This window comes from Chryseobacterium lathyri (assembly GCF_030812195.1).
In the GTDB taxonomy this organism is placed as follows: Bacteria; Bacteroidota; Bacteroidia; order Flavobacteriales; family Weeksellaceae; genus Chryseobacterium; species Chryseobacterium lathyri_A.
The window spans coordinates 576,717-634,387 of record NZ_JAUSSF010000001.1 but is presented as its reverse complement, the minus strand read 5'-3'; the positions used below and the strand labels follow the sequence as shown (position 1 = coordinate 634,387).

At 37.4% G+C, this 57,671-nt stretch carries 58 protein-coding genes (1 of these 58 only partly in view); 39 read left to right on the top strand and 19 right to left on the bottom strand.

Features of this window, described 5'->3' with window-relative positions:
* The 9 genes in view from J2T03_RS02980 to J2T03_RS02940 are tightly spaced (at most 7 nt apart) and all read left to right on the top strand, a layout consistent with a single transcriptional unit that may run on beyond the window.
* Nucleotides 1-820, top strand: partial view of a pyridoxal phosphate-dependent decarboxylase family protein gene (locus tag J2T03_RS02980; protein WP_307209330.1) — the 3' portion only. 707 nt of this gene lie to the left of the window's left edge; only the last 820 of its 1,527 coding nucleotides appear in the window; its start codon lies beyond the left edge, outside the window; it ends in the stop codon at nt 818-820.
* Nucleotides 792-3,218 carry a GNAT family N-acetyltransferase gene (locus tag J2T03_RS02975; RefSeq protein ID WP_307209329.1) on the top strand — a complete coding sequence of 809 codons (2,427 nt, stop codon included), beginning with the start codon at nt 792-794 and terminating at the stop codon, nt 3,216-3,218. The genes J2T03_RS02980 and J2T03_RS02975 overlap by 29 nt, the downstream gene beginning before the upstream one ends.
* Complete coding sequence (locus J2T03_RS02970) at nt 3,211-4,527, top strand: lysine N(6)-hydroxylase/L-ornithine N(5)-oxygenase family protein (protein ID WP_307209327.1); 1,317 nt, start codon at nt 3,211-3,213, stop codon at nt 4,525-4,527. The genes J2T03_RS02975 and J2T03_RS02970 overlap by 8 nt, the downstream gene beginning before the upstream one ends.
* 7 nt (nt 4,528-4,534) lie before the next feature.
* Nucleotides 4,535-6,349, top strand: a complete 1,815-nt coding sequence (locus J2T03_RS02965; RefSeq protein WP_307209325.1) for an IucA/IucC family protein — start codon at nt 4,535-4,537, stop codon at nt 6,347-6,349.
* A complete protein-coding gene (locus tag J2T03_RS02960) occupies nt 6,346-7,749 on the top strand; it encodes an MATE family efflux transporter (protein WP_307209323.1) in 1,404 nt (467 codons plus the stop codon). Before J2T03_RS02965 ends, J2T03_RS02960 begins: the two co-directional genes overlap by 4 nt.
* 1 nt (nt 7,750) lies before the next feature.
* Nucleotides 7,751-7,996, top strand: a complete 246-nt coding sequence (locus J2T03_RS02955; RefSeq protein ID WP_306842621.1) for an acyl carrier protein — start codon at nt 7,751-7,753, stop codon at nt 7,994-7,996.
* 4 nt (nt 7,997-8,000) lie between these two features.
* The gene (locus J2T03_RS02950) at nt 8,001-9,389 is read left to right on the top strand and encodes an AMP-binding protein (RefSeq protein ID WP_306842622.1); all 1,389 of its coding nucleotides are present in this window, start codon (nt 8,001-8,003) and stop codon (nt 9,387-9,389) included.
* Nucleotides 9,376-11,838, top strand: coding sequence for a TonB-dependent receptor (locus J2T03_RS02945; protein WP_307209321.1), 2,463 nt, complete (start codon nt 9,376-9,378; stop codon nt 11,836-11,838). Before J2T03_RS02950 ends, J2T03_RS02945 begins: the two co-directional genes overlap by 14 nt.
* 1 nt (nt 11,839) lies before the next feature.
* A complete protein-coding gene (locus J2T03_RS02940; RefSeq protein ID WP_307209320.1) occupies nt 11,840-13,009 on the top strand; it encodes a PepSY-associated TM helix domain-containing protein in 1,170 nt (389 codons plus the stop codon).
* A 110-nt stretch (nt 13,010-13,119) separates the two neighbouring features.
* Here J2T03_RS02940 and J2T03_RS02935 read toward each other — a convergent pair whose 3' ends face one another.
* Nucleotides 13,120-14,607 (bottom strand): aminotransferase-like domain-containing protein, encoded by a 1,488-nt coding sequence (locus tag J2T03_RS02935; protein ID WP_307209318.1) that lies wholly within the window; start codon nt 14,605-14,607, stop codon nt 13,120-13,122.
* 65 nt (nt 14,608-14,672) lie between these two features.
* Between J2T03_RS02935 and J2T03_RS02930 the strand changes: the two genes are divergently transcribed.
* From J2T03_RS02930 to bioA, 5 genes are all read left to right on the top strand, one after another.
* A complete protein-coding gene (locus tag J2T03_RS02930) occupies nt 14,673-15,296 on the top strand; it encodes a hypothetical protein (protein ID WP_307209316.1) in 624 nt (207 codons plus the stop codon).
* Nucleotides 15,289-16,389, top strand: a complete 1,101-nt coding sequence (locus J2T03_RS02925) for an aminotransferase class I/II-fold pyridoxal phosphate-dependent enzyme (RefSeq protein ID WP_306842630.1) — start codon at nt 15,289-15,291, stop codon at nt 16,387-16,389. Before J2T03_RS02930 ends, J2T03_RS02925 begins: the two co-directional genes overlap by 8 nt.
* A gap of 2 nt (nt 16,390-16,391) precedes the next feature.
* Nucleotides 16,392-17,006 carry a dethiobiotin synthase gene (gene bioD, locus J2T03_RS02920; RefSeq protein WP_307209314.1) on the top strand — a complete coding sequence of 205 codons (615 nt, stop codon included), beginning with the start codon at nt 16,392-16,394 and terminating at the stop codon, nt 17,004-17,006.
* A gap of 2 nt (nt 17,007-17,008) precedes the next feature.
* A complete protein-coding gene (gene bioB / locus J2T03_RS02915; RefSeq protein WP_306842635.1) occupies nt 17,009-17,995 on the top strand; it encodes a biotin synthase BioB in 987 nt (328 codons plus the stop codon).
* 79 nt (nt 17,996-18,074) lie between these two features.
* Nucleotides 18,075-19,394, top strand: coding sequence for an adenosylmethionine--8-amino-7-oxononanoate transaminase (bioA, locus tag J2T03_RS02910; protein ID WP_307209312.1), 1,320 nt, complete (start codon nt 18,075-18,077; stop codon nt 19,392-19,394).
* Here the strand turns inward: bioA and J2T03_RS02905 are convergent.
* On the bottom strand, nt 19,354-19,671 hold the full coding sequence (locus tag J2T03_RS02905) for a winged helix-turn-helix transcriptional regulator (RefSeq protein ID WP_306842638.1): 318 nt from the start codon (nt 19,669-19,671) through the stop codon (nt 19,354-19,356). The genes bioA and J2T03_RS02905 overlap by 41 nt on opposite strands.
* Before the next feature lie 93 nt (nt 19,672-19,764).
* Here J2T03_RS02905 and J2T03_RS02900 point away from each other — a divergent pair, with 93 nt between their 5' ends.
* Nucleotides 19,765-20,529 (top strand): MBL fold metallo-hydrolase, encoded by a 765-nt coding sequence (locus J2T03_RS02900; RefSeq protein ID WP_306842641.1) that lies wholly within the window; start codon nt 19,765-19,767, stop codon nt 20,527-20,529.
* Between the two features lie 96 nt (nt 20,530-20,625).
* Entirely contained in the window at nt 20,626-21,333 is a 708-nt protein-coding gene (locus J2T03_RS02895) for a DUF421 domain-containing protein (protein ID WP_307209310.1), read from the top strand.
* A 58-nt stretch (nt 21,334-21,391) separates the two neighbouring features.
* On the opposite strand, the gene J2T03_RS02890 is transcribed toward J2T03_RS02895, so the two are convergent.
* Entirely contained in the window at nt 21,392-22,597 is a 1,206-nt protein-coding gene (locus tag J2T03_RS02890; RefSeq protein WP_307209309.1) for a CynX/NimT family MFS transporter, read from the bottom strand.
* A 72-nt stretch (nt 22,598-22,669) separates the two neighbouring features.
* Here J2T03_RS02890 and J2T03_RS02885 point away from each other — a divergent pair, with 72 nt between their 5' ends.
* Nucleotides 22,670-23,452, top strand: coding sequence for a helix-turn-helix domain-containing protein (locus J2T03_RS02885; protein ID WP_307209308.1), 783 nt, complete (start codon nt 22,670-22,672; stop codon nt 23,450-23,452).
* A gap of 58 nt (nt 23,453-23,510) precedes the next feature.
* Here the strand turns inward: J2T03_RS02885 and J2T03_RS02880 are convergent, their stop codons facing one another.
* The gene (locus tag J2T03_RS02880) at nt 23,511-23,855 is read right to left on the bottom strand and encodes a mannan-binding lectin (RefSeq protein ID WP_306842645.1); all 345 of its coding nucleotides are present in this window, start codon (nt 23,853-23,855) and stop codon (nt 23,511-23,513) included.
* 579 nt (nt 23,856-24,434) lie between these two features.
* Between J2T03_RS02880 and J2T03_RS02875 the strand changes: the two genes are divergently transcribed.
* From J2T03_RS02875 to J2T03_RS02865, 3 genes are all read left to right on the top strand, one after another.
* A complete protein-coding gene (locus tag J2T03_RS02875) occupies nt 24,435-25,043 on the top strand; it encodes a hypothetical protein (RefSeq protein ID WP_307209306.1) in 609 nt (202 codons plus the stop codon).
* A gap of 331 nt (nt 25,044-25,374) precedes the next feature.
* Nucleotides 25,375-27,180, top strand: coding sequence for a hypothetical protein (locus J2T03_RS02870; RefSeq protein ID WP_307209304.1), 1,806 nt, complete (start codon nt 25,375-25,377; stop codon nt 27,178-27,180).
* A gap of 210 nt (nt 27,181-27,390) precedes the next feature.
* Nucleotides 27,391-28,335 carry an aldo/keto reductase gene (locus J2T03_RS02865; protein ID WP_306842649.1) on the top strand — a complete coding sequence of 315 codons (945 nt, stop codon included), beginning with the start codon at nt 27,391-27,393 and terminating at the stop codon, nt 28,333-28,335.
* A gap of 97 nt (nt 28,336-28,432) precedes the next feature.
* Here J2T03_RS02865 and J2T03_RS02860 read toward each other — a convergent pair whose 3' ends face one another.
* Together J2T03_RS02860 and J2T03_RS02855 are read right to left on the bottom strand one after the other, a co-directional pair.
* Nucleotides 28,433-30,280 (bottom strand): chloride channel protein, encoded by a 1,848-nt coding sequence (locus J2T03_RS02860; RefSeq protein ID WP_307209302.1) that lies wholly within the window; start codon nt 30,278-30,280, stop codon nt 28,433-28,435.
* Between the two features lie 222 nt (nt 30,281-30,502).
* Entirely contained in the window at nt 30,503-32,104 is a 1,602-nt protein-coding gene (locus tag J2T03_RS02855) for a tetratricopeptide repeat protein (protein WP_306842653.1), read from the bottom strand.
* Nucleotides 32,105-32,734: 630 nt separating this feature from the next.
* Between J2T03_RS02855 and J2T03_RS02850 the strand changes: the two genes are divergently transcribed.
* From J2T03_RS02850 to J2T03_RS02825, 6 genes are all read left to right on the top strand, one after another.
* Nucleotides 32,735-33,163: a transposase gene (locus tag J2T03_RS02850; protein ID WP_306842655.1), complete on the top strand. Its 429-nt coding sequence runs from the start codon at nt 32,735-32,737 to the stop codon at nt 33,161-33,163.
* Between the two features lie 18 nt (nt 33,164-33,181).
* Nucleotides 33,182-33,502: a helix-turn-helix domain-containing protein gene (locus J2T03_RS02845; protein ID WP_306842656.1), complete on the top strand. Its 321-nt coding sequence runs from the start codon at nt 33,182-33,184 to the stop codon at nt 33,500-33,502.
* 259 nt (nt 33,503-33,761) lie between these two features.
* The gene (locus J2T03_RS02840; protein WP_306842657.1) at nt 33,762-34,589 is read left to right on the top strand and encodes a hypothetical protein; all 828 of its coding nucleotides are present in this window, start codon (nt 33,762-33,764) and stop codon (nt 34,587-34,589) included.
* Between the two features lie 12 nt (nt 34,590-34,601).
* Nucleotides 34,602-35,426, top strand: a complete 825-nt coding sequence (locus tag J2T03_RS02835) for a hypothetical protein (protein WP_306842658.1) — start codon at nt 34,602-34,604, stop codon at nt 35,424-35,426.
* A 10-nt stretch (nt 35,427-35,436) separates the two neighbouring features.
* Complete coding sequence (locus J2T03_RS02830) at nt 35,437-36,333, top strand: hypothetical protein (protein ID WP_306842660.1); 897 nt, start codon at nt 35,437-35,439, stop codon at nt 36,331-36,333.
* A 142-nt stretch (nt 36,334-36,475) separates the two neighbouring features.
* Nucleotides 36,476-37,468: an aldo/keto reductase gene (locus J2T03_RS02825; RefSeq protein WP_307209301.1), complete on the top strand. Its 993-nt coding sequence runs from the start codon at nt 36,476-36,478 to the stop codon at nt 37,466-37,468.
* Nucleotides 37,469-37,547: 79 nt separating this feature from the next.
* Here J2T03_RS02825 and J2T03_RS02820 read toward each other — a convergent pair whose 3' ends face one another.
* From J2T03_RS02820 to J2T03_RS02810, 3 genes are all read right to left on the bottom strand, one after another.
* Nucleotides 37,548-38,351, bottom strand: a complete 804-nt coding sequence (locus tag J2T03_RS02820; protein ID WP_307209300.1) for an SDR family oxidoreductase — start codon at nt 38,349-38,351, stop codon at nt 37,548-37,550.
* 67 nt (nt 38,352-38,418) lie between these two features.
* Nucleotides 38,419-40,077 (bottom strand): FAD-binding dehydrogenase, encoded by a 1,659-nt coding sequence (locus J2T03_RS02815; protein WP_307209299.1) that lies wholly within the window; start codon nt 40,075-40,077, stop codon nt 38,419-38,421.
* Between the two features lie 168 nt (nt 40,078-40,245).
* Nucleotides 40,246-40,413, bottom strand: coding sequence for a lmo0937 family membrane protein (locus tag J2T03_RS02810; protein ID WP_306842665.1), 168 nt, complete (start codon nt 40,411-40,413; stop codon nt 40,246-40,248).
* A gap of 212 nt (nt 40,414-40,625) precedes the next feature.
* Between J2T03_RS02810 and J2T03_RS02805 the strand changes: the two genes are divergently transcribed.
* The gene (locus J2T03_RS02805) at nt 40,626-41,090 is read left to right on the top strand and encodes an NUDIX hydrolase (protein ID WP_307209297.1); all 465 of its coding nucleotides are present in this window, start codon (nt 40,626-40,628) and stop codon (nt 41,088-41,090) included.
* A gap of 2 nt (nt 41,091-41,092) precedes the next feature.
* Here the strand turns inward: J2T03_RS02805 and J2T03_RS02800 are convergent, their stop codons facing one another.
* Nucleotides 41,093-41,581: a hypothetical protein gene (locus J2T03_RS02800; RefSeq protein ID WP_306842669.1), complete on the bottom strand. Its 489-nt coding sequence runs from the start codon at nt 41,579-41,581 to the stop codon at nt 41,093-41,095.
* A 148-nt stretch (nt 41,582-41,729) separates the two neighbouring features.
* Entirely contained in the window at nt 41,730-42,119 is a 390-nt protein-coding gene (locus J2T03_RS02795) for a Fur family transcriptional regulator (protein WP_306842670.1), read from the bottom strand.
* Between the two features lie 86 nt (nt 42,120-42,205).
* Here J2T03_RS02795 and J2T03_RS02790 point away from each other — a divergent pair, with 86 nt between their 5' ends.
* Nucleotides 42,206-42,544, top strand: coding sequence for a MerC domain-containing protein (locus J2T03_RS02790; protein ID WP_306842672.1), 339 nt, complete (start codon nt 42,206-42,208; stop codon nt 42,542-42,544).
* Nucleotides 42,545-42,669: 125 nt separating this feature from the next.
* Nucleotides 42,670-44,067 (top strand): alkaline phosphatase, encoded by a 1,398-nt coding sequence (locus tag J2T03_RS02785; RefSeq protein WP_307209295.1) that lies wholly within the window; start codon nt 42,670-42,672, stop codon nt 44,065-44,067.
* A 68-nt stretch (nt 44,068-44,135) separates the two neighbouring features.
* Here J2T03_RS02785 and J2T03_RS02780 read toward each other — a convergent pair whose 3' ends face one another.
* A complete protein-coding gene (locus tag J2T03_RS02780; RefSeq protein WP_306842675.1) occupies nt 44,136-44,738 on the bottom strand; it encodes a DNA-3-methyladenine glycosylase in 603 nt (200 codons plus the stop codon).
* A gap of 154 nt (nt 44,739-44,892) precedes the next feature.
* On the opposite strand from J2T03_RS02780, the gene J2T03_RS02775 reads away from it, so the two are divergent.
* Nucleotides 44,893-45,237: a hypothetical protein gene (locus J2T03_RS02775; RefSeq protein WP_306842677.1), complete on the top strand. Its 345-nt coding sequence runs from the start codon at nt 44,893-44,895 to the stop codon at nt 45,235-45,237.
* 101 nt (nt 45,238-45,338) lie between these two features.
* Here J2T03_RS02775 and J2T03_RS02770 read toward each other — a convergent pair whose 3' ends face one another.
* The 3 genes from J2T03_RS02770 to J2T03_RS02760 form a co-directional block, all read right to left on the bottom strand.
* A complete protein-coding gene (locus J2T03_RS02770) occupies nt 45,339-45,905 on the bottom strand; it encodes a YciE/YciF ferroxidase family protein (RefSeq protein ID WP_307209294.1) in 567 nt (188 codons plus the stop codon).
* Between the two features lie 144 nt (nt 45,906-46,049).
* A complete protein-coding gene (locus J2T03_RS02765; protein ID WP_307209292.1) occupies nt 46,050-46,280 on the bottom strand; it encodes a hypothetical protein in 231 nt (76 codons plus the stop codon).
* Between the two features lie 10 nt (nt 46,281-46,290).
* Complete coding sequence (locus tag J2T03_RS02760; RefSeq protein ID WP_307209291.1) at nt 46,291-46,518, bottom strand: glutathione synthase; 228 nt, start codon at nt 46,516-46,518, stop codon at nt 46,291-46,293.
* Nucleotides 46,519-46,673: 155 nt separating this feature from the next.
* Between J2T03_RS02760 and xth the strand changes: the two genes are divergently transcribed.
* A complete protein-coding gene (gene xth, locus J2T03_RS02755; RefSeq protein WP_307209290.1) occupies nt 46,674-47,447 on the top strand; it encodes an exodeoxyribonuclease III in 774 nt (257 codons plus the stop codon).
* Between the two features lie 11 nt (nt 47,448-47,458).
* Here xth and J2T03_RS02750 read toward each other — a convergent pair whose 3' ends face one another.
* The 3 genes from J2T03_RS02750 to J2T03_RS02740 form a co-directional block, all read right to left on the bottom strand.
* On the bottom strand, nt 47,459-48,070 hold the full coding sequence (locus J2T03_RS02750; protein ID WP_307209289.1) for an alpha-ketoglutarate-dependent dioxygenase AlkB family protein: 612 nt from the start codon (nt 48,068-48,070) through the stop codon (nt 47,459-47,461).
* A gap of 18 nt (nt 48,071-48,088) precedes the next feature.
* Entirely contained in the window at nt 48,089-48,874 is a 786-nt protein-coding gene (locus J2T03_RS02745) for an XRE family transcriptional regulator (RefSeq protein WP_307209288.1), read from the bottom strand.
* A 301-nt stretch (nt 48,875-49,175) separates the two neighbouring features.
* Nucleotides 49,176-50,138 carry a beta-1,6-N-acetylglucosaminyltransferase gene (locus J2T03_RS02740; protein ID WP_307209287.1) on the bottom strand — a complete coding sequence of 321 codons (963 nt, stop codon included), beginning with the start codon at nt 50,136-50,138 and terminating at the stop codon, nt 49,176-49,178.
* 748 nt (nt 50,139-50,886) lie between these two features.
* Between J2T03_RS02740 and J2T03_RS02735 the strand changes: the two genes are divergently transcribed.
* The 6 genes from J2T03_RS02735 to J2T03_RS02710 all read left to right on the top strand — a co-directional run bounded on the left by J2T03_RS02735 (nt 50,887) and on the right by J2T03_RS02710 (nt 55,319).
* Entirely contained in the window at nt 50,887-51,087 is a 201-nt protein-coding gene (locus J2T03_RS02735; RefSeq protein WP_307209286.1) for a hypothetical protein, read from the top strand.
* A gap of 67 nt (nt 51,088-51,154) precedes the next feature.
* The gene (locus J2T03_RS02730; protein ID WP_307209285.1) at nt 51,155-51,604 is read left to right on the top strand and encodes a hypothetical protein; all 450 of its coding nucleotides are present in this window, start codon (nt 51,155-51,157) and stop codon (nt 51,602-51,604) included.
* 7 nt (nt 51,605-51,611) lie between these two features.
* Nucleotides 51,612-52,583 (top strand): hypothetical protein, encoded by a 972-nt coding sequence (locus J2T03_RS02725; protein ID WP_307209283.1) that lies wholly within the window; start codon nt 51,612-51,614, stop codon nt 52,581-52,583.
* A 169-nt stretch (nt 52,584-52,752) separates the two neighbouring features.
* The gene (gene gwsS, locus J2T03_RS02720; protein ID WP_307209281.1) at nt 52,753-53,787 is read left to right on the top strand and encodes a grasp-with-spasm system SPASM domain peptide maturase; all 1,035 of its coding nucleotides are present in this window, start codon (nt 52,753-52,755) and stop codon (nt 53,785-53,787) included.
* Entirely contained in the window at nt 53,765-54,586 is an 822-nt protein-coding gene (locus J2T03_RS02715) for a GLPGLI family protein (protein ID WP_307209280.1), read from the top strand. Before gwsS ends, J2T03_RS02715 begins: the two co-directional genes overlap by 23 nt.
* A gap of 337 nt (nt 54,587-54,923) precedes the next feature.
* The gene (locus J2T03_RS02710) at nt 54,924-55,319 is read left to right on the top strand and encodes a VOC family protein (RefSeq protein WP_307209278.1); all 396 of its coding nucleotides are present in this window, start codon (nt 54,924-54,926) and stop codon (nt 55,317-55,319) included.
* Nucleotides 55,320-55,413: 94 nt separating this feature from the next.
* Here the strand turns inward: J2T03_RS02710 and J2T03_RS02705 are convergent, their stop codons facing one another.
* Nucleotides 55,414-56,541, bottom strand: coding sequence for a terpene synthase family protein (locus J2T03_RS02705; protein ID WP_307209276.1), 1,128 nt, complete (start codon nt 56,539-56,541; stop codon nt 55,414-55,416).
* Nucleotides 56,542-56,824: 283 nt separating this feature from the next.
* Between J2T03_RS02705 and J2T03_RS02700 the strand changes: the two genes are divergently transcribed.
* A complete protein-coding gene (locus J2T03_RS02700; RefSeq protein WP_306842718.1) occupies nt 56,825-57,145 on the top strand; it encodes an ArsR/SmtB family transcription factor in 321 nt (106 codons plus the stop codon).
* 43 nt (nt 57,146-57,188) lie between these two features.
* Entirely contained in the window at nt 57,189-57,650 is a 462-nt protein-coding gene (locus J2T03_RS02695) for an SRPBCC family protein (protein WP_306842720.1), read from the top strand.
* Nucleotides 57,651-57,671: the final 21 nt, after the last annotated feature.

Below are 57,671 nucleotides of genomic sequence, written 5' to 3'. Positions count from 1 at the left end.
AGATGAAAGATTCTGCATGGACATTGCCTTGCTTAAAAAATACATCAAGAGAGAAGAACAGATGGGAAATATTCCTATCGGGATTGTAGCTACGGCCGGAACTACAGACTTCGGAAACGTAGATCCTCTGGAAGATATTGCGAATGTTGCAGAACAATACAATATCTGGATGCACGTAGATGCCGCTTACGGTTGTGCTCTATTATTAAGCGAAAAATACCGTCACCTTCTGAACGGTATCGAAAGAGCGGATTCGGTGACGATCGATTATCATAAATCTTTCTTCCAGCCGATCAGCAGCAGTGCTTTCATCGTTAAAAACAAAAGGGAATTAAGAATCCTGAAGCACCATGCAGATTATCTGAATCCTGCGGAGATGGATGAAGAGGAAATTCCTGCCCAGATCAATAAATCCATTATCCAGAGTACCCGTAGATTCGATGCTCTGAAGCTGTGGTTTACTTTAAGAATGATGGGTAAAGAACAACTCGCAGAATATACAGACACGGTGATAGACCTTACCAAAGATGTAGCGTCTATGATCACTGAAAATCCTCACTTCGAACTGCTTTCCGATACAGATCTCAGCGTCCTGGTTTTTCGTTATATCAGACCGGATGTTGAAGACCTGAATGCTTTGAACCAGCATATCAAAATGAAGCTTTTTTACAGCGGGGAAATTCTGGTGGCAAGTACCAAAGTAGATGGAAATTTCTACCTGAAGTTTACTTTCCTGAACCCGATCACGACTACAGAAGATGTTCACCAAATTTTAAATACAATCAAATCGCATGGAGAAAACTTTAGTTCAGCAAACTAAGCTTACGGAAAAAGCACAGGAAATCACCGTCAGAATCCTGCTCAACGGAATGCTTCGTGAGCTTGGAAACGGAAAATTCTATCAGGGAGTGCCGAAATATGACACGCTTACGGCTCTGGCTCTGGAAAACAGCACGTATCCACTGCATATCAGATTTGAACTGAAGAAAAGCGGAATCTTTTTATTCGCTCCGGTTTCTTATCGTTCCGAAAGTGCTTTTCATGATTATGGAATGCCTTTATGGATTGTTGACCATCAAAATCAGAAGGTTTCTGAACCGGATGTTGATCAGCTTACCGAATTGGTGTACCGTGAGCTCACTGAGCAGTTCAGTGAAAAAGGCCTTGAATTGTTTACAAAAAGAATTCACAGCAGCTTAAGAAACCTGGAAATGATCATGGAAAACGGTTTAAAGGATAAAGACGCTTTAACCTATTCTTTCCTGGAGTCTGAACAACAGATTCCGGTGGGACACAATCTTCATCCTTTCACAAAAGCAAGAATGGGATTCTCCAGAGAAGAGCAGCTTCTTTATGGCCCGGAATTTAATAAAGGAATTCAGCTGGAGTATTTCCTGGTGCATAAAAGCTGTGTCCAGGAAAGTTCAGTTTTAGAACAGCCTTACAATGAATTTCTGAAAAGCATCGTTTCATTACCGGAAGATCTTGAAGCAAAGTACCTTAACGAAGGTGAAAAGCTTTCTGATTTTTATACAGTTCCGTGTCATCCATGGGAAGCTACTTATCTTTTATCTATCAAAGAAGGGGCGGAAATGATCAAAGACCGTACTTTAATCCATATCGGAGCGTTTGGGGAAGAATTTTATTCAACCTCTTCCATCAGAAGTATGTACAGTCCCCATATTCCGTGGATGCCTAAGTTTTCTTTAAATGTTCTTTTAACGGGTTCAATAAGGATCAATACGGAGAAAGATTTAAAAAGAGGCTATGCATCAGCTTTATGGAGAAAACATGCAGGAGCAGCATTTGAAAAGGATTTTAATCAGTTTAAACTGCTTCTGGAACCTGTAACATTAGGGGTTTATCATCAGAATAAAAATATTGAAAGCCTTAATCTGCTGATCCGGGAAAATCCATTCCAGCCGGAAGATAAAATATTGCTGTTGGCAAGACTATGCCAGGATGAACCTGCAGACGGACAAAATTTTATCCAAAAATTCTTTACAGATGTTTCTGACAGGCTGGGAACAAGTCCGGAAGAATCAGTTACCATTTGGTTTGCAAAGTATATTCAACTGCTGGTTGCTCCTTTAAACCATTTATACAGTCAATACGGCATGGCTCCTGAAGCACACCAGCAGAATCTTTTAATTCAACTGGATGATCAGTTGCTTCCGAAAACTCTTTTTGTAAGAGATGCACAGGGATATTTATTAAGAGAAAGCGCAAGAGAACAGTATACAGAGCTTTCCAAAGACTATCCTGAAATTGAAGATCTTTTCATCAGGGATGAACGTCTTTTAGATATTATCTCTTACCATGTTCTTGTGAGCAATCTTTCAGCGCTTGTGGCATCATTAGGAAAGACGGGATGGGTGAAAGAAAGAACACTGATCAATATGCTGCACAACGAATTTGAACAGATTCATAAGGAAATGCCTTCAGATTTTACCCGTTATGCACTTGAAAACCGTCATTGGGGAACAAAAACCAATTTTAAGGCCGTTGCCAATGAAATTGACGGAATTACAAGCGCAGCAGCGATTTCTTATGCCAAAGTCCCGAACCTTCTTCATTATCATTATTTCTCAGACCAGCTGATTCAGCCTAAAGGAAAGGAAGTTTTCTTCAAGCGCTATTTCCAGAAAGATGATGTCACGGTTACGATGAGACCTGTTGATCTTGATGAGGACCTTGAAATGCTTCATGAGTGGTTTAACCGTGAACACGCGATCAAAATCTGGCAGATGAACTGGCCGATTGATGAATTGGAAACCTATTACCGTTTAATGCTGCCAGGCGATGAAGCACACAGCTATATTGTCATGAGCAATGGTGAACCTTCATGTAATATTGAAGTATACTGGCCATGCAGGGATATTGTCGGTGATTACTACGATGTACTGCCTACCGATTACGGAACCCACCAATTTATCGCACCCACAGATCCGAAGAAGAAATACGTTTCTCCTTCCACACAGTCTATGGTAGATTATGTATTTGCCCAGCCGGAGGTTGGCAAAATGGTAGGGGAAGGTTCGGTGGATTCTCTGGCTTCTATGATGAACAAGGCCCATGTAGGGTTCAAAGTAGATAAAGTCATTGAAATGCCGCACAAAAAAGCCAACCTTAATTTCTGCTACAGAGAATGGTATTGGGAAAAATTCCCACAGAACAAAGATGTAGAATTCACCGTAAAAACCACTGAACATGAATAACGACACTATATATAACGTGATCGGAATAGGTATTGGCCCTTTTAATTTAGGACTTGCCGCTTTATCCCATCCGATTTCTGAATTAAAAACCCTTTTCCTTGACCAGAGAGACGGTTTCGACTGGCATCCGGGATTAATGATCGACCATGTAACACTGCAGACACCTTTTCTGTGCGACTGTGTATCTATGGCAGATCCTACGAATCCTTTAAGCCTTCTGAACTATCTGAAGGAAACGAACAGGCTGTACAAATTCTTTATCAGGGAAGATTTTTTCATTCCGCGTAAGGAATATAACCGTTACTGCCAATGGGTAGTGAGCCAGCTTCCGCAGTGCCGTTTTTCAACGCAGGTGGTTGATATCGTGTATGAAGATGGGTTGTATTTAATTACAACAATTCATACCAAAACCAAGGAAACCGAAGTTTTCAGAACAGAAAGGCTGATCCTGGGAACAGGGACACAGCCGCATATCCCTTCGTTTATTCCGAAAGAGGATTCCCGTATTCTTCACACAAGCTCTTATCTGTACCGCAAGAAAGAACTTTTAGCTCAGGGTAAAAAAATTGCCGTGATCGGTTCAGGACAGAGTGCTGCAGAGGTTTTCTATGATTTATTGCAAAGCCGTGACGAAGATACCCAGTTAGGCTGGTATTCACGTCCGGACCGTTTCTTCCCGATGGAATATTCAAAGCTGACGTTGGAATTGACTTCTCCTGATTATGTAGATTATTTCTACAGCAGGGATGAGGTGGCAAGAAAATCAATATTAAGCAAGCAGCAGGCTCAGTTTAAAGGAATCAATTACGACCTCATCAACCAGATCTATGATTTCATCTACGACCTGAATATTGATAATGCTGATCCTAAGCTGACCATCATTCCAAACAGTCAGCTGGATAGAGTAGACAACAGCAATCCGGACTATTTGACTCTTGAATTTACACAATTGGAGCAGGATGTTCCATACGAGCAGGAAGCTGATTATCTGGTAGTAGGAACAGGATACCGTTATCATGAACCTGCTTTCCTGAAAAATATTCAGTCCAGAATTAAAAGAGATTCTACCGGATTATTTGCAGTGAACAGAAATTATTCCATAGACCATAACGGCGGTGAAATCTATGTGCTTCACGCAGAAGTGCATACCCACAGCTACATATCTACCGATCTTGGAATGGCAGCTTACCGTAATTCTTATATCATCAATGACATTTTGGGAAGAGAACATTATAAAATTGAAAAGAAAATCGCTTTCCAGGATTTTGATGTAGAAAAGCACGCTGTCCTACCAACTGTCAAAATATAACAGAACAATGAACACCAATTTAAAAAATAATACCATCAGCCAGGAAATCTGGCTACAGGCCAACAGAAATCTTATGGCTAAAACGATTGCAGAGTTAATGCATGAGGAACGTTTAAAACCTGTTGTTGCTATAGAGGATGAAGCTGGATTTACGGTCTTCAAACTGGAAACCGGGATTGAAAATATAGAGTACCGATTCTGCGGACAGGAAAGAATGATGGATTACTGGCATATTGATACAGACAGTATCATAAAAATAGAGAATGGAGTAAAAACCTCAGCTCTGAATATTCCCCAGTTTTTCCTTGAAATGCAAACCGTATTCGATTTAGATGCCAATACGCTGGCAAGATATACCGAAGAATTACTGCATACTTTATACTGTGATGCATTAATTTTATCGAGAGGCATTATGTCTTCAAAAGAGCTCGCATCCAGTAATTACCAGACCGTAGAACACCAGATGACAGGCCATCCGTGGGTCATCGTCAACAAAAGCAGGTTAGGATTTTCTCCTACAGATCTTGAAACATTCGCTCCGGAAGCAGGAGAGGATTTAAAAGTGTTATGGCTGGCTGCCCATAAGGACAGATCAGCGTTCCAGTCGCTGGACCCTATTGATCAGGAAGGATTTTACCGTTCTGAAATCGGAGACGAATTGTATCAGGCGTTTCAACAAAGGTTGATTGATTCCGGAAAGTCTCCTGATGATTATAATTTAATTCCCGTGCATCCATGGCAGTGGGAACATAAGCTTAAAATTCATTTTGCAGGTGATATTGTATCCGGCATTTTAATTCTATTAGGAGAAGGAAATGATATGTACAGCCCACAGCAGAGCATCAGGACTTTATTTAATACTGATCATCCTGAAAAAAGGTATCTGAAAACTGCAGTTTCTATTTTAAGCACAGGAAACATCAGAGGACTGTCACCTAAGCAGATGAAAATAGCTCCTTCCATTACAGACTGGGTGAAAGGTCTGATCAAAGATGATGCTTATCTTGAAACCAAAGGAACCATATTTTTAGGAGAAGAAGCTTCTGTTGCTTATCTGCATCCTCAATACAGTGCGATTGCCGGTGTTCCTTATCAGTATAATGAGTTTCTTGGAGCTTTGTGGCGAGAAAGCGCTTCCAACTATTTGCAGGAAGACGAAGAAATGTTTACCATGGCTTCACTGCTTTTTGTAGATCAGAACGGCGTTCCTTTGGTACAGGCATTTGCAGAACACGCAGGAATCAGTATCCGGCAATGGATCACAGCTTATCTGGAGGCTTATCTTACGCCGCTGCTTCACATTTATTACACCCATTCTCTTTGTGTAACCCCTCATGGAGAAAACATTATGGTCGTATTGAAGAACGGAGTTCCGAAGAGGATTGTCATCAAAGATTTTGTAGATGATATTGTTCTGACCACAGAAGCAAGGGAGAAACTTCCTGATCATCTGGCAGACGGGCTGATCCAGTCTTCCAACAAGGAAAATGTTCCGTTGTCTATTCTTCTGGGAGTTTTTGATGCGTTCTTCAGATATTTATCCAATGTTCTGCATACCTATTCCAACTTTGAGGAAGAAACCTTCTGGACGATTGTTCATGACTGTATAGAGAATTACAAAAAACATAATCCTCACCTGAACGAACGTTATGAAAAATATGATCTGTATGTTCCTACCTTTAAAAGATTCTACATCAACAGTCTTCGTTTGAAAAACAACGGCTACAGTGAAAATAAAGCATTTGCTATTCCAAAGAAAGACGGCGCACTGCCCAATCCTTTGTATCAGATTGCCAATAAAAACTCTGTAGCAACGGTATGAGAAAGCTTCTGCATCTTGTAAAAGAAGGCTCTGTATTTGCGTACGGAGCTTTAGCGGGAAAAAAAGTAGAACTTACCTCAGGAAGTATCAACCGTTCGATCTTTAGCCTCGCTATTCCGATGGTGATGGAGCTGGTGATGGAATCTGTTTTTGTCAGTATCAATCTTTTAATTATTGCAAAATTAGGAGACAAGGTCCTTGGGCTCGTTGGAATTGCAGATAACTACATCAATTTTGCCAATGCGATTGCGATTGGTTTGGGTATCGCTGCTGCAACACTCACGGCAAGAAGAGCCGGTGAAAAAGATCAGGAAGGTATGAGCCGGACTGCCCATTATATCATATTGCTGGCCTCTGCCTTTGCATTACTGATTGGCGGCCTGTCATTTCTTTTCGCCGGCAAGATCATCAGTTTCCTTGGATTCAATACAGGGATTGTAGATAACGGGCTTCCTTTTTCCAGGCTGGTCTTTCTGAGTATCGGCCTGGTGATCCTGCGTCTGTCTATCAATGGTCTTTTCAGGGGAGCTGGTGATGCAGATCTGGCAATGAAGTCACTTTGGCTTTGTCATATCTCCAGTATGGTCTTTGCGGTAATTCTTGTTTTCGGACTTGGTTTTATTCCCGCTTATGGATTAATGGGATTGGCTTATGCTACCGTATTATCCCGGTTACTGGCGGTTTTATATCAATTCTTTATTCTTCTTACACGCAAAACCAGTGTCAATATCTTGGTGAAATTTCATCTTGATCTCCCTTTGCTGAAGAAAATCATGAGAATTGCCCTTGGAGGGCTGGTTCAGTATATTGTTCCTGCTTCCAGTTGGCTGATCATGGTTAAAATCATTGCAACCTTCGGGACTACAGCTCTTGCAGGATATATTATTGCCCAGAGGATTGCTTCTGTTGCAACGATGCCTGCATGGGGAATAGGAAATGCTGCAGGAGTTCTCACAGGACAGAATTTAGGAGCCGGAAACCCTGACCGCGCAGAGAAAACAGTATGGAGAGCCGGAGGAATTAATATGACTTATCTGGTTATTGTTGCCATATTCTGGCAATTCGCCGCTGGATATGTAGTGACTTTCTTCACTAAGGAAATCGAGGTAGCCAGATATGCTGTACAGTACATCCATGTGGTGTCTATGGCTTATCTCTTACTCGGTTTTACAATGGTGATCAGCCGTGCCCTTAACGCGGCCGGCAATATAATGCAGGTAACCCTGCTGTACATGATCATGTTCTATGTGATTCAGCTTCCTTTGGCTTATCTGCTTGGGGTAAGGCTTCAATGGGAGCTGAAAGGAATATTCACGGCTATTGTTTCCTCGGAAATTGTACTGGCTGTTTTATTCTTAATGATCTTCAAAAATGGTAAATGGAAAACTATAAAAATTTAAAATGCACACAACAGACGAATTTTATGAAATTATCGCATCAGCAATCGCTGTAAAAAAAGAACTGGTAGACGAAAACCTTACCTATCAGGAAATTCCTGAATGGGATTCCATGTCACATCTGCTTATTGTAGAAGCTTTGGAGCAGTTCTATCAGGTTAAGTTCGACTTTAACGATATTCTTGAAATGGGAACCGTCGGAAAGATCCGCGAAAAAATGAAAAAATACGATATCCTCGTAGAAAACTAAGTATATGAAAATTTTAGAAAATGTAATTGCCAACAAGAACTTGGTGTTTACAGATGCTTCCACCGGTGCTACCACGCCGGTTGGAACACTGTACCGGTCTTTGGGCCTCAATCCTGTAGAAAAAGGATTGATCTTTTTGTACAATGACAATCAGGTTCCCAGCATTGAGGTGCTCCTCAATTTCTATGGAACAGCACTTGCCATTGCTGTTTTGGGACAGAAGCTGCATCCGGAATTTAAAGAACGCCTGGAAGCGGAATACCGTCCCAAATATATCTTTGACCCTTCAAGAGATGAGGTTCAGGGATATTCGTTAAAGGAGTTTTCAGAAACGGTGAAAATCTTTGCTAAAGAAGATTACCAGCCGGAAGTGACCATTCATCCGGACATCAAGATCCTTTTAAGTACTTCCGGAACCACCGGAGTTCCGAAACTGGTGAAGCTTTCAGATGAGAACCTTTATCAGAATGCTGTGAGCATCCTTCAGTACATGCCGATTCTGGAATCTGATGTAGTTCCGCTCAACGTACCGATTAATTTCGTGTACGGCTTTTCTATTTTTACCACCAACTGTATGCGCGCGGGAAGAATCGTCTGTACCGACAAAGACATTATGCAGAAAGCATTCTGGGACGAAATGGAAGAATACGGTTACAGCACACTTGGCGGAGTACCGTATCTATACGAAAATCTTAACAGAATCGGATTTTTCAGAAAAGACAGCAGCAGCCTGAGATACATGACCCACACAGGAGGAGTGATTAATGCTGAATTGAGGAAAACCATCTTCAATTACTGCCTTGAATTTGAAAAACAGTTTTTCGCTCAGTACGGACAAACCGAAGCAGGCGGAAGAATGGCTTATCTTACTACAGACGGGCTTCTTGAAGAGGAAACATCTATCGGTACCCCAGTAAATGGGGGAAGCTTCCAGATTGATCCTGAGACGGATGAACTGCTGTTTTTACATTCAAGCATCAGCGGAGGCTATGCCAACAAGCTTGAGGATCTTTCTACCTACGAACAGCCAAGGCTTCTTCATACAGGAGACACGGGCAGAAGAGGGCAGAACGGACTGTATTACATCACAGGAAGAATCAAACGGATCATGAAGCTTTTTGGTATCCGCCTTAACCTGGATGAGGTAGAATTTATCCTTAAAAATGAACTGGAAGGAAATACTGTGGTCTGCCTGAACGGCAATGACAAAAAAATCATTGTTCTGTATGATAACCTCAATATTGATCCCCAGACTATTACGGAAACCATTAAAAATAAACTGCGCATCAATCCGCAGTACGTACGCACCGAATACATAGAATCATTTCCATTATCACAAAACGGCAAAATAAACTATCCACTGTTACAAAATTTACAGCATGAAAACATTTAGAACCCTTATATTACTTTTACTTCTTGTCAGTTTCCCGTTTATTGTTTCTGCCCAGCAGAGTGAACGCGTTAACGGCAAGGTCATGCTGTCTGAAAAGGTGCCCGTAAAAAATGCACTTTTAAGGTTAGTTAATACGCCGTATCAGGCAAAAACAAATAATTTAGGAGAATATTATTTTGATAATGTGCCGCCTGGAGAGTATACTCTTCAGGTGGTTTTAAATGACATTGAGCTGATGCGTGAGACCATCCGTATTGAAAAAGATGTCTTTGAAATTCCGGTGATTTACACTTCAGTAGAAAACAACGTCATCGAAGGGATAACAGTATATGCCGTAAGCAGAAACAAATTTCTCGATAAGGACAGCACCTCGATTTCCAAGATGCCGTTGAAAAATATTGAAAATCCCCAAATGTATACAAGCATCAACCAGCAGATCCTGAAAGAGCAGTTGGTTTATGATGTTTCGGACGCTTTAAAAAATGTTCCGGGTATTGTAAAAATGCAGGGAAGTGCAGGGAGAGCGGGAGACGGAAGCTTTTACTACAATTTAAGAGGTTTCCCTACCAGAGTTTCTATGGTAGACGGTGTTCCTGCAACAACCAATTCAGAAATTGATCCTGCGGATATTGAACGTATCGATGTGATCAAAGGGCCTTCCGGAACGCTTTACGGTGGTGCAGTGAATTCCTTTGGAGGACTGATTAATGTGGTGACGAAAAAACCGAAAGATTATTTTGGAGGCGAGGTTTCCTATCTTTTGGGAAGCTACAACCTAAACCGTGTGACAGCTGATGTATACGGTCCAATAACCGATTCAAGGAAAACTTTATTCCGTTTGAATGCTGCTTACCAGTATCAGAACGGGTTCAGAGATTCTGAATTCAGGAAATCAATGTTTGTAGCTCCAACACTAAGTTACCAGGTAAATGACCGGTTAAAGTTTAATTTAGGAGCTCAGATTTATAGCTACGAAGGAACCAATACGCCGATTATTTTCCTGTCCAGAACGAGAAAATTTTTCGCAACCACTCCTGATGAACTTGGATTTGACTGGAAAAGGTCTTATTCCAATAATGATATGAGCTTAAAGGCACCTTCCATTAATGTAAAAGCTGAGGTAAATTACAAAATTTCAGATCAATGGAGTTCACAGACCTTAATCTCAAGAAACTACAGAAAAACAGAAGGATTGTATCAGTATCAGTTTATCAGGGGAAATACCAGCGATGCCCTTTTGGAACGTAATGTACAGTGGCAGAATTCTGAAGGGGCCTCAACAAGTATCCAGCAGAATTTTAACGGAGAATTTAAAATAGGAAAAATTAAAAATAAGGTTCTTATTGGGCTAGACTATTTAAACCAGTCATTAAACAACAATAACTCTCCAATTGTTAAGTATGATACGATCAATGGAAGAAATCTGACAGCCAAGTATGGTATGATTTCTAAAGACCTGGCACTTCAAAAAATACAGACGTTTACCCAGGCTGCCATCGAAGCTAGTATTAAAACAGGTAAATCACCTTTGGAAAGGAATACATTCTCAAGTAATATATATGGCGCTTATATTTCCGATGCTGTTTATATCACGGATCGTTTAGTTACTTTATTAAGTTTACGTTTAGACCATTATGAAAGTAACGGGCAGCTTGATCTGAACACTAATGCGCTTAACCCTTCTTCACCAAAATTCAAGCAGACGGCGGTATCTCCAAAACTGGGTGTATCCTACCAGATCTTTAAAGACCGGTTATCAGCATATGCCAACTATATGAACGGCTTCAGCTACACACCTCCGGCTTCTCAGCCTCTTTCAGATTACAGTGGAGATTTCAAGCCACAGAAGTCTAATCAGTGGGAAGTAGGAGTGAAAGGAAATCTTTGGAGAAACAGAGTGAATTTCACTATAGGATATTATGATATTTTGGTGGATAATATGTTAAGATTAACGGAAGTAATCCGTGACGGAAAAAGCCATAGTATTACCATCCAAGACGGTGAACAGAGAAGTAAAGGAATAGAAATTGAAACGATACTGAACCCTATTCATGGCCTGAATATTATGGCAGGATATTCTTACAACGACAGTAAATTTGTAAAAGCTGCGGCGAATGTAGATGGCCGTCGTCCGTCATCTTCAGGCCCGGCTAATGTATTCAATTCTTGGGTAAGCTACATATTGCCGATCAAAGGACTTCAGGGGCTGGGATTAGGCTTTGGGGTAAACCGCGTTGGAGAGCAGGTTACTGTAGATAATACAACTACGGGACAGTTTATATTCCCGGCTTATACTTTAGTAAATGCTTCTGTATCTCTTGAAAAAGAAAGATACAGACTAGGATTTAAAATGAATAATTTAGGAAATGCGCAGTATTTTGCGGGACAAGGGGTTGTAGTAGCCCAAATGCCCCGTAATTTTGTTGCAGAGGTTACTCTTAAATTTTAATATGAGTGCTATACTAAGAAAAATTGCATATCAATTACATCTATGGCTCGGACTAACGTCCGGGCTTATAGTTGTGATAATGGCAGTTACAGGATGTATTCTTGCTTTTGAGAAAGAACTGAAACATACATTACACCCTGAAAAATATTTCGTCAACATCATTAAAAAAGAAAAACTGCAGTTTTCTGAGCTTAAATTGAAAGCAGAACAGGCACTTCCGGACAGTTTAAAAGTAAGCCGGGTAGAAATATCCTCAGATCCGTCCAGAAGCTATGCATTCCGCTCACTGAAAATGGACAATGAAGCTTTGACCTATTGGGGAACTTATATTCATTATTACAGAGTGTATGTAGATCCCTACACCGGAAAAGTGCTGGCAGTTGAAAATGCAAAAAATGATTTTTTTGAAATCATCATGGACCTTCACCGAAGGCTTTTATTAGGTGAAAAAATTGGTAAAACGATTACAGGATATTCCACACTAATATTGGCTGTTATGCTTTTTTCAGGACTGGTGATCTGGTTTCCGCGCAAAATGAATAAAAAAGCACTCAAAGGGATGTTTATGATCAAAACATCAGCCAAATGGAAAAGGATCAATTATGACATGCACAATGTCCTGGGATTTTATGCGGTAATTCCTTTATGCCTTATTTCATACGCTGCTTTGATATGGAATTTTGAAGATGTAGATAAATGGGTAAAAAAAACACTGAACGGAAAAGCAAAAACTGAGCAGAAAACCAAAAGCACAGTCCCTTCCGAAGCATCTTCAGACAAGAGAAACATTTTAGATATTGTGGGGAACAGGGTAGAAAAGAGCCTTGCTGATAAAAAATCAGCACTCATCAGCTTTCCGAAAACAGAAGAAGGAACTTATTATGCTGAGGTGACCTATGGCAATAAGCAGTACCAGAATGAACAGTTCAATTTTGATCAGTATTCAGGAAAAATATTAAAACATCAATCCTACAAAAACAAAAATATAGGCTACGGAACTGCATTAAGAGAAAGGAATTATGACCTTCATACCGGAAGTATCTTCGGAATGACAGGCCGAATTTTATACCTTGTTGCAGGCATGATTGCTGCTTCACTTCCCATCACCGGATTCATTATTTATTTGAACAGAAAAAAGAAGAAACCAAGAAAAAGAAAGCCAAAATATTGACTCTTAAAAAACAAAAATTTTAGATAAGTGTAACGTAATTGTTACACTTTTATTTTTAGATTAAAAATTGCCAGTATGATTATCATTTTTTCTCTCGCAGATTTATCACATTAAAGCATTTCCTTCACATTTCCGGACAAAATCTCGATACTTTTCTCCATTTCTTCAAAGTTGAGGTTCCCAAACCCCAACCTCATCGCTGTAAGATCTTTAGTCTGATAGAGCAGTGTTTTAGGAATAAAAAGATTATTCTGAGCACAATCTCGGCTTAGCTGCATCAGATTTACCTGAACCTTCCATTCCAGCCAGAACGCAAGCCCTCCCGATGGTTTCTGAAACTTTATCAATCCATCTAAATTTCCTTCAAGCAGTTGGGCAAAATAGTCCCGCCTTTCCTGGTAAACCTTTAAGGATTTTTTCAGGTAACGGTGTATTTCACCTTCCTCAATCATTTCCCCTAAGGCCCTTTCCATTAAAATATCACCCTGGCGGTCTATGATCCCAAGGTATTTCCTCATTTCAGCCATCAGATTTTCCGGAGCCACAATAAAACCGGTCCTGAATCCCGGAGCTAATGATTTTCCAAAAGATCCGATATAAATAACCATTCCTTCCGTATCTGCACTTGCCAACGGAAGAATAGGGCTTTTGTCATAATGAAATTCATAATCATAGTCATCCTCCAGAATAATGAAACCAAATTCATCGGCAAGATCAAGCAGTTCAAGTCTTCGTTGTGCACTTAGAGCAACGGTAGTAGGATAGTGGTGATGCGGTGTAAGATAAAGCATCCTGATTTTTTGCTTTTTACAGGCTTCCCGAACGCTTTCCACAATAATTCCTTCTTCATCTATTGGCAAGGATAGAATACTGACACCCGCTTTCTGGAAGATCATATTTACGGAAAAGTAGCTCAAAGCACCTACTAATACAGTATCCCCCGCAGACAGTAGAATTTCGGAAACGATATAAATACTCATTTCTGTGCTTCGGGTAATGAGAAGATTATTTTTTGAAATAGGTAATCCGCGGGAAAGATTAAGGTAATGGGACAGGTGTTCTTTAAAAAATTCACTGCCGTCATGATTGTAATGCCCCAGCATTTTCTGGTTGGATTTCCTCTTAAGAATAGAACTGTAAAATCTTGAATGCTGACCGATCTGGGTTAGTCTTATATCCGGAACACCATCATTAAATGCATACTCACAATCTGAATGCTCAAAAGGATTATCCAAAATATTAGAAATTTTAAAAGAAAAACCTGTGGTTTCAGGATAATTCTGGAGACTGTTCTTCTCAAAATTTTTAACCTTCACAGGATTTTCCTGATTTTCCCCGATAATGAATGTTCCTTTGTTCGGAAGACTTTCTACCCAACCCTGAGCGGATAGTTCATCATAAACTGCAACAGCTGTATTCCGGTGGATTTCCAAGATTTCACTGAATATCCGGGTTCCCGGCAGCTTTGTACCATAAGGTAAAAATCCTCTTTGAATCGCATTAATAAGCTGATTTGCAATCTGCATATAGATCGAAGTCTCTGAATTTCTATCAATTTCTATAAAACTTTTATAAGGAATCTTAACCGGACTATCCATAATATCAAAACTGGCACCTTTTAATGGTCCGGCAATATACTAATTTTGGTTCAAAATAAAAGTCTATGGAATTTCAACAATTACTTGAAAGAATAGTGCAGGATAGCATTACCCACGCCAAATGGCTCAATACGCTTTCGTTCATGGAAAATGCCGGAGCCAGAAAAATCTCTAAATGTGAGCATCCGGTTTCAGTGACTCTGATTCAGCTGAAACACGCAGCTGAAGAACACCGCCATGCATATTACCTAAAAAAACAAATCGGAAAAATAGATCCTGAACTGTGCACAACCTATGAGACTGACGAGCTTTTGGCTCCGATTGCCACCCGGCAGTATCTTCATTCTCTGGATGTAAAGGCTTGCAGGTATCTTCAGACTGCGTTTAATCTGAACAAAGAAGAGCTGAAATATGCCGCTTATCTTTTTGTAACATATGCTATTGAAGTCCGTGCAGATGAGTTATATCCGGTTTATCAGGATATTCTGACTAAAGAATCTTCAAAAATTATGGTAAAATCTATTATTCTTGAAGAAGAGGGACATCTTGAAGAAATGATTAATCAGTTAAATGAATTTTCAGCAGAATGGAAATTACATGCAGAAAAGATTCTGACAATAGAAAAAGAACTACATGATTTGTGGATCAATGCTATAGCTGAAGAAGTTTCACAATTAGATTATGCTTAAAAAATTTCAGGAAGCTCTTAATAAAAGAAAGGAAGCGGGAGTATTGCGGACTTTAAAGCCAAAATTATCCGGCATTGATTTTTATTCCAACGATTATCTTGGCCTGGCAGGAAATGAAGAGCTTCAATCACAGTTACTTATGAAGGTCCAGGCCAATCCAGTGCTTCTTTCAGGAAGTTCCGGTTCAAGATTGATCAGCGGAAACAGCAATATAACTGATGAAACAGAAAATTATATTGCCGAGCAGCATCAATATTCTGCAGCTTTGCTTTTTTCTTCCGGCTACAACGCCAATCTGGCTTTATTTTCTACACTGCCGGACCGTCATGACACGATTATCGTGGATGAGCAGATCCATCGTTCTGTTCATGATGCATGCAAAATGTCACATGCTAAAAAAATTAAATTCAGGCATAATGATCTTGAGGATCTTGAAAGTATTCTGAAAAAGCAGAACGGATCCAGCTATATTGCCATAGAAAGCTTGTATTCAATGGACGGAGATTTTGCACCTCTTCAAGAAATTGCGACTTTGGCAAAAAAATATAATTCCGCACTGATTGTAGATGAAGCCCATGCTTTTGGCGTTTTCGGATATGGCCTGATAGAAAAGCACCAGTTGCAAAATGATGTTTTTGCAGCATTAATGACGTACGGAAAAGCTTTAGGAGCCCATGGGGCTGCTGTTCTTTGTAATGAAACCGTAAAATGCTATTTAGTGAATTTTGCTTCTCCTTTTATCTATACCACAGCAGCTCAGGACTTTTTATGGATAAGTATTAAAAATGGCTATGAATTTTTAAAGCTAAAACCGGAACTGTCAAAAAAACTTCATCAAAATATTAAAATTTTCAGAGATCAGAATATTGAAACAATTTCTTCAGAGGTCAGCCCGATACAGGCTATAATGGTCCCGGATAACCATCAATTAAGAAACTTACAGATAACATTATCCTGCAATGGATTTTTAACCTATGCCGTTCACAGTCCGACTGTAAAAACAGGAGCGGAAAGACTCAGAATATGTCTCCACAGCTTCAATACAGAAGAAGACATTGCAGGACTTACGGGAATTATTAAAGAATTTATTTAGATATGAATCAACTATTTATCACAGGGATTGGTACTGAAGTAGGAAAAACAATATGTTCTGCTGTTTTAACACAATATTTTAAAGCAGATTACTGGAAACCTGTGCAATCCGGAGACCTTGATCATACGGACACTTATAAAATAGAATCCTGGACAGAAAATACAGTCTGTCATCCGGAAACCTACCGTCTTCAACTGGCTGCATCTCCGCATCAGTCTGCCAGGGAAGAAAATATAAAAATCAGTTTAGATCAGTTTCAACTTCCAAAAACGGACAATAAACTTATTGTGGAAGGAGCCGGCGGGCTTATGGCTCCGCTTTCGGATGATATTTTCATGACCGATCTTATAGAAAAACTCAACCTTCCTGTAGCCCTAGTAGTCAGAAACTATTTGGGATGCATTAACCATACTTTACTTTCTATCATGGCATTAAAGCAAAGAAAACTTAAACTGGAATACCTGATCCTGAACGGGCCTTTTCCTCCGGATACGGAAAGAGTGATCAGCACCTTTATTAAAAAAGAAACCAGGATTATTCATATCCCAGAAATTGATCAACTAACAAAAGACAGTATTAAAGCTGCCGCAGAACAATTAACAAAAACAAATTTATGATAATGGACAAAAAAACAACCGTAAGAAACAACTGGACAAAAGAAGAAATAGAAGAAATTTACCACCAGCCTCTGCTGGAACTGATCTATAAAGCATCAACCGTTCACCGTGAATGGCACGACCCATCAGAAGTACAGATCTCAACCTTATTATCCATCAAAACAGGTGGATGTCCTGAAGACTGTTCATATTGCGGTCAGGCTGCCCGTTACCACACCAATATCAAAGTACAGGCATTGTTGCCAACAGAAACCGTTATTGCCCACGCTCAAAAAGCAAAAGACAGCGGTTCATCCCGTTTCTGTATGGCAGCAGCGTGGCGGGAAGTCCGTAACAACCGTGATTTCGACAGGGTAATCGATATGGTAAAAGGCGTGAATGAACTTGGATTGGAAGTCTGCTGTACATTAGGAATGCTTACCGAAGAACAGGCTATCCGTCTTCAGGAAGCAGGTTTATATGCTTACAATCATAATCTGGATACTTCCGAACAGTATTACGAAGAAATCATTTCGACGAGAACATTCGATAACAGGATCAATACAATCAATAATGTAAGAAAAGCCGGAATAACCGTGTGCTCAGGAGGAATTATAGGTCTTGGAGAAACGCATAGAGACAGGATTTCAATGCTTTTAACCTTAGCCACCATGCCAAAACATCCGGAATCTGTTCCTATTAATGCCTTAGCTAGAGTAGCAGGAACACCACTTGAAGATAATGAAAAAGTAGATACCTGGGAAATGGTAAGAATGATTGCTACGGCAAGGATTGTCATGCCATCATCAATGGTAAGATTAAGTGCCGGACGTATCGAAATGAATGAAACAGAACAGGCTTGGTGCTTTATGGCCGGAGCGAATTCCATCTTCACAGGAGAAAGAGAAACACTATTGGTAACCCCTAATCCGGGAGTTTCCGAAGACATGCAGATGTTGGAAAAACTGGGACTGAAGCCGATGAGATTGAAGGAGAATACTTATTGCTAGTGACGAGCTTCGAGCTGTGGCCGGCATTTAATACGTATTATTTGACTTCCATCTTCTAATAATCTTTAATACATTTTACATGAATACATTAATACAACCTCTTCTCGCCGAGAGAGACAAAGCCGTCAACTGGCATCCCTACACTCATATGAAAACAGCAGGAGATGTAATTCCCATTGTTAAAGGAAAAGGCGTTTATTTATATGATGATGAAGGGAAAAAATATATCGATGCAGTCTCATCATGGTGGGTAACATTGCATGGCCATGCCCATCCATATATTTCAGAACGTGTATTTCAGCAGCTAAAAACTTTGGAACAGGTTATTTTTGCAGGATTTACGCATGAACCGGCTGTTCAGCTATCAGAAAACCTCTTGAAACTGCTTCCGGAGAATCAAAAAAAGGTTTTTTATTCGGATAATGGTTCAACGGCAGTGGAAGCAGCGCTGAAAATGTGTATTCAGTATGCTTATAATCTGGGAAAAGAAAAGACAAAAATTCTTGCTTTCAGGAATGCCTATCACGGTGACACGTTTGGAGCAATGTCTGTGAGCGGAAGAAGTATCTGGACAAAACCTTTCGGAAGTATGTTGTTCGAGGTGGTCTTTATTGATACCCCCAATGCAGAAAACCTCGAAAGCTTAAAAATTCAAATCAGAAGGATAGCAGAAGAGGTAGCCTGTTTCATCTACGAACCGCTGGTACAGGGCGCAGCAGGTATGCTGATGTATGAGGCTGAATATCTTGATGAGCTGATGAAGTTCTGCAGAACCGAAGAAATTCTGATGATTCAGGATGAAGTATTTACAGGTTTTGGAAGAACAGGAAAGTTGTTTGCCGCCAATCATCTCACAGAAATTCCGGATATTATGTGCTTTTCCAAAGGATTGACCGGTGGAACGATGCCTTTGGGAATCACAACCTGTTCTCAGGAAATCTTCAATGCTTTTTTATCTGATGACAAATATAAAACTCTGTTTCACGGGCATTCTTTTACAGCCAATCCGCTAGCTTGTACTGCTGCATTGGCGAGTCTGGAGCTTTTGTTACAGGAAAAAACTTTAACAGCCGTTGACCGTATCAGTAAACAGCATTCAGATTTTGCCAAAATTATTTCAAAGCACCCGGATATTGAAAACATACGCCAGACCGGAACTATTCTGGCTTTTGAATATAAAACCGGTCAGAATACTTCCTATTTTAATGAGATTGGCAAAGTCCTTTACGATAAATTTCTACAGCGTGGGATCATTATGCGTCCACTGGGAAATGTTATGTATTTAGTTCCGCCGTATTGTATTGCTTCAGAAGAGCTGGACTTTATTTACCGGAATATTCTCGAGGTTTTAGATACTTTTAAGAATCAAGATCATTGCCCCACTGATGCAGCTGATTAAGAATAGGACTTAATTTCCGAGCTTTATCTGTAAGCTTATAATATACTTCCGGAGGAAAATTATAGACTTCAATCCGTTGAATGATATGGTTTTCCTCCATCTGTTTTAGCTGTTCTGAAAGCACTTTCTTTGAAACCCTCGGCATTTTACGCCATAATTCTATAAACCGTACCTGATCTTCCTCAAAAAGATTCAGAAGAATCAGTGGTTTCCATTTTCCGGAAAGAATATCAAGGCTCCGCCTGAGCCCGCAGTTTTTAAATTCTTCAAAATTCATCGGTAACTTAGATATATATGGTTAACCTTTTGGTAACCGTCTATTATTTAACCTTGATTGAGCAATAGCTTTGCAACGACAAAATTAAGCAAAATGAAACTAGAATTATGGCGCAATGCCACATTACTGCTCCAGATCGGAGAAAAAAAGATTTTAATTGATCCCATGCTTGGAGAAAAAGGGTCTTTGGGAAAATTACCGATGACTGATAATGAACTGGAGAACCCTCTGGTTGATCTTCCGTTCAGTGAAGAAGAATTAAAAGATAAACTGTTAACAATTGATGCAGTGGCTGTAACTCATCTTCATCCCGATCATTGGGACGGAAAAGCTATTGAGCTTCTGGATAAAAATATTCCCGTGATCTGCCCTGAAATTATTTCAGAACAGATTGCCCAATCCGGGTTTAAAAATGTAATCTCCATTAAAGACAACATCATTTGGGAAAACATCAGCATCTCAATTACAAAAGGAGAACACGGAACCGGAGAAATAGGGGAGAAAATGGGTAAAGTAAACGGATTTGTCTTTAAAACTGAGGATAAAAGCCTTTATATCGTTGGCGACAGTATCTGGTATGACGGAATTGCGGCAGAAATCGATCAGCACAAGCCACAATATATTGTAGTTGCTGGCGGTGCAGCTACTTTTGCAGTAGGAGATCCTATTATTATGACCAGCCAGGATATCCTTAAAGTTTGCGAATATCTACCGGACACTGCTGTTTTGGTAACCCATCTTGAAGCTGTAAGCCACTGTAAAGAAGACAGAGCATTTATTCAGGGGAAAATCCTTGAAAACGGACTGGAGAAAAGGTGCTTTGTTTTACAGGATGGTGAAGAATACCTATTTTCATAACCAAATATGTATTACCATACCGTTTCGAGGCTCTCGAAATCACCTTTCTAAACAGAGGATGGCTTATTTTTTGGATGCCTTCTATAAATTAATTTTATGCTATCCTCGTTTCTTTTAGAACTCAACTGGAAAGAATTGTTTCTGGGACATGAAGAATGGTCCTTTCTTTTAGAAATCATCCTCCGTACAGCAATTATGTTTTTGGCTATTATTGTCGGACTGAGGATTTTAGGCAAGAGAGGAGTCAAACAACTTTCTATTTTTGAACTGGTCGTTATTATCGGTTTGGGCTCTGCAGCAGGGGATCCTATGTTTAATAAAGATGTTGGTATCATTTCTTCTATCCTGGTTTTTATTGTTATTATTCTTTTATACAGCATTGTCACTTATTTTATAGGGAGAAGCGAAAAATTTGAGAAACTGGTGGAAGGAAGCTCCATCTGCCTGATCAAGGATGGTGAATTTGCCATTGAAAATTTTAAAAAAGAAAATCTGGGAAGTGACGAATTTTTTGCAGAGCTCAGATTGAAGGGAATTTCACAGCTTGGACAGATTGAAACAGCCATAGAAGAGATTTCCGGGGAAATCAGCGTATTTTACTATGAAGATAAAGACGTCAAGCATGGACTTCCCATTATGCCAGAATCATTAAAAGAAAGATTGAAAAACATTAACAAAGAAGGCTATTATTCCTGTACATTTTGTGGCCATACAGAATACAAATCTATAGGAAATGCCGGAAACTGTCCCAAATGTAAAAAAAGTGAATGGATAAAAGCCAGCAATAGAAAAAGAATAACTTAAAACAGACAAAAAATATTGATAAAATGGCTGCACCTTTTCCGGCGCAGCCATTTTATTTTTAATCCTCAACACATTTATTCCTGGCCGCCTTCATTCCGAAATAAAACATCAGAATGACAGCAAAGCTTAAAAAGTAAAAAGAGCTTTTCCAGGACATATCCCAATCGTGAAGCTTTCCGAAGACCGGAGGCCCGAAAGCGGCAATCAGATATCCTACAGACTGCGCCATTCCCGATATTTTTACCGCATTGGCACTATTTTTTGTCCTTGTTGAAAAAAACAGAATAGACAGACTGAAAGACAAACCATTAGAAATACCAATAATGACAGCATTAGCATAGATCCATTGAGACTGCAGCCATACAAACATCATCGTACTTCCGAACATCAAACTACAGATAAGTACGATCAGAATCCGCTGATCCTTCATTTTGCCGGCAATAATCGGGGCGCAAAAAGTAATCGGGATCATCGTAACCTGAGTAAGAAACAGTATCCATCCCGTACTTTCAGTTTCCATTTTACAATCAGTAAGAAATGAAGGCAGCCATGCCATCATACAATAATAAAATAAAGACTGCAGCCCCATAAATACACTGATATTCCATGCCTGTGCAGATTTAAACATATTAAAATCAGAAACACTCAAAGCTGCTTTTACCTGCCCCGGATTCTTTTTATTGAATATGAGTTCAAGAATAAGAACAAAAAGCCCCAGCCCGGCAATGATCAGCCAGATTCCCAGCGAACCCCGCCATCCGAATCCCGTCCATTCTCCGATTCTTACACTGAAACCTGAGGCTAATGCAGCTGTAAGATTCATAGAAACTGCAAAAATCCCGGTCATCAAACCGATCTGTTTGGGAAAATTATTCTTGATATAACCCGGTGTCACCACATTTCCGATACAGATTCCCAATCCTATGAACACAGATCCCGCAAAAAGAGTCCACAGAGATCCTGTAATCCGTAGCAACAATCCGAAACTTAAAATAATCAGGGAATACATCAAAAACCGGTTGATACTGAATTTATGCGAAAATCTGCTCACTAAAACAGAACAGGTTGCAAACATAAAAAGTGGAATAGAAGTAAGCAGACTCACCTGAAAACTATCCAGACCCAGGACATTCCGTATATTACCCAATACTGGCGAAACAGCGATAATCGGAGACCGCAGGTTACTCGATACAAGGATTACAACCAGTACATTGACCACCATCAGAACATAAGAAGCATTCTTTCTTGATTCACTCTTCATCATATAATTAATATTTGATGCAAAATTAATTCAGCGATTTTATTTAATTTTGCCAAAGTTTTAACATAAAACGACATGAACCCTCACGACACTATAGATATTGATCAGTTGAAGAAACCGTATTTTGTCTGGTTTGAAGAAGACTGGCGGCATGATGACATCCTTCATTCTCATCAAAAAGGGCAGCTCGTTTATGTGGAAAGTGGATTTCAGTACATTACAGTCGATGGAAAAATTTATCTTCTTCCACAAAACCATGCAGCCTGGATTCCACCGGGTGCCATCCATAAAACCAATTCCCATTCAGAAAAAATTAAATTGATGATCATGTTCGCTGATGTAGAGGAAAGCAGTACTTTTCATCATAAGATCAATGTTTTTTCCGTTCCTCCTGTTCTGAAGGAAATGATAAAATATGCAGGAAGATGGTCAAAAAGTACTTCAAAAGACCCGGACGAGATCCTTTTCTTACAGGCACTTTTTAATGAACTGCCCCGTTTTGTGGAACATTCCCTGAAGCTCCATATCAGCCTTCCTGAAGATAAAAGGTTGTCTGAATCTATTCAATATCTCCACAATCATTACCATGAAAACGTAAAAATGGAAGATCTGAGCGAAATTTCAAAGCTTTCCTTACGCACACTAGAACGCATCTTTAAAAAAGAAACTGGAATGACACTTGCCAAATACCAGCAGATACTGAGAATCATTAAAAGCCTGGAGCTGCTGAGTTCCGGAGACCTTACCATTTCGGAAACAGCCTATAAAGTAGGGTATAAGAGTGTGCAGGCTTTTACAAGAAGTTTTCAAGCTGTGATACTGTCCAGACCGACAGATTTTGTAAAAATTACCCGGTAAACTATGATAAAACAAAATCTCCGGGTAGCCCCGGAGATTCACACATTATCTAAATTTTTTAGAACTTGAATACACAGCCGCAAACGCTCATTTTGCCTTCAACGACTGTAGTCCACTGTCCGTTCCATGTACCTCCGTAAGAAGCGCATATTGAAGGACATATTTCTTTTGCATCTTCGTTGCTCCAGATAGGTCCTGCCAAAACGTCCATAGTATATTCTGTACTTCCGGATGGTTGCGTATCATATTCAACTTCGATAACGCTCATCTGACCTTCGACAATAGTGCTCCATTGTCCAGTGAATTTTCCTAAATGTGCCGCAGCAATACGGCCTCCGATTTTTTGTGCTTCATCATTGCTCCAAAGCGGACCTGCAATGATATTAATTTTGAATGTTGACATGGTGTAATGTTTTAAGTTGTTTAACATTACAAAGTTGTCACTTTGAAGAGATATATGCTAGCGTAGAAAATACCAAATTTGCCATTCCGTATTTTCACTTAGTTTGAAAAAAAAAAAACAGGCTAAATGAAAAAGGTCCCCTAAAGGAGGAGACCTTAAAAAAACACAAATGATGAAAAAAAATTATTTCGAATCACAAATATAAACAAAAATTATATTATGCAAGACTCTATATAAGCATAAAATTAAAAAAATATTAATTTTAATTAGAAATACGTGAGCTATCCAGTATGTTTTTTTTTACAGTTTTTCGGATAATTTAACAGTAAGATAGGTATTATAAATAAAATATCATAAAACTTCAAGATGCGGACAAATTTTCATAACGACATGATTAAAGTCATAAAATATTCCACTCATTCCTTATATTTTTGATATACTTAATTGAAAATCCATACATCCCGATACATTTAAGTTTTACATCTGCCTCTCCACCGAGAGGCTTTTATTTTGGTCGTTATGATTCTGCTCATAAAAAGCACCTCACGGTTTTTATAAATTAGTATAAAATCACTTAATATGAAGCCTAAGCAGATCAACAGAGTTCCACAGCAACAATCCGGGGGATTCCACGATACAGAAAGCCAGAAGCAGTTTGAGCCGGAGCTTCTACCCCTCAAGTTTGAGCTTTTGAAACAACGGTTTTTTTCAGTCGGCCAGTGGAAAAGCTATTGTGGTGAAGGATTTGCAGACTTTAAACTTTATGATTCCGAAGGAAATGCAACTGAAAGACCGCCTCAGAAAGGAGATTTCATAAGAATTGATATCCCCGGACCTGGGGAAACTGAAGCCAAAGGGTATGACTGGGTGGAAGTTACCGATATCTGTTTTCAGGAAGATAGTTATTCAGAAAGCATTTTGATGACATGTAATCCGTCCCGAAATCCTCAGGACAGAACAAATCGACATACTGCTCATTTTTACAGTTCCAGAGCGACTTCTACTTTTATGATTGCAAGAACGCCGACTCATCTGAAAGCCGCAGTTTACGGACGGAATGAAACTCCTAATTTTAACGCCGGTGGTATTGATATCATGAGAAATCTTATGGTTGCTATAGGAGGAATGATGGGAATCTCAAAGATCCAGTGGAAAAAACTGGCGGATGGTTTTCTGGATTTTGAATAAAATTTTCTTTTTTTTACGAAAACAAAATGTTTCAATATACTTCTCTGTATTGTTCCAATAAGTGAACAGCTTTGTTATCTTAAAAACTTTATAAAGCCTTGCTTACACTAGCGTTTAATTTTAATCATTATCCCGGATTCAGTTAATACATTACAAAAAAATGATATTTAACATATTTCTGACATTACAAGTATTATTTAATGCATAGCTGATATTAAAATGATAAATTTAGGTCAATTAAAGTTTTTGGACCGAAGGACTCATTTCAATATGGATACAACATTCCTGGATTTTAATTCATTCTCCTTGAAAGAATTTTTATCAAAATAAAATGACACATAAACCGTTACACAACTTCCATATTCCGGTAATGGGTCTGGCTTATACCATAGACAGTCCCATTCGCGTTGCCCAATATGGAATTTCTTCTGTGATTTCCATTATTGATGATGAGATCCTGGAAAAAATGAAAAATTTTTATAATAAGAAATTCAATCTCAATTATTTAGGAATTTCAACAAAAACAGAAGATTACAGGGCAAAAAGAATTACAGCTTACCTCGATATGGTAGATGATATCGTGAATGAAAAATTTGAATCTTTCAAACATGAAATCACTAAAAACAAGGAAGCATTAAAGAGCTTTATGGCCATTCTTCCCAATACTTCGGATCTGAAAAGCGGGCTTCAAAATCTTGTGAATCAAAAAGACAGTTTTGGCTCAAACATCAAAAACTTTATTGAAACCAATCTGAAGCCGGGAAGTATCGACGTGAACATCATGACAAAAGTTGACAAAGACAACTATAAAAAAGATGAGCAGCTTCCTGTGATATTTAATGACGCCCATGCCTCACTGCGTGGCTTTGCTCAAAGTAAATTATCTTCTTCAATGGTACTTTCTGCAGGAATGAATCCGCGTTTATACAGCTATATTGAAGAATTTGACGATTTTTTTCCCGATCAGAACGGTATTTTAAAAAAGAAGATCATTCTGAAAGTAAGCGATTTCCGATCAGCCATGATTCAGGGAAATTTTCTAGCTAAAAAAGGGTTGTGGATCTCAGAATACCGAATAGAATCCGGGCTGAACTGCGGAGGACATGCATTCGCTACGGAGGGCATGCTGCTGGGACCTATCATGGAAGAATTTAAACAGAAAAAGAACGACCTTATCCAGTCTGCTCATGCCTTAATGATTAACGCTTTGGAGCAAAAAGGAAAACATTCCGTTTCTGAGCCTCTCGAAATGAAAATTACAGTTCAGGGTGGAGTAGGAACTTCAGAAGAGCATGAATTTCTGCTTGAGAATTATAATGTGGACAGTGTCGGATGGGGATCACCATTCTTATTAGTTCCTGAAGCTACCTCTGTAGATACGGAAACCAGGAATCTGCTGTTAAAATCTGAAGAAAAAGATTTCTATCTGAGTAATATTTCGCCTTTGGGAGTACCTTTCAATACAGTTAGAGGAACATCCAATGAGGTATTAAAAGGACAGAAGGAAGCCGCCGGAAAGTACGGAAGCTCGTGTCCGAAAAAATTGCTGGCTCTAAGCAAAGAATTTTCACCACAGGGAACCTGTACAGCCTCTAAGAAGTACCAGGATATTAAACTGAAAGAACTTCAGGCCGATCCTGAGCTTACCGCTGAAGAATTTAGCAAGAGAAAAATCGAAATTACAGATAAAGCCTGTCTCTGTGTAGGATTGGTAAATGCCGCTTATATGGAACAGAATCTTGAAATAAAAGGCGAAAAACAAGGCGTTGTCATATGTCCGGGACCTAATCTGGCTTTTTTTGATAAGGAAGTTTCCCTTTCCGAAATGGTAAAACACATCTACGGGAACACCAATATTCTTTCTGATAACCAGCGTCCGAATATGTTCATCAATGAGCTGAAAATGTATATTGATTATCTTAAAAAAGAAATCAGCAACTCTTCAGCACAGATCACAAATTCTCAAACCAAAAAGTGGAATACATTCAAAAAGAATATATTGGAAGGTATTGAATATTATCACAATCTGTTTCATACATCCAATTTCTTTAAAAGCGGATTGAAAACCATAGAACTGCAGCTGCAGGAATATAAATTGATACTTACAGCCATTGAGATTCCTCAGGCTGAAAAGTAACAGTATTTTTTTAAATTGATAGATAAACAGCTTTCATTCGTGAAGGCTGTTTTTTTATACTGATTCTGATAAAATCAGATGCTATCTTCTCCCCTTAAATAAGTTTTTCTATTTATAATAACTATAAGCGGTATGCTTATTTTGAATCTGAAATCCTTCGTGATATTCCTTACCTTAGATACTTCTTAAAATTTTAATTCAATCTGTTTTATGGAAAAAAGAAAGATAAAAAATACGGATCTCTCAGTAGCGCCTGTTAATTTTGGAGGTAATGTTTTCGGATGGACACTGGACGAGAGGCAGTCTTTTGATATATTGGATCAGTTTACGGATGCCGGGTTCAATTTTATTGATACAGCAGATACCTATTCCTGGTGGGTCAACGGAAAAGGAGGCCAGTCTGAGGAAATCATTGGAAAATGGATGAAAAGCCGGTCCAACCGTCAGGATATAGTGCTCGCCACCAAGGTAGGTTCTGAAACCAAAGAACATGGTTTTGATATCAGCAGGAAGCATATTTTGAAATCTGTGGATGAGTCTTTGCAAAGGCTCCAGACCGATCATATTGATCTTTATTATACTCATTTTGATGATCATACCACTCCGGTAGAAGAAACGCTTTCGGCATACGATGAGATCATCAAAGCCGGAAAAGTACGTTATATTGCTGCTTCCAACCTTTCTCCGGAACGTTTGAGAGCATCATTTGAAGCCTCAGAAAAAAATAGCCTTCCCAAATATGTTGCCCTGCAGCCTCATTATAATTTAATGGAAAGAGAAGGTTTTGAAAAAAATTATGCTCCGCTGGTGGAAGAGTTTGGGTTGAGTGTATTTCCATACTGGTCATTAGCTGCGGGTTTTCTTACCGGAAAATACCGTACTGAAGCAGATTTAGGCAAAAGCCAGAGAGGAGAAGGTGTAAGAAAATACCTGAATTCAAAAGGTCTTGAAGTATTAAAAGCCCTGGACCAGGTAAGTGAAAAGCATAAAACCACACAGGGAACCGCGGCCCTGGCATGGCTTCTGGCCAATCCTTTAATCACGGCGCCTATTGTAAGCGCCACAAGTACTTCCCAGCTTGATACTTTATTCAATGCTCCAAAACTTATTTTAGATCAGGAAGATATTGAACTGCTTGATCAGGCAAGTCATTAATTTTATCTGAAAATAAAAATATCCGTTCGGTTTACTGAACGGATATTTTTTTATGTTTTTAAATGATGAATTGATTTTGAACTTTATGGTTAGAAAATTAATCGGAATATTCCTTTAGAAGCTGTCTGTAGCTCATCAGGATAGATGATTTTGATATAAACCCTATAAAATCATTGTTTTCACTGGTTACGGGAAGATTCCATACACCGGTATCATCAAAGATCTGAAGAATTTCCAACGGCTTATTGTCCCGGTGAATGGCTGCAGGCGGAGCTTTCATAATTTGTACAACCGTCATGGAGCTGTCTGTTTCTTTATTAAAAAGATAGGGACGGATATCATCCAAAGTAAGGATGCCTTTCAGTTTTCCTGCCTCATCTATTGCTGCAAAAATGTTTTTATTCCCATTCTTCACCTTCTCAAATAATGTAGTGACAGAAGCATTTTCATTAATCGTTTCAGAATATTTATCTATAAAATCTTCAGTTTTTAAGGCAAAAAGCAGGTTTTTATCATGCTTGCTGGTAAATATTTTACCCTGATCAGCCAATGATTCCAGTTCGGGAGAGATTGGGGAGAACCATTTTGCAATAAGGTAAGAGATGATGGATACTATCATCAGCGGGATAAAAAGGTCATATCCAAAACTGGATTCAGCGATCAGAAATATAGCGGTAAGGGGAGCATAGAGTACACCACTCATTGCTCCAGCCATTCCTACCAGAACAAGGTTCGTTACCGGAACATCCGTAAACCCGATGTGCTGGCAGACTAATGCAAATAAATAGCCCACCGTACCTCCGGCAAAAAGGGACGGGGCAAAATTACCGCCGTTCCCCCCGCTGAATATAGTAAATGACGTGGCAAAAGCTTTTAAAAGACAAACCAGAACCAAAAATATAATAATAGTCCAGTCTCCGATCTCAAAATACCTGAAAAAGCTGTTTCTGATAATGGAATGCGTACTTCCGTTGGTAAAAGCTTTCACCGTCTCATATCCCTCTCCGAACAATGGCGGGAACAGAACACACAACAATGACAGCACCAGGCCTCCGAACATAGCTTTACGCATCCTTGAAAGCTTTAAACCTTTGATAAAATGTTCTACTTTTTGAGAAATCACTACAAAATAACGCGCATACAGGCCGGTCACAATCCCCAGGATAAGATAGTAAGGAACATTTTTATAGTTAAAGGGTTCTCTGGTATAAAACCTGAAAAGCACATCCTCCTGGAGCAAAATCCTTGATAAAAGGCTTCCGCAGACAGCAGCCACTACCAAAGGAATGAAGTCTGTAAAAACCACACCCGTTAGGAGGATCTCAAAAGCGAACATGATACCCGCAATCGGGGCATTGAAAGCTGAAGCAATACCCGCCGTGGCACCCGCAGCCAACAGGAGAGTCCTTTCTTTATAGCTGAGCCTGTAGGTCTGTGCATAATTGGAACCGATGGCGGCGCCAGTAACTGCGATAGGACTTTCTAATCCCGCAGAACCTCCGAGTCCGACCGTCACTGCGCTCTGAATGATTTGGGAATACATTTTTACAGAGGCCACAATACTTGAATTCTGTGCAATCTCATACAAAATTGCACCGATTCCCTTCCTGTCCTGGCCCTTAAACAGAGTAAGAACAATAGCTGTAGTAAGCACAATTCCTAAAAAGGGAAAAACAATATAGAATAAGATCTGATATTCAAAATGAACCTTATGTGTAATAAAGTTGTGGATGGTATGCACCAGCGTTTTCAGAACCACTCCGGCAAGACCTGCAGTACAGCCCACAAGTATTCCGGAAAGCACCAGAAACTGATTCCTGCTGAGCCTGTTATTAAGCCAGTGGAGGATAAGTTCATAGCTTCGGGCTTTTTCCAGTCCGTATTCCTGGAAGTCTCTTTTAAATTTTAGAAAGCTTAAATACTTTTTTTTATTGTGAATTTTCACTCGCAAACCAATTTTAAAACCATAATGGTTTCGTAAATTTATGAAAATATCTTTAGAAATGTCTGGTTCCGGATTCCTGGAAAAGTGTTGAAATCAGTCATAATACAATATGATTCAATATATTATGTTATTATAAATATTTCTTATAATTTTTAGTTACATATTCATCTGAAAATCTCCGATATTCTAAATAAATCCAATTAAAAAACACTTTAAACCATTTTAAGATGCCGATTCCAAACTGTCTTTTTTCAGGTTGTTGATAAAATAGGAAGGGCTTACTCCGGTTTCTTTCTTGAAGATCACTGCAAAAACTTCTCTTGAAGAAAATCCACAGGCTTCAGCCAGATAGCTGATTTTATATTCCCGGTAGATAGGGTTTTCATACAGCTTATTGGTAATATAGCTGATCCGGAGACCGTTGATGTAATTATTGTAGCTGTTTTTTTTATACTGCTTGATGATTTCTGAGAGGTATCTGGTATTGGTATTCAGGTCAGTGGCCAGGGAAGTAAGGCTCAAATCTTTTTTAATGAATTTTTGTGATTTTTCAAATTTTTCCAGCTTGGCCAAAATCATTTTTACCGTTTCATCGGTGATATTAATGCTTTTATCAGAAGGTATTTCCAGCTGTATAATTTGTGTAGGAGAATCATTTGTTTTTTTAAGATTACTAATGACTGTCTCATAGCTTTCATGAAGTTTTTTCTGATTTCTTTTCCAGAAAAATATACCACCCGCCACAAGAAGTATGATTAAAATAAGAGCAAGCATCAGAATCTTCTGAATATTTCCGGTATGGACCTCTCCCTGCTCATCCATCATTTTTTTTACAGGAGTATTGATGCTTTTCTTTTCTTCGTTAACAAGACTGTCATTCAGTTTTGTGTAGAGGTTCATATACTTTTTTGAGGCTTCCTTTTCTCCAAGCTCTACATAAGATTTAAAGTTGACTTCATAAATATCTCTGCGGACGTAAGGTATGCTTGTTACTTTTTCCAGCTGTTCTGCCTTTTCTGCATACTGTACTGCCTGATCATACTTTTTTTGATCATAATACAGCCAGGCATATTCATTCAGAACACTTATTTCAAGGTTATTCGGTACGCTATAGCTTTTGTTCTGACATATTTTCAATGCTTTTTCAAAATAATTCTCAGCATCATTAATGCGGCTGGCAGCAACACTTGTCATCCCTAAATTCATATAAGACAGGGCAAGAAGATGGTATTTTTTTGACGTATAATCCTTGCTGTCTCCAATATGAACTGCACTTTGCAAACATTTTTTCTGATAGTGTATTATAGAATCCAGCGGCGCATTAACATGGGCCAAATACGAACTTATCCCTGTATATATCAGAGCTTTCAGATAATTCTTTCGGTCTTCAGGTGATGCTTTTTCAGATATTGTTAACGCCTTCCTAAACTCTCTGATGCTTTCATTATTAAAGCCTAGTTCCGTATAGGATGAAGCTCTTAACCTGTAAATATTGGCCAGCTTTGCATTGTCCTTTGCATCCAGCGCAAGTTTTTCAGCTTCTGTGCTGAGATCAATTACTTTTTTATAGTTTCCTGCATCAAAATATCTGGCCATCAGCATAGTGCCGCTTTCCAGAATTCCTTTTTTGTAATCTATTTTTTTAGAGGCACGGTAGATCTCATTAGAAAGTTCTATTGATTTTGCCAGATTGCTTTTGTACAACTCTTCAGCCTTGACAATTTCGGAATCAATTTCTGAATTTGTAGGAGATCCGGAACTGAGCTGAGCATGAAAAAGTCCGAAAATAAAGTAGAATAGAAGTAAAACGGTATTTTTCATCATGTATTTTTTGAAAGAGCAAATTAAGGACAATATTAATGATTATAGCTCAATAATAGTGTTAGTTTTTCAGAATTTATATTGCAAATTGAATTTTTTAACCAATTGATCTTAAATAATTTGAATCTAAATAACCATTTCAAATACAAGTTTCTTAATCTTAGTGAAAATAGCTGCAAAATACCTGCTTTTTTTCAGAATTAGTTTCATGTTAAGTTTTTTCATCTTCAGACAAAGTCCTAATATTGCACTCCTTTGCAAAAATAGGAGAGTATCCCGAAATGATTTACAATAATCAGACTTGGCTCTTCGTATACCATCCCAGGAGCATTATGAAGATCATGCTTGAGTATATTCGATCATAGTGAAATATTCGGAATTTACAACATCACATATTTTCATTTACCGGGACAAATCTTTAATGTTGCGTTAAGAATCTCATATGCTGTTCATATGATAAAAATATAATCAGGCTTAAAAATTCTAAAACACAGGTATGAAAAGCAATAATCCGCCAAGATTTCCGATTTCCCTCAATTAGAAATTTTGTCGTATTGCTTTTCCTTTTATATCTATTAACTTCCACAGTAGAGATTCCCTGCATTCGTAAAACACAGATAATTAAAAAAATATATGGATTTAAAAAACCTGCACATTGGATCAATGATAAAAGAAAAGGTTGACAAAAACGGTATAGAAATGTCCCGCATATGTAAATTCCTAAACTGTAATGAGAAGGATATCACCAAAATGTATGAATCTTCTGCTTTTGACACGGAAGTTCTGCTGCGCTGGTCCAAACTTCTCCAATATGATTTTTTCAGACTGTATTCTCAACACCTGATTTTGTATTCTCCACAATCTTCTATGAATTATATTCAAAAGAAAAAAACAGAGGAATCACTCCCGGCTTTCCGTAAGAGCCTTTACACCAAAGAAATTGTAGAATTTGTTCTGGATAAAATCAAAAAGGGAGAAATGACAAAATCCAATGTAATTTCTGAATATAAAATCCCCAAAAGTACCCTTTACAAATGGCTGCATAAATATGATAAAGGATAAATAAAATATTACAACACAATGAAAAATATTCCAGATTATAAAAGAATCTATACAGACCTTATCAATGAAAGGTATCCCGATAAAAAAGAAGCATGCAAAACCATACTTTCTAAAAAGACCTTTTCAATACTGGATGTCATTGCTTGCAGCAGTATTCTTACGAATAAGGAAGATGAAAGTTCCTTAATTTTTAATCAGAAGCACCGCTTTTTCGATCAGCAATCCATTTTTGAAATACTGAGTTATCAGAAAAAACATGGATATAATAACGCACAGCTGGCCCGGCATTTTAAATTAAGCAGAAATACAATTGCTAGCTGGAAAAAGAAATTTATTTAAATAATACAGCAAGATAAAATATATTTAAAACACAATCAATTAAATATCAAATATTTACAAATAAAAACTAATGTGTTTTTTTCAGAAAACATTACACCGCATACTTTTTACTCTGAAAGAATTTGTCAATTTTTGCATTAATCTACTAACATTAATTAATAAAAAAATTTAAATTTGCATTTTGGAATCAAATTTGTTAATAAGGCATTTTAATATCAGAAGTTCCATTAAAACTGACATTTTTAAAAACACAATTCAAATGAAAAAAAACTTGCTATCCCTAGCTCTGATAGCATCATCTTTTGTTGGTGCACAGATAGGAATCAATACCAGCAACCCGCTGGGAGCTTTGCATGTAGACGGTGCAAAAGACAATATTGCTTCGACCACTCCCGCCCAAATCAGCAATGACCTGGTTATTACCAATACCGGTTTTATAGGAGCAGGAGTTTTAAATCCAATTGTAAAACTTGATATGCGGTCAGCCGGACTCCAAAATGCGGTAGGGCTAGGCACCACCACCATGACTGCCAATGCAGCGGGGGCTGGAGCAGTGCGATATGAACCTACTCAGGCAAAATTTCAAGTATCTGACGGAAATGTCTGGGAAGCAGCAATTATCCTGCCCACTAAAGCTGTAGTGGTTGCCAGAATGACAAACCCCTTCTCTGTTGCGTACAATTCTGATGTAAATATTACCGGATGGAACGAGGTCAGAGATCTGTCCAACAGTTTTGATCCTATTACAGGAATTTTTACCGCACCTAGAGCCGGTGTTTACACGTTTTTAATGACGTATAATTTTGTTTCCGGTTCGGTAGCCAGTTCCTCTGAAGTCACCAGCCAGTTTTACAGCCCAAGTACAGCTTCTATACTTGCCCGTTCTTACAAAACCTTTGCCCGGAGCAATGAAGATGCCCAGGTAGGAGGATCTGCCGCCATTACCGTAAGTTTAACTGCCAACCAGACCGTACGCCCACAGCTTAATCAGAACATCACAGGTTCCGGAGCAAGAGCTTTAAGAGCAAATGCAGACTGGACCCATCCAGATGCAGGCTTTAACAATCTGACCATTATTGAAAATTAAAAAGTACACAAAATGAAAATTAAAAATTTATATAAATTACTGTTTTTTTTCCTGTCATTCTTTATACAGGCCCAGACGGGTATCTTTACCAAAGATCCAATGCAGACATTTCATATAGACGGTGCAAAAGATAACAGCAGTGTCCCGCCTTCTGCACCTCAGATATTGAATGATATAGTAGTAACCTCCGATGGCAAACTAGGAGTGGGTCTGCTAAATCCCAAAACAAAAGTAGATGTCCGCTCTGCTGATCAGAAAGGTATTATCGGGTTGGGAACAAGTACACAAACTGCTGCGGCTGCCGGTGGTGGAGCTATCCGTTACAGTAACGGAAATATCATCCAGTATTCTGATGGTGTATCCTGGCATAGCCTTCCTATGGCCTTACCACCTAAAGCAGTGGTACTGGCAAATAACAACAGTTCACTGGCTTTAACAAATAATGCTACAACCCTTGTAAACGGATGGAGTGTAGTTACAGATTCCCAGTCTAATTTCAATGGTACTACATTTACTGCGCCCAGAAACGGATTTTATATCGTTTCTTTCAGCATTACTTTAGCTGATGGGAATATCGCCCAGAACTCAAGGATAGAAACCATTATTGAAAGTAATACTGCTACTAATAATATCCAGACGTACAGAAGTGTAAACTCATATCCGGCATGGGACGTTAATACCGTCAATAATATTGTCGGAGGTAACTGTACAGCCATTTTTAATTTGTCAGCAGGAAATACAATCCAATTTAAGGTATTCCACAATTTCGGAGGCAACAGAAGCATAAATACCGCCAACACCGGAACCAATAACAGTATCAGTATTTACGAATTATAAACTAACAAAGATGAAATTAAATAAAAAAAATATATTATTCCTGGGTCTGGGACTCCTCCCAAATTTAATTTTAGCCCAGATAGGTATTGGTATTAATAATCCGAGCCCGGCGAATTCCATTGAAATTAATACTACTGAAAAAGTCATTATTGATAAAACCGGAAAAATAGGGGTTGGAGTAGCTGCCCCAAAAATGGCGATTGACCTAAGAAACGGGGCCAATGGTTCCATGGCTATAGGAATGACAAATCAAACTGCAGCTGAAGCCGGAGCTGGAGCCATGCGTTACAATCCAAACCCAGCTATCGGAGTTCAGGGATATATAGAATATTCCGATGGAACGGTATGGATTCCTATTCTGCCATACGGAAAACCGAGAATTGTGGTGATGGCCGAGAAAACGAATAATAATTCCACTGTTTTTGAAACCGGTTTGTGGCCTGTAGGAAATTATACAGACGGAATTCCCGGAAGATCTTCTGCTTATCTCACTTCATGGGCAGAAAAACTGGATTCGGATTCCGGGCAGCCAAGAACCAATTTTGATCCTGCTACAGGGGAATTTATTGCTCCGAGATCGGGCGTATATTATGCTACTTTTACTTTTGCCCTTGCACCAAGTCAGGTTAATACCAGTTTTGGACAGAACCAGACAGAGGCAATCTGGGAAGTAAGAAATTCTTCCAATGCGGTTATACAGAGGATAAAAACCAATAATGGTTATCCTCAGGATACAGGAAATGCTCCTAATGCTGTGATAGTAGGATCTGCCTGTACTGCAAGCCTGTATCTGAATGCAGGTGACAAACTAAGACCTTTTGTATGGATCAATGTATCGTGGGACCCGGACAAACGTCCTCTTCTCAATACGGGAGGCTATAATGTTTTAACGATTGTTGAGCAGTAATGTCTCTTTTTTGCTCAAAACAATAAACTATACCAGAAAAAGTAAAATAACCTCCTAAATAAGAGGTTATTTTTTATATCCTTTACTTGTACTCTGCACGATGTTTGCATCTTACTTCTTACCAACACTTAAATGCAATCATATGAAAACAGACGTTTTAACAGAAAATCACAGGTTAGGAATAGGCGGGGTAGCGATAGGAACTGCCTTCGAAAATATAAGTGAGGAAGAATCTTATAAAATACTTCAGACTGCCTGGGATCTTGGGATCCGTTATTATGATACATCTCCCTGGTATGGCCTTACAAAAAGTGAAAAAAGATTCGGAGACGTCCTGAAAGACAAAGATAGAAACGATTTTATATTTTCAACTAAAGTAGGAAGACTGTTTCATGAAGTTCCTGAATCAGAAGTTCCGCCTACAATGTGGAAAAAACCGCTGAATTATGATTTTAAACACGATTATACAGCAGATGGAGTCAAAAAGTCTATAGAAAGCAGTCTGCAGAGAACAGGGCTGGCTTATATTGATATCGTTTATATTCATGATCTGTCTGAAGATCAGGTAGGGGACCGCTATCCTTATTTTCTGGAACAGGCAAAGAAAGGAGCATTTAAAATTCTTTCCGAACTACGGGACCAGGGAGTTATCCGGGCATGGGGAATGGGAGTGAATAAAATTGAACCTATTTTAGATTGTATTGATTCTGCTGATCCTGATATCTGCCTTTCCGCAACACAATATTCTATTCTGGAACATGAAGAGGCTGTTGACAGACTGCTTCCGGCTGTTAAAAAAGCAGGAGTAAAACTGGTTTCCGGTGCTGGATATAATTCCGGATATATTGCAGGAAGAGAAAGATACAATTATAAGGATGTAATTCCAAAAGGAATGGCTGAAAAACGTGCTGCAATAGCGGCTATTGCTCAAAAATATAATACGGATATTGTACATGCTGCGGTTCAATTCGTTTTGGCTTCAGATGAATTTGTTTCTATTATCCCCGGAGCCAGCAGGCCAGAACAGGTTAAAGATAATATGGAAGGCCTTAATGCCACTATTCCGGCTGACTTTTGGAATGAACTGAAATCTGAAGGACTAATCTATGAAAAAGCGCAGGTTCCTGAATCTTAAAACAAATTTAGATTATTAACTTTATTTCCAGTCAGATATAAAAATAAACCTCTCTTTACGGGAGGTTTTTTGTATTTGGCTAAACCACTTTTGCCTTACGGACAATCTTCGCCAGAAGGGAAGGAAAGAACCTTTTAAGATAGGTTCCCGCTACTTCTTTACCACCTATAGATACCTGATATTTCTTTTTTCCTATAGCTGCAAGCATTTTTCTTGCAAACACATCTGCAGGCATTCCTTCATTCGTAGCATCGTCCATAGTTCCCTGCAGAGAACCGTTTCCTGTTAATGCATTTATAGAAATATTAGTCTGTACAAAGCCGGGACAGATGATGGTTACTATAATTTTTTTAGTATATAATTCAGCACGCAGCGAATCAAAAAAACCATGGAGCGCATGCTTTGCGGCTGCATAACTGCTTCGCATCGGAGCTCCGAAAATCCCCATCAGGCTGGAGACTACAGCAATATGCCCGCCGCCGTTCCTGATCATATAGGGAAGCAAAGATTTTGTAAGAGCTATAGTTCCTATAAAATCAATATCCATTAAGCGTTTATCAACTTCTATATCAGTTTCTATTGCCAGAGAACGCTGAGACAGCCCCGCATTATTAATCAGAATATCAATCTTTCCAAATTTTTCTATGGCTTCTGCCACGATATCCGGCATTTTTTTATACTCTTCCAAATCCAAAGGCAGTACAAAAAAACGGTTCGCATCCAAACCTGCCTTTTGGACAACGGTATTCAACTGATCTTTATTCCTTGATGAAAGGATAATTTTCGCACTGCTTTTCACCGCCAGTTCTTTCACCAGAGCTTCCCCGATTCCTGATGAAGCTCCCGTAACCCAAACCACTTTATTATCAAAATAAGTATTCACTTTTGTTTTATTTACTATTTAAAATGAACTATTCACCCAGAAAAGAATTCACTGTTGGTGTTGGCATTTAAAGTCCTGCTATATATTTTCCTGCTTTCATTCCCGAAAAAATGCAACCCCCAAGAAATGTTCCTTCTAACGCACGATAGCCATGCATTCCACCACCGCCAAAGCCGGCAGCTTCTCCTGCTGCATAAAGTCCGTCAATCACCGTATCATCATCTCTTAAAACCTGCCCGTTAAGATTCGTTTTAATACCGCCTAATGTTTTCCGGGTAAGAATATTGAGCCGTACAGCAATCAGAGGGCCATTCTTAGGATCCAATATTTTATGCGGGGCTGCAACCCGTCCAAGTTTGTCCCCTAAATAATTTCTTGTATTCCTGATATAATTGACCTGCGTGTCTTTTGAATATTTATTGTCCAGTTCCCTGTCCCTGGCTTCGATCTGTACTTTAATTTTTTCATAGTTCAAAAGTTTAGATCCAGACAGTTCGTTCATCTTTTCCACCAGGTTCTTCAGATCATCTGAAACAATAAAATCTTTTCCATGTTCTTTAAAAGCTTCCACAGGTCCCGGTGCTTTTTTCCCAAAAATCCTTCTCAGAAAAAGGACATAATCTTTATTGGTAATATCCGGATTCTGCTCTGATCCGGAAAGAACAAATTCTTTTTTAATGATTTTTTGGGTCAGAATAAACCAGGAGTAAGAAAATCCTGTTTCCTGTATATGCTTCAGAGTTCCAAGAGTATCAAATCCCGGCAGAAAAGGAGCGGGGAAGCGGTTTCCCTTCGCGTCAAACCATAAAGAGGATGGCCCCGGCAGTATTCTGATCCCATGTTTCGGCCATATTGGGTTCCAGTTCTGTATTCCTTCTGTATAATGCCACATTCTGTCAGGGTTAATGATGTGTGCTCCACAGTTTTCTGCAACACCGATCATTTTTCCATCCACATAGGCAGGCACACCGCAAACCATATTGTCCGGAGCTTTTCCCAATCTTTTCGGCCAGTTCTTTCGTACCAGCTCATGATTGGCTCCTATACCGCCTGATGCGATGATGATATGAGTTGCATGGTATTCAAACTGTGAAATCACGTTCCTGTTGGTAGCAGCACCTCTTTCTTTATCATCATTTTCGAGGATTTCACCCTTTAGGCCTTGAGTTTTGCCATTTTCAATGATCAGTTCAGTCACTCTATGCCTGAATTTCATCTTTAAAAGACCTTTTCTTTTTGCCTCATAAGCTTTATCTACAAAAGGCTTCACAACTCCTGTCCCGGTTCCCCAGCTGACATGGAAGCGAGGCACAGAGTTTCCGTGACCGGTTGCTGATCCGTCTCCACGTTCAGCCCAACCTACCATAAACATAAATTTGATCCCCAGTTTAGAAACATAGGCGTATTTTTCATAGGCTGCAAATTTCAAATAGGCTTCTGCCCATTTTCTGGGCCAGTAATCTTCCGGACGGTCAAAGCCAGCCGTTCCTTTCCAATCCTGAAGAGCCAACTCATAAGAATCTTTAATTCCCATTTTCCGCTGCTGTGGTGAATTGATCAGAAACAGGCCACCGAATGACCAGAATGCCTGCCCACCAATATTCTGTTCAGTTTCCTGATCCAAGAGAAGTACTTTTTTTCCGGCATCGGTAATTTCCATAGCAGCAGTCAATCCTGCTAATCCTGTTCCCACAATAATAACATCAGGCTGGAATTTTTCTTCCATTGTATTGAATTGCTTTTATTTACATTGTATATCCTATAATAAATATATAAATATTTCAGATGTAAATCTGAAGATTCTGTCATCAAATATTATTAAAATCAAAAAACAGGTCAGAAATGATTTTCTGACCTGTTTTCATTTGTTATTCAATAAAGACTCTAATCATTATCACAGGGGCCTTTTACCGGAAATGATATTATAAAGTATTACAATAATGGCAATTACCAAAAGAACATGCACTAAGTAACCAGTACTTATTCCCGGTACGATATTTAACATTCCAAGAAGCCAGACAACGATACAAATGACGGCTACTAACCATAATAAATTTCTCATGACTTAAATTTTTTAATGTTATTCTCTTTATTCAATACATATTCTATGCCTTTATGAAGAAAATCCTCAATAGTATTCAAAATGTGGTACCTATAATATTTATCTGAAGAAATAAAAATAGATAATCATAGTATTGCAGAAAGTATTAAATTGTTTATGAGCAAAGCATTTATAAGCACGCAGGGAATTTAAAAATACCTTATCTTAAGGCTATGAAAACAAGTGCCGGCATTTTGCTATTTAAAAGAGAAAAGAACAGTCAGTATTATTTTCTGGTTCATCCGGGCGGTCCGTATTGGAAAAATAAAGATGCAGGTGCATGGTCTATCCCAAAAGGTGAGATTGTTCCTGATGAAGATCCTCTGGAACGGGCTTTAATTGAGTTTAAAGAGGAAACTGGCCAAACCATACAAGGAAAATTTACCGCTTTATCACCTGTTAAACAGAAAGGCGGTAAAACTGTTTATGCATGGGCTTTGGAGAGTGATCTTGATACATCAGGGCTTTACAGCAATACATTACAGATGGAATGGCCTCCAAGATCTTCCAAAATGATCGAAATTCCTGAGGTAGATCAATGGGAATGGTTTGAATCAGCAGAAGCTAAGAGAAGGATCAATCCTGCGCAGGCAGCTTTTATAGACGAACTGGAAAAAATACTGAACGAAGTGAAATAAGCTTATTTTTTGATCCCGATAGAATCCAAAGCATTAACCGTCAGATAAATATCATTAAAAACAGTCAGTGATTCAATATCTGAAAATGCAGATGACATCAGATCGCTTTTATTAAAAGACAGCTCAACTGCCTCATCATAGGAAGCTACAATTCTTACCACGGAATATCCATTATAGGCAATGATAAAGCCTTCAAACAGACAGTTCTTTTCTGCGTTCTGATATTCGGTATATTCTTCAAATCCGGAAGTATTTCTTTTTACAGCATTATGATCAAGTGATTTCCAGGAAGTATAGTTCTTGGGTTCTTTTAATACATTTCCTTCTTGGCCTACGGGAACAAACATTCCAAGCGTCAATGGACGTCTTAGAAAATTAGCATAGTTTTTCATCAGACGTAATGTCTGAAGATCAGCATATCCTTCGTTAGAATAGTACTCAATAACAAAATCTGTCATCGGAATCAGCTTGTGGGAAGCTTCAGTCGGCATAATTGGTGTTTTCTTTTATGAAAATAAAAATAGTACTTTTATTTGCTTTACCAAACATAATCTGCTTAAGGTACAGGAAAAAAACTGATCCTGAACTTTATAAACATCCGGAAAGCAAGCAGGCGATCAGGCGGTGCTGCACAAGATTTTATATTTTGGAACATTTCGGACATATTCCGCTTACTATAAAATTATATTCCTGTGCTATAAAGTCCGTTGGTAGCCTGATATCAGGAACCACATTTTCAATGCAGGTCACTGAATGGCATTCTTTACAGTTGAAATGAATATGATTGTGAAAATGCTTTCCTGCATTACATTTTCCACTGCATTTTGCGAAATTCACAACCCCGTCAATATTAATAATTTTATGAATGAGGCCCTCATTTTCAAGTCTTTCAAGCACTCTGTAAATCGTGACTCTATTGCATAAATCACCCAGCTTTTTCTGAATATCTGATTGTGAAAGAGCTATGTCAGAATGATTAATGACATTTAAAATTTCAGTTTTAGCCTGGGTATTTCTGGTTTGCTTCATTTATTAATGCAACAAAGTTGCGTTATTTGAATTTTATTTATACTTTTGCAACAAAGTTACAATAAGAAATTTAAATCCCCATCTTTATGAAATCAAAAATTCTTGATGCAGTAGGAATTTCTGCAGCAGTCCTATGTCTTATCCATTGTATTGTTTTCCCTCTGTTAATGATCATTCCCTTGGGAATTTCCCATAATCCTTATATTGATCTTGCTTTCCTTATCATTGGTGCTGTTGTGGTCTACAGAGTGACCCAAAATATAACCAGCAACTGGCTTAAACTTCTTTTTTGGGCTTCTATTAGCCTTATCTCAATTTCTGTTCTGGCAGATTTGATCTTTGAAATCCATATTCCTTTGATTTACGCAGGAGCAGCAGGATTAATTACAGGCCATATCATTAATTTCAAGAATCATAAGCATTAACCGTAATGATTCCGGGGCAGGAAGGGCCGCGCAGGATATTGAAGAGGAAAATTCATAATTAATTAACGCAACATGATTTCATTAGTTAGAATTACCCTCTAACTTGCCATACGAAACTTATCAAGATGAACAGACGCAAATTTTTAAAAGGTTCAGCATTACTGTCAGGTTTATTTACCTTAAATCCGTCAGATTTTTTAGCCAACAGTACAAAAGAAATTCCGGATCCGGGGAAAAAAGCAAAAAATATAATTTTTATGATCAGTGATGGAATGAGCTCAGGAACTTTAGCAATGGCAAATCTGTATTCTCAGAATATTCTTGGTAAAAACGGGAACTGGATGAATCTGTACCTTGAAAATAAAGTTTCCCGGGCTTTGATGGATACTGCTTCTGCCAGTTCCATTGTTACGGATTCAGCTGCAGCCAGCTCTTCTTTTGGAGGAGGATACCGTGTGAAAAACGGTGTTCTTAATATGGGAGCCAATGGAGAAAAATATGTTCCGATCTGGCAAAAGTTCAAAAAGACAGGAAAAAAAACAGGCTGTGTAACGACAGTAACGATTACCCATGCAACTCCGGCAGGTTTCTGCGTTAATTCAGACAGTAGAAATGCAGAAAATGAAATTGCGGAAATGTATGCTGACATAGGCTTTGATGTGATGATGGGTGGCGGAGATGAATTTTTTAATCCTTTAAAAAGAAAAGATAAGAAAGATATCTATAGCCTTTATAAGCAAAAAGGTTATCAGGTTCTTAAAAATAGAGCGGACCTGAAGACTGCAGAAAAAGGAAAGAAAGTTTTAGGGGTGTTCAATTCCGGTGCTTTGCCATATTCCATCGACAGGACGAGTATTCCTGAGCTGCAACAGATGCCTTCTCTTGCCGAAATGGCTCAAACCGCTATTCATCAGATGAAAGACCATAAAGAAGGTTTCGTCTTACAGATTGAGGGTGGAAAAGTTGACTGGGCAGCGCATGCCAATGATATTTCTGCTTTAATTCATGATCAGCTTGCTTTCGATGAAGCTATAAAAACCGTAATGGATTTTGCGGAGAAAGATCAAAATACACTGGTCATCATTACAACAGATCATGGAAATGCCAATCCAGGAACAATTTACGGACCGGATGCTACCAAAAATTTTAACAGCATCTCCGATTACCGATATACTAATGAATATATTCTGAACGCCATTCACCCGGAATTTAATATTCAGCAGATGAAAGACTGGATCTATGAGACCAACAAAATACGTCTTGCTGATGATGAAGCCAAACATTTGCTCAGCTTTTATTCAGAGCTCGAAAAGCAGGAAGCAGGACTTTACAATTATAAAAAACTACCTTTTAAAGCCTACTCAGAAATTCAGAAAAAGCATAATTCTGTCGGATGGATCAGTATGGACCACTCAGGAGATTATGTAGAAGCTGCCTTTTACGGTCCGGGAAAAGAACTTCTTCCGCCTTTTATTAAAAATACAGACCTGCATTATCTGATGTTAAAAGCTGCACAGATATAAATATTACAGACGGACATCTTCCAATATTGGTGATATTAAAATTTTTTGGGATTTTTAAACAACATTTATCAGGACCTGGGTTTGCTTACAAACTTATTTCCCTTCACATAAAAACGCCATGGCAGCAGTGCATCTTCCTGGGCATAGGCAACTCCGATCCGAGGTCCTGAAATAATCTCGTCAGGAGAATATTTTATACTATGGTCTTCGATCCATATTTCGTTTCCAGTTAAATCTTTTCTATTAAAAGAACGGTCAATGCCTAAAGCCTTAGCAGCTGAACCCGGTCCTGATGAAATAGCGGTCTTAGAAGCCGGCATATTCCGCCTGAGCTCCATGATTTCAGTTCCTGTAAATGGTTCCACAGCCCTTACCAATACCGCGTGGGGTTCACCTTCAACAGAGCTTACAATATTAAATAGATGGTGGATTCCATAGCATAAATAAACATAAGAAACACCGCCCTGGGTGTATAATGTTTCGGTACGTCCGGTGCGGCGTCCTCCGTAAGCATGGGAAGCTTTATCTATGACACCGAAATAGGCCTCGGTTTCTACAATGATCCCCGCAGTAATGTCCCCATTTATTTCTGTGAAAAGTATTTTTCCCAAAAGATCCCTAGCCAGGAAAATAACATCCTGATTTAAATAATAAGAAAGTGGCAGCTTCAAATCCGTTTATGTAGTTTTAAGATAAACAAAGTTAAAAAACTGATACTAATTATTGTTATCATGATAAACTTAAAACAAAATTGATTATAAAAATTATTAATTCAAATATGAATGGTCTAACTTAGAAGATTATTAATTTGAATAGTTTAAACTTATGGACAATTACCTTTTTTCAGAAAGACCGAAACCGGACTCTGTTGTGTTTGGAGAAAGGCTTGCCAATCTTGTCGCAGATAAATTGCAGACTGGTGCCGTTTTAGGTTACAGCCACAGGGATTATTGCGGAATGGGTATGAAAGTAAATGAAGATCAGAAGTTTATGTACGGAGAAATATACGATGGCGATTTCAATTTTCCAAGGATCTTTGAAACCAGGGATCTGTTTGTTACATGGCTTTCTGCTCAATCTACAGCATCGCTGGCACGCTTAGATGAAGAAGGGTTCTATAAAGAAAATCAGGTGATCACAAGAAAACGCCTCCTGGATTTTATACGCTGATCACATGGTAAATTCCTATTATGAAGCATTAAAAATGATATCTGAAATCAATAAACATAAAAGAGACCTGTTTCCAGGCCTCTGTTAATATATTTATAATCTTATTTTGCTTTACTGTTAATGGCAGTATCCGCTATTTTAGTTAGCAGTTCATCACATTTTTTTTCTTCATTAAGAGTGGCCAGCAAGTTCTTTAGACATATTTTTTCTTTCAAAACTTTGGCATACGCAGCCAGCGACCCATAGGTGGCAATTTCATAGTGTTCCACTTTCTGTGCAGCGGCAACTATCCCTGCATCTCTTACGGCTCCTGCCTCAGTTTCTTCCATGATGCTCTTACCTTCATCTAATAATCCCTGCATGGCATCACATTTTTTAGCCTGGGCTTTTTTGCCGAGAGCAGCAAAACATTCTTCGAGTCTTTTTACATGGATTTCTGTTTCATTAAGATGCTGCTCAATAGCCATTTTCAGTTTTTTGTCTGTTGCATTCTTATGCATTTTAGGCAGGGCTTTTACTAGAGCTTTTTCTGCCCAGTAAATGTCTTTCAGTGAATCTTCAAACAAATCTTTCAGCTGCTTGGCGGCATTTTTTTTGGCAGGGGTTTTTCCTGTTTTTTTGGTTGCGGTTTTCGAGACTGCTTTTCTTGTTGTTTTTTTAGTTTCCATAATAATATAATTTAGTGATTGATTATTTGATGACATATTATCTGCAATTATGGGACCAGCCTGCATTTCCGGGTATGTATGTGGCAGACCAGAAAAATTTATGAACAGGGAAATCTTTGAAATGATCCAATAGGGAAGAGCCTTTTAATCTTCCGTTTCTTTTTTAAAGCTCATCACTTCATACTCATCATTTGAACAGTATTTTTTACAGCTGCTGTCGTTGAAATCGTCCGGGTTTTTCGAGAAATCTTCTATATACTTTGCACTTTCTCCGGTATCAGCAGGGGTAATAATGATATGATAATTCTGGAGTACAGATGTATCCGCTTTTTTTAAAGCTTCTTTTTTATATTCTAAGGCTTCACTGTATTTCATAAGCTTTTTTTTATTTATCAAAAATAATCCTGCCGTCGAATGGCTCACTCCATTTGATAAAAATACGGTCATTCAGTCTGCCAATAGCGGGCTGAATGACTTCAAATTCTCCATTTTCGTTTTTTCTTTCAATGGTTAGATTGGCTCCTTCACCAATTTCGTTAATGGTAAATTCTATCTGGTATTGATTTTCACTATTCAATACAAATTCTGCTTTTGTGAAATTTTTACTTAACATGGGGTAAATTTTATGTTTAACGTAATGAATAAATTATGCCAATATAAATTCAAATTTTTATTTTAATGGTAACTTCAAAAACCTTATTATCATCCGATATGATGGAATAATTATTGCCTCATAAATGCAGATACAGAGTTCTAAATCGTCTCAATATGAAAATAGCAACGTATAATGTAAACGGAATCAATGGCCGCTTACCGGTTTTGCTTAAATGGCTGAAAGAAGCCGGACCGGATATTGTCTGCCTTCAGGAACTAAAAGCGCCGCAAGAACGCTTTCCTTTAAAAGAAATCAATGCTGCAGGATATCAGGCCATCTGGACTGGGCAGAAAAGCTGGAATGGGGTAGCCATACTTGCCAAAGACCTGGAGATCACAGAAGTTCAGAGAGCGTTGCCCGGAAATCCCGAAGACCTGCAGAGCCGTTACATTGAAGCTATTATTGATCAAATGGTGATATGCTGCCTGTATCTTCCCAATGGAAATCCTTACCCGGGACCAAAATTTGATTATAAGTTAGACTGGATCAAACGTTTTAAAAACCGAGCCAAAGAACTCATTACCATGGAACTTCCCGCAGTACTTATCGGTGATTTTAATATTATTCCTGAACCTAGAGATGTTTATAAACCTGAACGCTGGGAAAACGATGCATTATTCAGGAAAGAAGTCAGAAAAGCCTACAAAGAACTGTTAAATAAAGGCTGGCTGGATTCGATACGTACACTGTATCCAGATGATACTATTTACACTTTCTGGGATTATCTGTATAAGGCATATGACCGTAATGCAGGCATAAGGCTGGATCATATTCTTTTAAGCCCATATCTTCATTCAGGCTTACGGTCCGGCGGTGTCGACAGTCATGTCCGTGGCTGGGCGAAAAGCAGTGACCATGCCCCTGTATGGATTCAATTGGAGAAATAAATACCTGCTGTCTATACTTCATGAACCAGACGGAACGTAAGGTTGATTCGTGGTTTCATAGGTTTTGCAGATTTGGCAATGCGATGTTCCCAATTTACCTGGAGATCTCCTTTCATAATCAGCAGGGATCCATGCTGAAGCGGTAAGCTGTATTTATTCCGATGGTTATCTGCTTTCCGAAAATCAAAATTCCTTACCTGGCCAAGACTTATGGAAGCAATTACAGGACGGTTTCCCAGCTCGGTTTCTTTATCACGATGCCATGCTACGGAATCGTTTCCGTCGCGGTATAAGTTCAGCAGCACAGAATTAAATTTATAACCGGATGATTTTTCTACCTGCTGTTTTAAGGATAATAATTCGGGCAGCCACGGATTGACATTAAAAGAGTTGCCACCCAACTGATAGGTTCTGCCAGCATCTCCATACCATACTGTCAATCTCGGGGTGAGAACCATTTTATCATACATCTTCTGGGTTCTCTGTTTCCACGGGGCTGTACGAAGCAGAATCTCCTCAAGTTTTGAGGCTTCATCCTCAGGCAGAAATTGCTCGGTATATTCGAGCAATTCTTTCGGGAACCGGATATATTCATCTGAACTAAAAAGACTTAACTGATCCATTATACAGTTGATGCCAGCTTATTTAAATTTACGGCGCCCGGAAACCTTTTGGTCCAGCTGCTTGATATCCTGCTTCAGTTCCCGGAACATTTCTTTAAAATTATAGTTTTCATAGTCACCGGGCTCAAAGTCTTCAGGAAAGATTCCTGATGCATACTGCCAGATTTCTACAATTTCTTCAAAGGGAATGTTATAAGGTTCGTAGAATGAATTATCGGCACTTACACAGATAGTATTTCCTTTTTTTTCTTTAAAACGTTTATAGGTGATTCCGTCATTTAAAGTAATGAAAACATAGGTTTTTCCTGGCTTCAGCTCATCAATCCCTTCTACATATTTCCCTACGATATAGGACCCGTTCCTAAAGGGTGGCATTGAGTCTCCATCTGCCGGGAAGGCCCTATATTTACCGTTAGTAAGGAAGGGGAGGGCAATTCTCTGCAGGCTTTCAATATAGCCTACATCGCTGTAGCCTTCAAGGTAGCCCATTGATGCTTTCTGCGGAATAATTTCAATGGTATCATTTCCCAGATCGTCTACAGCTACCGGCAGGACAATTCTGTTGTCCGGAAGCATCAGCATGTCTTCAACTGGGTATTTACGGATATCTACGGACACCAGAAGATCAATACTGACGTGAAAATATTTAGATATTTTTATAAGAAGCTCAATAGGTGGCTCAGAGACTCCGTTTTCATATTTGGAATACCTTACACGGGAAATTGTTAATTCATTGGCTACGGACTGTTGAGAGAGCTCTCTTTTATCTCTCAAAAAGCGAATATTGTTTGAAAAAATCGACATTGATACAAAATATATCAACAAAAATACACATTTCGACTAAAAAAGCGTCTGTTTTCACAGTACAAACTTATAAATCTCATGGAATCAACTTATTTTTTTCCTTAAGATCACTGTTGATCTGCTTTTCCACATTTTTAGCTTGTTGTTGTTGTTGTTGATCTTGTCTTTCTTCACGAAAAAGCTAACATCCGGTTATAGATAATATGGTTCAGATAAGGAAGGCAAATAAAAAAACCTGACTGTATCAGTCAGGGTACCTTGAGATTGAAAAGACTTTCAGGTTCTCATCAATTCAACAATTTTAATTGAGATGATTTAAATTGTTGGCAATACTTTTTATGTCAATTATTTTTATAAGCGTTTTAAAAGGCTCATTATACTGATCTTTAATATACCCAATGATTTTGCTGTCCACATTATCATCGAATTTCCTTGCAAAAAGGTGATTCCCAGTTTGCAGAAAATCCAAATCTGTTTCAGTAAAGGTTTTTGGTCTCAACTTAATATCACCGTCGGGAATCCAGATAATTGCTCTTTTATCATCGTCTACCAAAATACCATCAAAAGAAGTATTCATCAGCACAGTCTGGAAAAAAGACTCATCTGCAATTAAGGTATTCAGATAATAATCTTCAAACCTTTTCACCTCAGTACTGTTGCATATAAATTCACAACAGCTTCTGGTGAGAATCATCCATTGCCCGCCAATATAGGGAATGACCCCTTTCATAAAATCCCTTTTATAGGTTTCCTCCGAAATTTTATCTTCTGACTCTTCAAAATAATTTTCAATCCGGTTCATCGTTTCGGGTCTGCTTTTCTTCTGATCTGCAATTTTTATATAGCTCTTCCCATTATTTTTTGACAAAAATTCTTTGATAATCTCCTGTGATTTCAAAGGATAATCCTGACCGCTCAAATTGATAAAGTAGTCCCATTTCATTTCCATATCCAACAGATATTTCATTCCGTCCAGCTCTGCCTGAACCATGCTGTAGCCACCCCAAACAACGTTCTTACTTTTTAGAATATGGACATTCGGATATTTCTGTAAAAAGACACCGATCTCTTCACCGATTTCCTGATTGGCTTTTCTATCGATATGAATAAGGTAAAAATTAGAAGGATCATAAAGGGCTTTAAAAAGCCGCTTGAATTGATCAGGTAAACGATGTACTAAAATTAAGTACGCAATATTGATGGATTTCCTCGGAATATTACCGATACTATGTCCATTACTATCGTCTGGGCAAACATTTATCATTTTACATTATTTAAAAATTATGAATGTTTACAACTTATTTTATAAAGTATTAATAGACATTTCCGTAAATATACGGAAATTTAATAACATTTTTTGTATAATAAATAATCTAAAACATCATGATATTTACTAAATAACATTTATGCTAAATGCTACAACTATATTATGCAACATACAATGTGTAATCAATGGAGTAGTACACATTCAGGTACTTTCATGTGGTTCCACTTGCTAATTCAAGTAAGAATATAAAGTATACCGTTCATTCAGAGCGGTTTTTTTATGGAAAAATCTTTTGTTACCTTAATGGTTTATTATTCTTTCATCCCTTGGGCTTTATATATTTTCGTGAAAAAATGATCTCACTTTTCAGTTACTCTATATTTTTATCTTTTTCTTACAATCTTTTTCGTACTGTTCTTTATAGTTCTTCAGGAAAATTTTTATTGATAATTGCAGCATTGTTGCCCTTGTCGTTGCTGATTAAAGACAATCTTCCAGTTTGAAACTGTTTTCTTCGTTTTTTATAAATCAAGTTTTTTTTCTGAAAATTAGAAAAGTACGTTATAAAATTATCAAATATAATTTCTTATTTTCGCCCCATACCAAGTATATAAAAAAATACACCGGATTTTGTCCCTTATCATATATGCCTTTGTACAAGCAATTTAACATAATAAATTTCTCACACTCAATTAGAGTTATTTAATTTAAATTTTATATTTTTAACCTTTAAACAAAATCAATTATGAAAAAAGAAAAATCTATCAAGAATCTTGCAGCAAAAGGGCTAGGCAATTTTACAAAAACATTTGGCAAAAAAGTATTTGGAGGAGAAGGAGCTCCTACGTATTCAATTCCGGAAATCGTAATTACAGTACCAAAACCTCACAGCCTTGAATCTGAGGACGACTTGAAAATTGACGATACTAATGACGGTCCTTATTAGTATGTAAAACAATCACATTTAATAACTACCTCAGATAAAAATCTGAGGTAGTTATATTTAAAAACGTATGAAAAAATATATAATTGTCATATTAATCTTTTTATTATATAGTTGTGGTGCAAATAAATATAGTTCATTATCAAAATATAATTATTTTGAATCAGAAGGTGATTACTATCGTTTTAAAAACGACTCTGCTAAAGTAACTATGTTAATTTTTGGAAATTTCAAAATGGCGCAAAATAAAAAACAATTTGATTCCATTAGAAGTGGATTGAACACACCTATTCATAAATTTAAAGGAGAGAAACTATTTTATTTACAGAATTCTACATCCAAAACTTATGATTGTGCATTAATGATTCATGACAAAGATGTTCCACCAATAAAAGAATCAGAAAAAATTATTACTAAAAGTATAAAATGTGGAAATTTAGTTTTATCATTTAAAATTTCTAAGGAAGGGCACAAAGAAACTAGGCAGTTCTATTTGGATAATTTTAAATGTGTGAATTAATTAAATCATGATCTTAATTATATCAAAATCTGGAGATCAACCAACAGAACAGGTTGCCAATTGGCTAACTGCTTATAAAGTTCCTTTTTTTGTCCTAAATGATAATATTTATGATGTATTAAATATTGATTTTAATAAAAATACAATATTTATTGGAAAATATCCAATTGATGCCTTTAAAGTAGTTTGGTTTAGGAGATATCCATATGCTTTACGAGAAAGTCAAAAAACGGATATTAGAAAAAATTTATATTTCTCTTTGATTGAATATAATTTGACTGAATCCAGAGCTTTAAGAGATTATTTGTTATTTGAGTTAAAAAGAAGGAATGTTACTTGGCTTACTGATCCTTCATTTATTACTGAAAACAAACTTATACAGATGAAAATCGCCCAAAGTCATGGCCTTTCAATTCCTAAAACTCATATTATTAATAATAAAAAAGCAATTGAAATTTTAATAGCTGAAGACAAAGAACTTATTACAAAACCAATTGTAAGTGGAATGAATTTTAAATCTGGAAACAAGATACTTTCAATGCAAACTACTTCTGTAAATAATAAGCTTAATAATATTCCCGAGTTTTTTAAACCTGCATTATTACAGCAAAAAATTGTAAGGAACTTTGAAGTTAGGTCATTTTATTTGTTAGGAAAGTTTTTTTCAACAAAAATTATCACTACTGATAATTCAAATGTAGATCATCGAATTTCTGTTGCTAATGAAGAATGTAGATTTGAAATTTATAGTCTTCCAAGTGCAATCGAAAATAAATTAAAAAATCTTTTAGAATCGATGAATTTAAATTGTGCGTCTATAGATCTAATTGTAACTAACGAAAACGAACACATCTTTTTAGAAGTAAATCCGGTAGGTCAATTTACATACCATTCTGTATTTAACAATACTTATCTAGAAATAGAAATTGCGCTTGCTTTAAAAAAAATGCTCAAACAATGCAACATAAAAAATACATAACATTAATGCATTTCATTTTAGACGATGAATTCGCAGAGAAATTGAAAGAATTTATATCTAAAAAAGAACAAAAAAGCATAATATCCCATAAATACAACTCAATAGGTTATAGAGTAAAAGTTTATGACAAGGTTTGTACTCCTTTTATAAATTTAAAATTATTTGAAAAATGAAACAATATTTTGAATTGTATCAGGACTGCTTTATCATTAAAGGAGCTAAAAATATTCTTCTCTGTGATTTTCATTTCAATAAAATATTGGATATTACAGATTATTATAACTTGTTTATTGATGAGTATTATTTTCCTGTAGAAGATCATTTATTAGAAATAATTTCTTTTTTTGAGGAGGAAGGGTTTGGAACTACTAAGAGTAATTATTCTTCAAAAATGTTACGGAAACAATTTAAATGGCGGTCAGCAAGTAAAATAAATGAGGTAATTATAGAACATAGAATTGAAGATAATTTTGATGTAAAGAAAGTATACAAAATCATAGAAGATCTTTCTGCAAGCTTTATCCAAATTAGATTCTTAGAATTTTCTTTTTCAAAACTTAAAGAAATTTTATCCTTGCTTGAGCTTTCATCTATAAGAACCGTAGAAGTTTTACTACCATATCTCGAATTATCCCATAATAAAAAAGTTATTGACTTATTGGCGAAAAATTCTAGAATTATGACAGTTTATTTTTATAATGCTCATGAAAATAAATCTATTATTGATAATGAGCAATTATTCACAATAATTTACTATGAAAAAAACTTAACTAACCCTAAAAATTGTGGTATAATTAGTGAAGATTATTTCTTGAATGATATTAAGAATATTTCTAAAAGCAAAACTGTTAATAATTGTTTGTACGGGAAATTATTTATATCTAATGACGGTATTTTAAAAAATTGTCCTTCTACTCAAAAAACTTTAGACAATATAAATAATGTTTCTGTAGAAACCTTATTGTCAAAAGTTCATAAAGAAAAAGAAAGACTTATTACTAAAGACCAAGTAGAAATCTGTAAAGATTGTGAATACAGGTATTTTTGTACAGATTGTCGTGTATATAGAGAAGACCCCGAAAATATTTTTTCAAAACCGTTAAAATGTGGCTATGATCCATACATTGGTATATGGGAAGATTGGAGTAAAAATCCTTTAAAGAAAAAAGCAATAAAATATTATGATTTCAAAGACTTTAATTAATACTTTAATTTTATTTTGTACCATTAATATATTAATAGCCCAGAATATTAGGGTTGCTTATAGTGTAAAGAGTAAACCCGATTCTACTCAAACTGCCACTAAAGAAAACATCATGTTTTTAGATATTTATGATACAAATTCGTCTCGTTTTTATGCTGAAAACCTATATAAGAGTGATTCAATTAGAAATAGTGGGGCAAAGCCACAATCCTTTTCTATAAATTTTAATAATGCTGTAGTTAAAAACAATAACACTTTAAAAAAATATTATCGTTTACTCGTAGATGTTTACGAAGTAACAACTGAAATACCTCATTTAGAGTGGAAAATAGCTTCAGGAAAAAAAAAAATAGGAGGATATGAATGCCAGCAGGCAACATTGAAATATAAAAATCGACAATGGACGGCATGGTTTACACAAGATATTCCTATTTCTGAAGGTCCTTTTTTATTTAAAGGGTTACCTGGTTTAATTGTTTGGATGTATGATGATAAAGGTAACTATGACTTTTTTTTAAATAAGTTATTTAAAATTTTTTTTGACCCATATGATGGAGTCGATTTCAGAAATCATAATATTATAAAGGTTAATGGGGATCAGCTTAATAAAATATATTTAAATAATTATCTTGATCCTTACAAAGAAGCCAAAATGGGAAAAATAAAAATGAATTTTGTTGATGAAAAAGGAAATGAAGTTAAAAACATTAATTGGAACGAATTAGCAAAAAATAAACAGGAAATAATAAAACAAAATAATAACCCTATTGAACTATCAGATGCCGTCCAGTATCCATGAGGAAGCTCACGAAAAAAGGCTTCAAAGCAATTTATATTATTACTGAGAAAAATAGAGTAAAAATCCAATGAAACAAAACAACTATACAGGTTGACCTATTCAAAAAACTAAACGTATCACAGCAAAACAATTGTGATGGTTAGCAAGATAAATTTAACATAATATAAATTATAGGACAAAAAAAATATTCCAAAAAGACAGAAGTATAACCTCTTCAGATTCCGTTATTTTCAAATTTTCCTGCTAGATTATTCTTTAACAGATTCTGAGAACTCTTCTTAATAATACCCGTTGTTTTAAAAATCAATACCTTTATTCTAACCAAAAATAGAATAATATGAAACCTAAAATGATCTGGGCGAATCTTGGGGTAACCAACCTTGAGCGTACCCAAAAATTCTATACAGAACTCGGATTCAAGCCTAATAATCCTAACTCATCTAATGAACTGGTCAGCTTTTTCTTCGGTGAAAATGAATTTATCATTCACTTTTTCCTTAAAGAAATACTGGAAGCCAATGTCAAAAATGTAAAATTCAGCGATGCACAGAGTCCCAACGAAATCATCTTCACCCTGTCAGCAGAAAGCATAGCACAGGCCGATCTGTGGGCCCAGGAAGTCGTACAAGCCGGCGGTATCATTGTTTCAGAACCTGAAAGCTTCGGAAACAATTATTATGGTTTTGTCTTCGCAGATCCTGATGGGCATAAGTTTAATGTATTCCATATGTAAGGGCAATAAGTTAATATCTTTCGCAAATCCGGCAGATGTTGCAGATCTCCATACATTCTCAATCCGCTTTAATCCTTAAAATCTGCGGAAAAGGCTATATTATTTCTGGACTATTACCGCTATCTTCATGATAAATTGTTCCCTCAGGACTCCATTCCATAAATCCTGTCGTAATTATTCCTTCCCAGTTTTTACCGTGGTACCTTTTACTTTGACGATGCCAATAAACATTTCCTGACATATAATATTCCATCCCATTAATGAATGTTTGAATAGAATTAGAAATGTTCTCTCCACTGTTATACCAAATATCTCTCACCCTTATATACTCACGATGTGTCCATTCAATTTGACTACATACTTCTTCTACAGCTTCTTGTATCTCCATTTTACCATTACTTACCAAAATGGCAATAATATTATTTACATTTTCCAATACACCTTCCTTTGCTTCCTTAAATAAAGAGAACAAATCATTAACTAAAGCTACCTGCCACGTACATAATCCTTCAAGTTCCTGTACTTTGGGATGATAATATTCCTCATCTGTCATTTCTACTTCATACAAATATTCTATCATCAATGTACAAGGTATAGACGCTAAACTATTGATACGATATGCTTTATAAGTCTCAATATCCAGATCTTTTTCTTTCCCTCGCATCTGAATTTGTATAGAAGCACTTTCCATATATTCTTTAAAACGGTTAATATATCTGTTTCGGGCAGCGGGAGACTGAGTTTTAAGTATTTTTTTCATATACTCAAAAGTAGCCCGCTGATAAGGGCTGGTGACTGTTTTCATTAAAATGTTCCGCATAAACTTTCTATGCCACGGTGTGTTATCTCTTAGTGTTTCTAAAAGTTTAATAGCCCCTTCCCAGTATTTTTTCCCAGTTTCAACATTTTCACCTCCATCCCCCCAAGGTTCATCAGCATGGTCATCATTGATACAATAGACTTGAAAATACTTACTGACAATACAAAATCTTTCTAAATTTTTCGTAAAAGGAAAACATAGAGCAGCCCAATATACTATATTACATTCAGTACTATGTATTGCTGCTTCACGAGTTTTAAAATTCCCTTTGTCCAAAGCCCAGTTGATTAGTTCATCTTTCATTTCTTCATTATAAAGCGGGCTACATTTTATTTCAAAAGGTTCGTAAAACTCTCTTAAATAAAACCGAATTGGACTTTTCATATTAATTATTTGGTTCATGATTTTGGTTTAGTATTAATCCAAATATATTAATTTATTTTGATAAAAATTAAAAGATTTAATTAAAATTAAAAATTAAACATAAATATACTACATTATGGATATAATAATGATAAATTAATATTTTGTATAGTCTATTGATTTTTTCAAAGCCATTGTCTATACCTAAAGGAACGATTTGGGTAGGTCAGAATTTTATTCAGGACAAGATTGATTAATTTCTCACAAAAAAACTTGCGTAGTCAAATAACTTCATTTAAATTTGTAGTCAAATAACTACACAATGAATTTAAGAAGAGATGTATTTCAGGCAATAGCAGACCCTACCAGAAGATCTATCCTGATGCTGGTTGCAGCACAGTCTATGACCGCCGGTGCTATCGCTTCCAATTTCGATACCGCAAGACCTACCGTTTCCAAACATCTACAAATTCTTACAGAATGTGAATTATTGAGATCTGAACAGAACGGACGAGAAATTATCTATCACCTTAATCCCAATAAAATGAAAGAAATAGCCGATTTTATAGAACCTTTCCGCAGGATGTGGGACGACAGATTCAACAAGCTAGAAAGCATCATGAAAACCTATAGCAATAAATGATAATCAATTCCTATTTCTTCAAAATACTAAAATACTCAAAATCATGGAATTAAAAACAAAAATTCACGCTGAAGATGGCAAACAGGAAATATTTATCATCAGGGAATTCGATCTTCCGGTTGAACTTCTTTTCAAAGCCTACACTGAACCGGAAATTTTTGAACAATGGATGGGCACCAAAGTCCTGAAAATGGAGAACAGGCCGCATGGAAGCTATCAGTTTCAGACATCCAGTCCTCAGGGCGATGTAGTTTTTAGTGCTAACGGAACAATCCATGAATTTATTCCTGAACACAAGATCACAAGGACTTTCCAGATGGAAAATACCCCCTTTCCTGTTCAGATCGAATTTTTAGAATTTGAGAAAATCACAGACAGTACCAGCAAAATTACCATCCATACAGTTTATAAATCTGTTGATTTCAGAGACCAAATGCTGAAACTACCTTTTGCACAGGGGCTTAATATGGCTCATAACCGACTTCAGGAATATTTTAGAAATTAGATGTAAGCTTTCAGATATCAG

Bases quoted from the DNA above. Each gene is read 5' to 3' on its own strand.
- J2T03_RS02975 (WP_307209329.1), top strand. From the start codon at position 792: ATGGAGAAAACTTTAGTTCAGCAAACTAAGCTTACGGAAAAAGCACAG.
- J2T03_RS02970 (WP_307209327.1), top strand. From the start codon at position 3,211: ATGAATAACGACACTATATATAACGTGATCGGAATAGGTATTGGCCCT.
- J2T03_RS02965 (WP_307209325.1), top strand. From the start codon at position 4,535: ATGAACACCAATTTAAAAAATAATACCATCAGCCAGGAAATCTGGCTA.
- J2T03_RS02960 (WP_307209323.1), top strand. From the start codon at position 6,346: ATGAGAAAGCTTCTGCATCTTGTAAAAGAAGGCTCTGTATTTGCGTAC.
- J2T03_RS02955 (WP_306842621.1), top strand. From the start codon at position 7,751: ATGCACACAACAGACGAATTTTATGAAATTATCGCATCAGCAATCGCT.
- J2T03_RS02950 (WP_306842622.1), top strand. From the start codon at position 8,001: ATGAAAATTTTAGAAAATGTAATTGCCAACAAGAACTTGGTGTTTACA.
- J2T03_RS02945 (WP_307209321.1), top strand. From the start codon at position 9,376: ATGAAAACATTTAGAACCCTTATATTACTTTTACTTCTTGTCAGTTTC.
- J2T03_RS02940 (WP_307209320.1), top strand. From the start codon at position 11,840: ATGAGTGCTATACTAAGAAAAATTGCATATCAATTACATCTATGGCTC.
- J2T03_RS02935 (WP_307209318.1), bottom strand. From the start codon at position 14,607: ATGGATAGTCCGGTTAAGATTCCTTATAAAAGTTTTATAGAAATTGAT.
- J2T03_RS02930 (WP_307209316.1), top strand. From the start codon at position 14,673: ATGGAATTTCAACAATTACTTGAAAGAATAGTGCAGGATAGCATTACC.
- J2T03_RS02925 (WP_306842630.1), top strand. From the start codon at position 15,289: ATGCTTAAAAAATTTCAGGAAGCTCTTAATAAAAGAAAGGAAGCGGGA.
- bioD (WP_307209314.1), top strand. From the start codon at position 16,392: ATGAATCAACTATTTATCACAGGGATTGGTACTGAAGTAGGAAAAACA.
- bioB (WP_306842635.1), top strand. From the start codon at position 17,009: ATGGACAAAAAAACAACCGTAAGAAACAACTGGACAAAAGAAGAAATA.
- bioA (WP_307209312.1), top strand. From the start codon at position 18,075: ATGAATACATTAATACAACCTCTTCTCGCCGAGAGAGACAAAGCCGTC.
- J2T03_RS02905 (WP_306842638.1), bottom strand. From the start codon at position 19,671: ATGAATTTTGAAGAATTTAAAAACTGCGGGCTCAGGCGGAGCCTTGAT.
- J2T03_RS02900 (WP_306842641.1), top strand. From the start codon at position 19,765: ATGAAACTAGAATTATGGCGCAATGCCACATTACTGCTCCAGATCGGA.
- J2T03_RS02895 (WP_307209310.1), top strand. From the start codon at position 20,626: ATGCTATCCTCGTTTCTTTTAGAACTCAACTGGAAAGAATTGTTTCTG.
- J2T03_RS02890 (WP_307209309.1), bottom strand. From the start codon at position 22,597: ATGATGAAGAGTGAATCAAGAAAGAATGCTTCTTATGTTCTGATGGTG.
- J2T03_RS02885 (WP_307209308.1), top strand. From the start codon at position 22,670: ATGAACCCTCACGACACTATAGATATTGATCAGTTGAAGAAACCGTAT.
- J2T03_RS02880 (WP_306842645.1), bottom strand. From the start codon at position 23,855: ATGTCAACATTCAAAATTAATATCATTGCAGGTCCGCTTTGGAGCAAT.
- J2T03_RS02875 (WP_307209306.1), top strand. From the start codon at position 24,435: ATGAAGCCTAAGCAGATCAACAGAGTTCCACAGCAACAATCCGGGGGA.
- J2T03_RS02870 (WP_307209304.1), top strand. From the start codon at position 25,375: ATGACACATAAACCGTTACACAACTTCCATATTCCGGTAATGGGTCTG.
- J2T03_RS02865 (WP_306842649.1), top strand. From the start codon at position 27,391: ATGGAAAAAAGAAAGATAAAAAATACGGATCTCTCAGTAGCGCCTGTT.
- J2T03_RS02855 (WP_306842653.1), bottom strand. From the start codon at position 32,104: ATGATGAAAAATACCGTTTTACTTCTATTCTACTTTATTTTCGGACTT.
- J2T03_RS02850 (WP_306842655.1), top strand. From the start codon at position 32,735: ATGGATTTAAAAAACCTGCACATTGGATCAATGATAAAAGAAAAGGTT.
- J2T03_RS02845 (WP_306842656.1), top strand. From the start codon at position 33,182: ATGAAAAATATTCCAGATTATAAAAGAATCTATACAGACCTTATCAAT.
- J2T03_RS02840 (WP_306842657.1), top strand. From the start codon at position 33,762: ATGAAAAAAAACTTGCTATCCCTAGCTCTGATAGCATCATCTTTTGTT.
- J2T03_RS02835 (WP_306842658.1), top strand. From the start codon at position 34,602: ATGAAAATTAAAAATTTATATAAATTACTGTTTTTTTTCCTGTCATTC.
- J2T03_RS02830 (WP_306842660.1), top strand. From the start codon at position 35,437: ATGAAATTAAATAAAAAAAATATATTATTCCTGGGTCTGGGACTCCTC.
- J2T03_RS02825 (WP_307209301.1), top strand. From the start codon at position 36,476: ATGAAAACAGACGTTTTAACAGAAAATCACAGGTTAGGAATAGGCGGG.
- J2T03_RS02815 (WP_307209299.1), bottom strand. From the start codon at position 40,077: ATGGAAGAAAAATTCCAGCCTGATGTTATTATTGTGGGAACAGGATTA.
- J2T03_RS02810 (WP_306842665.1), bottom strand. From the start codon at position 40,413: ATGAGAAATTTATTATGGTTAGTAGCCGTCATTTGTATCGTTGTCTGG.
- J2T03_RS02805 (WP_307209297.1), top strand. From the start codon at position 40,626: ATGAAAACAAGTGCCGGCATTTTGCTATTTAAAAGAGAAAAGAACAGT.
- J2T03_RS02800 (WP_306842669.1), bottom strand. From the start codon at position 41,581: ATGCCGACTGAAGCTTCCCACAAGCTGATTCCGATGACAGATTTTGTT.
- J2T03_RS02795 (WP_306842670.1), bottom strand. From the start codon at position 42,119: ATGAAGCAAACCAGAAATACCCAGGCTAAAACTGAAATTTTAAATGTC.
- J2T03_RS02790 (WP_306842672.1), top strand. From the start codon at position 42,206: ATGAAATCAAAAATTCTTGATGCAGTAGGAATTTCTGCAGCAGTCCTA.
- J2T03_RS02785 (WP_307209295.1), top strand. From the start codon at position 42,670: ATGAACAGACGCAAATTTTTAAAAGGTTCAGCATTACTGTCAGGTTTA.
- J2T03_RS02775 (WP_306842677.1), top strand. From the start codon at position 44,893: ATGGACAATTACCTTTTTTCAGAAAGACCGAAACCGGACTCTGTTGTG.
- J2T03_RS02770 (WP_307209294.1), bottom strand. From the start codon at position 45,905: ATGGAAACTAAAAAAACAACAAGAAAAGCAGTCTCGAAAACCGCAACC.
- J2T03_RS02765 (WP_307209292.1), bottom strand. From the start codon at position 46,280: ATGAAATACAGTGAAGCCTTAGAATATAAAAAAGAAGCTTTAAAAAAA.
- J2T03_RS02760 (WP_307209291.1), bottom strand. From the start codon at position 46,518: ATGTTAAGTAAAAATTTCACAAAAGCAGAATTTGTATTGAATAGTGAA.
- xth (WP_307209290.1), top strand. From the start codon at position 46,674: ATGAAAATAGCAACGTATAATGTAAACGGAATCAATGGCCGCTTACCG.
- J2T03_RS02750 (WP_307209289.1), bottom strand. From the start codon at position 48,070: ATGGATCAGTTAAGTCTTTTTAGTTCAGATGAATATATCCGGTTCCCG.
- J2T03_RS02745 (WP_307209288.1), bottom strand. From the start codon at position 48,874: ATGTCGATTTTTTCAAACAATATTCGCTTTTTGAGAGATAAAAGAGAG.
- J2T03_RS02740 (WP_307209287.1), bottom strand. From the start codon at position 50,138: ATGATAAATGTTTGCCCAGACGATAGTAATGGACATAGTATCGGTAAT.
- J2T03_RS02735 (WP_307209286.1), top strand. From the start codon at position 50,887: ATGAAAAAAGAAAAATCTATCAAGAATCTTGCAGCAAAAGGGCTAGGC.
- J2T03_RS02730 (WP_307209285.1), top strand. From the start codon at position 51,155: ATGAAAAAATATATAATTGTCATATTAATCTTTTTATTATATAGTTGT.
- J2T03_RS02725 (WP_307209283.1), top strand. From the start codon at position 51,612: ATGATCTTAATTATATCAAAATCTGGAGATCAACCAACAGAACAGGTT.
- gwsS (WP_307209281.1), top strand. From the start codon at position 52,753: ATGAAACAATATTTTGAATTGTATCAGGACTGCTTTATCATTAAAGGA.
- J2T03_RS02715 (WP_307209280.1), top strand. From the start codon at position 53,765: ATGATTTCAAAGACTTTAATTAATACTTTAATTTTATTTTGTACCATT.
- J2T03_RS02710 (WP_307209278.1), top strand. From the start codon at position 54,924: ATGAAACCTAAAATGATCTGGGCGAATCTTGGGGTAACCAACCTTGAG.
- J2T03_RS02705 (WP_307209276.1), bottom strand. From the start codon at position 56,541: ATGAACCAAATAATTAATATGAAAAGTCCAATTCGGTTTTATTTAAGA.
- J2T03_RS02700 (WP_306842718.1), top strand. From the start codon at position 56,825: ATGAATTTAAGAAGAGATGTATTTCAGGCAATAGCAGACCCTACCAGA.
- J2T03_RS02695 (WP_306842720.1), top strand. From the start codon at position 57,189: ATGGAATTAAAAACAAAAATTCACGCTGAAGATGGCAAACAGGAAATA.